Here is a 57502-nt window from a genome sequence, read left to right as displayed (position 1 = left end):
CTTGAACAGGCCGATCTCGGCGGTGTTGGCCACGTGGGTGCCGCCGCAGAGCTCCATCGACACGCCGGGCACATCCACCACCCGCACCACATCGGCGTACTTCTCGCCAAACATCGCCACCGCACCGGCGGCCTTGGCCTGCTCGATCGCCATCTCCTGCACTTGAAGGGTGTGGGCATCGCTGATCCAGCCGTTGATCAGGGCCTCGATCTGCTCCAGCTCCGCCGGTGTCACGGCCCGGGGACAGTGGAAATCGAAACGCAGCCGATCAAAGGTCACCAGCGAGCCAGCCTGGCCGATGCCGGGATCCACCACCTGCTTAAGAGCCGCCTGCAGCAGGTGGGTGGCCGTGTGATTCGCCTGGGCGCGGCGGCGGCAGGCCCGGTCCACCTGGGCATTCAGCAGATCACCCACCGCCAGGCTGCCGCGCTCGATGCGGCCGCTGTGCACAAACACGCTGCGGTTGCGACTCACCGCCTCGATCGCCACGATCACGCCATCGCCGGAGAGCACACCGCGGTCGCCGATCTGACCGCCGCCTTCGCCATAGAAGGGCGTGGTGTCGAGCACCAGCTGCACCGTGTCGCCGGCGCTGGCGCGCTCCGCCGGCTCACCGTTCACCACCAGGGCCAGCACGCAGCTGGGGTGTTCGAGCGCCTCGTAGCCCTTGAACGCGGTGGCGGCCGCAGCGGCTGTCACCTGATCAATAGCCCCCTGCAGGGTGAGGTCGATGCTCACCGCCGCGGCCTTGGCCCGCTGGCGCTGGGACTCCATCGCTACCTCAAAGCCGGCCAGGTCCACCGTGAGCCCCTGCTCCTCAGCGATCTCCTCGGTGAGCTCCAGCGGGAAGCCGTAGGTGTCGTAGAGCTCGAAGGCCTGCTCACCGCTGATCTGGGTTGGCTTGGCTGCTAGCACCTCAGCCAGCAGCTTCTCGCCCCGCTCCAGGGTTTCCAGGAAGCGGGCCTCCTCGCGGGCGAGCTCGGCCAGGATCACCTCACGGCGCTCCAGCAGCTGGGGGTAGGCGGCCTGCATCAACGCGATCGACGCCTCACCCATCGCCGTCAGGAAAGGCTTGTCGATGCCAAGGAGCCGGCCGTGGCGCACGACGCGGCGCAGGAGGCGCCTGAAGATGTAGCCACGGCCCAGATTGCTGGCCGTGACGCCATCGCAGATCAGCTGGGTGATGGCGCGGCTGTGGTCGCCGATCACCTTGAGCGATGTCTGGCCCTTGGCGTCGAGGCCGCGGTAGTCGACCCCAGCCAGCTGCGCCGCCGTTTCAATCAGCGGGAAGATCAGATCGGTTTCGTAGTTGTTCGGCACCGCCTGCAGGATCTGGGCCATGCGCTCGAGGCCCAAGCCCGTATCGATGTTGCGGTTGGCCAGCGGCGTGAGGGTGCCGCCTGCGTCGCGGTTGTACTGCATAAACACCAGGTTGTAGAACTCGATGAAACGCGCGTCGTCCTCGAGATCGATGCCGTCGTCGCCGCGTTCGGGTTTGAAGTCGTAGTAGATCTCCGAACAGGGGCCGCAGGGGCCGGTGGGGCCCGACGCCCAGAAGTTGTCGGCCTCATCCATGCGGATGATGCGCTTGGGGTTCACGCCCACCACATCGCGCCAGATGGCCTCGGCTTCGTCGTCTTCGCGGAACACACTCACCACCAGGTTGTTGGGCGAGAGGCCGAACACCCCGGTGCTCAGCTCCCAGGCCCACTGGATCGCCTGCTCCTTGAAGTAGTCGCCGAAGGAGAAGTTGCCGAGCATCTCGAAAAACGTGTGATGCCGCGCCGTGCGGCCCACGTTTTCGATGTCGTTGGTGCGGATGCACTTCTGGGAGCTAGTGGCCCTAGGCGCCGGCGGCGGCGCCTGGCCAAGAAACACCGGCTTGAACGGCAGCATGCCGGCGATCGTGAGCAGCACCGTCGGGTCGTCCGGGATCAGCGAAGCGCTCGCCATCGCTTTGTGGCCCCGCTGCTCGTAAAAATCGAGGAAAGCGGCGCGGATCTCAGCACCGGTGCGAGGACGACCGGTATGTGCTGTGACGGCCATGGCGAAGCAATACAACCCTGAGCAGGGCATGATCGCTCAGCGCAGCGCCTGGGGCAGTCGACATCGATAACTGCTGAACAAACATTTTGCCTCCTCCTGCAGCTCCTGATCCAGCACCAAGCCCCTGGTAGCACCAATTAAAGAGTGGGAAAAGACGTTGTCCCACGGCTGAGCCCAAACCCGCTGGGCAAAACGCACGTTGCTGGCCCCAAGGCTTTGCTGCAGCAAGACAGGCAAGCGCCCCTGCCAACCGTTAAAGCGTTCATTAACCCAGCCTCGTTGACGCGAAAGGGTGCGAATCCTGGCCGTCAAACGATTTAACCCGTGCTCCGCAATCAGCCGGTTGCGGCGGATTGGCAGGGCATCAAGCTCGGCGTTCAGCAGGTAGGCCAGGCCCAAGCCGCGCCGACCCAACTGTTCATTGGCTTGTGCTGCAGGTGCCGGACGCCAGGCTGCCTGTGGCAGACCCACAGCATCGAGAAGCTGCTCAAACGGGTCCTGCCGCCTGGGCGCAAAAGGCAAAAAGCTGGTGCATAAACCCGGTGCCATGAGCAGGCATGCGAAGCGTTGCTCCAGGTCGAGGGCCAGCGGGGCAATGCGAATCCAGCAACGCCGGGCAGGGCCTCGCAGGCGGCGACCACCGAGCTGGGCCTTCACATAGGCGCCGAAACCTGGAGTGCCGTAGAGCCGCCCCAAAACATGGGCATAAAAGGAATTAAGCAGTTCTGCCTGGGGCCGTACAAAACTGATCACGTGCAGGCCGAAGCCGTGCCTAGAGCTGACTTGCTGCAAATGGGCCAGGCTGCCGGCATCAGCCAATAGGGGCACAAAGTGTTCGGCGCTGAGCAGCAAATCGCCACTCCAGGGGCGTTGACGGCCCAAGAGCTGCTCCAGGGCTTCAAATCGACCCGTTTGCAGCTCCCGAGCGAGATGGCGATGGGAATCCTCTCCCCATGGCGTGGGATATCGCAGACCTAGTCCTGCCAAACCGCGCCGATTCAGCTGCAACCTCGCCTGCAAATAGGTGCTGGCGGTCTTGTGAGGACCAGCGTGGAGGTGGAGAGTGCGTTGGGGCTGCCGCAACGGTCCCTGACTCATCGACACTCAAACAGGCCTTAACAAGGCATGATCGCCCAGCCAAGACCCGACCCCATAGGGGCCCCAGCGTGAGTCAGGTCGCCTCCTCGCCATCTCGCCACCAGCTGCGCCTGCGCTCAATTGCCTGGGCCCTTGGCGCCGGACTGGCAGCCCTTGCCCTGGGGTTGCCCTTGGGCATCGAATCAAGCCTCCGGGCTGGCGGCTGCGGCTTTTTCTATGGCCTGCTGGCGTTCCATCTACAGCGGGTAGACCCTGATGACAGCCACCTCCAGGCGGGCCTGGTCGGAGCCGTCTGCGGCATCCACAGCCTGGGCTTGCCGTCTTTCGCCAGCTGGCCATCTCAGCTATCTCTGACAGCGGCGATGGTCAAGGTTGCGCCAACTGTGATGATGGGGATGGTTCGTGCCTGGTTGCCGCTGGTCGGCGCCGCTCTGCTGCTGCATCTGTTGCGGCACGGATCACGCCTGCTAACGCAACGCGTTCTGTCTGCCCCCGGGCCGACGCCCATGCCCTGATCCACCGGTGCTGATCCGCCGGCCCTGAATATTCTGGGATGAGCCTGCTGCACGCCACCTGGCTGTTTCCCCCCGAGGGTTCGGGCGGCCGCCTATTCCTGTGGGCCGACACCTGGCGGGTGGCGACCCCTGCCGTGCCAAAGCTGGAGGCCCCTGAGCACCCCCTGGCCCTCAACGAAGACGACCTGGCCACCTGGCTCGATGACAACGGGCTGTGGTCAGAGGCCCTGCGCCCAGCTAGGGCCACCCTGAGCCTGCCCAGCCGCAACCAGGCGGCCAAGGGCCGCCGCACCAGTGCCAGCAGCTGGAGCGGCCTGCCCCTGCAGGCCGGCGAACCGATTCCCAAACAGCTCGAATGGTGGCCCTGGCAGGTGGAGGGCTGGGCCCTCGATGCTGCCAATGCGGGCGAATGGCTCAGCCAGGTACCCCTGGCGGGTGAGCACCCGGAGATGGCCGATGAGCTGCGCTGGTGGAGTCACCTGCAGCGCTGGGCCCTGAGCCTGATCGCCCGCGGCCGCTGGCTGCCCCAGATCGCCGAGGGCAAGGCCCGCTGGCTGCCCCTGCTCAACCGCGAAGACGACCGCCGCCGCCTCGAAGACCTGGCCAGCGGCCTGCCCCAGGTGGCCACCTGCGCCCTGGCCGCCGGCCCCAGCGGCGACCCCTCCCTCGCCTGCCGCCGTCCCGGCAGCGGGCGTCTGCGGGTGGCCAGCCTGCTGGAAGCCCTGCTCGATGGCCAGCTGCGGGTGGGCTTCAGTGCCAGCACCGAGGGGCTCGATCCCTTGCTGGCGGCCTGGCAGAAGGCCCTGGGCAAGGGCGATGGCAGCCTCAGCCTGGGCGAGGAGGAGCTAGAGCGGCTCAGCATCGCCACCCACCACTGGCGTGAAGGGGTGGCGGGCAAGGTGGAGCCAGCCCGCACCTGCCTGGAGCTATTCACCCCCGCCGAGGGCGAGGAGCTGTGGGAGCTGCGCTTCGGGCTGCAAGCGGAAGCCGACCCGAGCCTGCGGGTGCCCGCCGCCGCCGTCTGGGCCGCCGGCGATCGGGGCCTACAGATGGGCGAAGTGGCCGTGCCCCAACCGAGCGAGCTGCTGCTTGAGGGCATGGGCCGGGCCCTGACGGTGTTTGAACCGATCGTGCGGGGGCTGGATTCGGCCACCCCGGAAACGATGCAGCTCACGCCAGCCGAGGCGTTTGTACTGGTGCGCACCGGCGCCCACCAGCTGCGCGATGTGGGCGTGGGCGTGGTGCTGCCGGCCAGCCTCGCAGGGGGCCTGGCCAGCCGGTTGGGCCTGTCGATCACCGCCGAGCTGCCTGAGAAATCGCGCGGCTTCACCTTGGGCGAAACGCTCACCTGGGAATGGGAATTCATGATCGGCGGGGTCACCCTGACCCTGCGGGACCTGGATCGCCTGGAGACCAAACGCAGCCCCCTGGTGCAGCACAAGGGGGCCTGGATCGAGCTGCGGCCCCTCGATCTCAAGAACGCCAATAAATTCAGCGGCGCCAAACCGGGCCTGAGCCTCGACGACGCCCTGCGGCTCACCGCCAGCGAAGGCGACACCTTCCACCGGTTGCCGGTGCACCACTTCGATGCCGGCCCCCGGCTGCAGGCCGTGCTGGAGCAATACCACCAGCAGAAGGCACCCGACCCCCTGCCTGCCCCACCTGGCTTCTCAGGCCAGCTGCGGCCCTATCAGGAGCGGGGCCTGGGCTGGCTGGCCTTCCTGCACCGCTTCGACCAAGGCGCCTGCCTGGCCGACGACATGGGCCTGGGCAAAACGATCCAGCTGCTGGCCTTCCTGCAGCACCTCAAGGCCGAAGACGAGCTCAAACGGCCGGTGCTGCTGGTGGCGCCCACCTCGGTGCTCACCAACTGGAAGCGGGAAGCCCACGGCTTCACCCCCGAGCTGGGCGTGTGGGAGCACTACGGCCCGCGCCGGCCCTCCAGCCCCGAGGCCCTCAAAAAAGCCCTCAAAGGCGTGGATCTGGTGCTCACCAGCTACGGCCTGCTGCAGCGCGACAGCGAGCTGCTCGAGAGCATCGACTGGCAGGGGGTCGTGATCGACGAAGCCCAGGCGATCAAAAACCACACCGCCAAACAAAGCCAAGCGGCCCGGGACCTGGCCCGCCCCAGCCGCGGCGGCAAAGGGGGCAGCCGCTTCCGGATTGCCCTCACCGGCACGCCGGTGGAAAACCGGGTCAGCGAGCTGTGGGCGCTGATGGATTTCCTCAACCCCAAGGTGCTCGGCGATGAGCCCTTCTTCCGCCAGCGCTACCGGCTGCCGATCGAGCGCTACGGCGACATGTCGTCGCTGCGGGATCTCAAAAGCCGGGTGGGGCCCTTCATCCTGCGGCGCCTCAAAACCGACAAGTCGATCATTTCCGACCTGCCGGAGAAGGTGGAGCTCAACGAATGGGTGGGCCTGGCTCCAGAGCAGAAGAAGCTCTACAACAAGACAGTCGACGAGAGCCTCGATGCCATCGCCCGGGCACCGCTGGGCCAGAAGCACGGCCAGGTGCTGGCCCTGCTCACCAAGCTCAAGCAGATCTGCAACCACCCGGCTCTGGCCCTAAAGGAAAACGCCGAGACCGCCCTGGCCAGCGGCAACGGCAGCTTCAGCAGCCGCAGCGCCAAGTTGCAGCGGCTCGAAGAGATCCTCGAGGAGGTGATCGAGGCGGGCGACCGGGCGTTGCTGTTCACCCAGTTCGCCGAGTGGGGGCTACTGCTCAAGGCCCACCTGGAGCGCAAATGGCGCCAGGAGGTGCCGTTCCTCTACGGCAGCACCAGCAAAACCGAACGCCAGGCGATGGTCGATCGCTTCCAGGACGACCCCCGCGGCCCCCAGCTGTTTTTGCTGTCGCTCAAAGCTGGCGGTGTGGGCCTCAACCTCACCCGAGCCAGCCACGTCTTCCACATCGACCGCTGGTGGAACCCGGCCGTGGAAAACCAGGCCACCGACCGGGCCTATCGGATCGGCCAACAAAATCGGGTGCTGGTGCACAAGTTCATCACCAGCGGCTCGGTGGAAGAAAAGATCGACCGCATGATCAAGGAAAAATCAAAGCTGGCCGCTGAGATCGTCGGCTCCGGTGAAGACTGGCTCGGCGGCTTTGATGTGGGCCAGCTCAAAGATCTAGTGGCCCTGAGCGAGGAGGATTGAATCCATGACCCTCACCCCCACCACCTACGCCAGCACCATCAACACCCAGCTCGGCGACCAAGGCCTGGCCCAGCAGCCCTGGTGGGTGGAGCAGTGGATGGAGCTGATCAACTCCTACCGCTTCAAGAAGCGACTGGAGCGCGCCTGGGAATATGCCCGCAGCGGCAATGTCACCTCGATCCGCTTTGAGGGGCGGCGAGTGCATGCCCGGGTGCAGGGCACCGATGAGGAGCCCTACAAGGTGAAGCTCTGGCTCGACGTGCTCCACGACGACGACTGGAACTACGTGCTCGACGCCCTCACCCAGAAGGCGCGCTGGTCGGCCCAGCTGCTGGCCGGTGTCATGCCCCAAGACATCGAGCGCGCCTTCGCGGCCAGCGGCAAGCGCCTGTTTCCGTTCAAGTTGCAGGAGGTGCGCAGCGAATGCAGCTGCCCCGATAAGGCGAACCCCTGCAAACACGTCAGCGCCGTTTATTACCTGATGGGCGATCGCTTCAGCGAAGACCCCTTTGTGTTGTTCCAAATGCGCGGCCGCACCCGGGCCCAACTGCTGGCCGACCTGGCCAAGCGACGCCGCAAGGCGCTGGCAAAACAGGCCAGACAGGCTGCCGCCAAACAGGGCTCCCAGACGGTCGCCGCGGTGGCCCTGCAACCGGTGCATCCAGCCATCAAGGACCCAAACCGCTGGTGGCGCTACGGCGCAGCCCTCGATTCGGATCTGGTTGTGATCACTCCAGCCCTGGAGGGCGACACCGGCCTCGATGCCGCCGGTCCCCTGCCCCTTGCGGAAGAACCCCGCTTCCCCGAGGCCAATCTCCACTTCCTGGAGCACCTCAAGGCCCACGGCCAGCAGCTGGCGGCCCTAGCCATGGCCAAGGCCATGGGCCCGGCCAACGGTGATGACAGCTGAGCTCCCTAGCCCGCCCCCCTGGCTGACGCCGGCGGCCCAAGGCCTGGCCCTGTGCCTGCTCAGCAATTACCAGCGCGCCTTCGGCACCCCCCTGATCGCCGGCCTAGCCGCCGACGCGTCGCCCCTGCTGGTGGCCCAAGAGCTGTTTGCCGCCGAACTGGTGCTGCTGGCCCATGACGGCGCCGATCCCAGCAGCGATCCAGGGCCCCGGCTGATCTATGCCAACCGGGCGGCCCTGCGCCTGTGGCAGCGCCCCTGGGCCGAGATGGTGGGCATGCCGTCGCGGCTCACCGCCGAGCCAGCCGAGCGGGCCAGCCGCCGCCAGGCGTTGGTGGCAGCCCAAGCCAAAGAAGCGATCGCGGGCTACCGGGGCATCCGCATCGACAGCCGCGGCCGCCGCTTTGCCATCGAAGCCGCCCGCCTCTGGACCCTGCGCGACGGCAGCGGTCAGCCCTGCGGCCAAGCCGCCCGCTTCAGCCGCTGGTGGCTGTTGTGATGCACCCAGCTGTTGTGATGCACCCAGCTGTTGTGAAGTCAAACCTGTTGTGATCGCCGCCATCCCAGCGCCGCCGCCCCAGCTGCCCGCCGAGCTGCGCCCCCTGGTTACCACCCTGCAGCAGCGAGGCTTTCAGGTGCGGCTGGCCCCGCCGCCAGTACGCGGCGCCTACGGCCTGTTCCAAGCCAAAACGCGCACCCTCTGGATCGCGCCGGTGGCCTTCGAGCTGGGCATCGGCCGGCAGGTGTTGCTGCATGAGGCCATTCACGCAGCCCAGAGCTGTCCCACCGGCGTGCTGCAGCCCTTGGGCTGGAGCGTGCGGCTCAACCCGGTGGTGGAGCAGGAAATCAGCGGCATCCTCACCACCCGATACCACCACGGCAAGCGGCAACTGGAGCGGGAAGCCTTCAGCGTGCAGGGCCATCCCGACGCCACCGGCCGGGTGATCGCCGCCTTAAAGCAGCGCTGCCGGTTGCCCCTACCTGCCAGTGGTGCCAACCGAACGGGGCCGTAAGGGCCGAACCAAATCGGGCGGTCTGCCCCCTGCCGTCGCCCGGCTGGCCGCAGCACATTGGCTGTGTCCCGGAGAACATCCGATGCTCACCCTGCACCAACACCCCTTCGAGTTACTCGAGCAACAACTGCGCGCTGCCGAGCGTCCCGCCGCCGAGCGAGTGCCGGCCGCCGAGGTGCACGAAACCGACGACACCTATGTAATCGCCCTGGAGCTTCCCGGTGTCGATAAGACCTCGATCGACGTCAAGGCCACCGACCGCAGCCTGGTGATCAACGCCGAGCGCCGCCAGCCAAGCCCCGATGGCTCTCCCCCGGTCGCCAAACAGACCTCCTTGATCAGCGAATTCCGCTACGGCACCTGGAGCCGCAGCTTCCGCTTTCCCGGCGGCATCAACCGCGAAAGCCTGCAAGCCCACTACCGCGATGGCCTGCTCACCGTGACGGCACCAAAGGCCCAGAACCTCACCACGGTTCAGGTGCAGGTGGAGGGCTGATCAGGGCCGAGCGGACACGAGAGAGAAGAGAACCCTCCCAGGCCCGGCCGACCCGCCGGGCCTTTTTTATGGCCGTCGCCTGCGACGACTGTTGGGCCCTGCAGACACTCGGCTAATTGCCAATCCCAAAAAACAAATCAGGATGAACTGAAACCCTTGCCATCGGCGGGAAGCCAGATTGATCACTTGGTTCAACCGCTGGCCTGAAGCGCAGGCGCGGATCGCCCGCTGGGCCCTGCTACTCGGCTGGCTCGGGCTGCTCGCTCTGTTGCTGAGGCCGGAACTAGGCCCTGCCTATCGCTCCATCGCCTGCCGGGAGGCGACCATCTGCCGTCCCGGCATCGGCAACGACCTCTTCTGGAATGTCGGCCTGCCGCTGGTGATCCTGGCGGTGCTGCTCAGCCATGAACTCTGGCGGCGCATCTGCCCGCTGTCCTTTGTTTCCCAGCTATTCCGGGCGCTGGGATGGCAGCGCACGGTGCTGAACCGCGCCGGCAAGCCCCAGGTGGCGGCGATTTCGGAGTCGTCCTGGCTGGCGCGCCACCACATCCAGCTGCAGTGGAGCCTGCTGATCGCCGGCCTGAGCCTGCGGCTGCTGATCGCCAACAGCAACGGGCCGATCATGGCCCTGCTGTTTGCAGCCTCCCTGCTGGCCGCCCTGATCAGCGGCTGGGCCTACGGCGGCAAAACCTTCTGCCAGTACCTCTGTCCGTTCGCTCCGGCCCAGCAGATCCTCAGCGGACCGCGCAGCCTGCTCAGCTCCCAGGCCCACTTGAGCGGCGGCAGCAAAACGACCCAGTCGATGTGCCGCACGGTGGGAGCCCAGGGCCAGGACATCAGTACCTGCGTGGCCTGCGCCAAACCCTGTTTCGATATCGATGCCGAGCGCACCTACTGGCAGAGCCTGAGCGGCAAGCGGGGCATGGCCTGGGCCTGGTACTCCTACCCAGGCCTGATCCTGGCGTTCTTTCTGCTGATCCAGAGCGACGCCCCAGCCGAAGCCAGCGGCCATGGGATCGACTACCTGCGCAGCAACCTGTACACCTACGACGGCCGCCTGGCAGCCATGGCGTGGCAATCGCTGCTGCCGGCGGGCTGGCCCCAGCTGCCGCGATTGCTTGCCGTGCCGGCCCTGCTCAGCGCGGGGGGCGTCGTGTCGGAACGGCTGTTCCACCAGATCGAACAGCTGCAACGGAACCAGCTCAGCTCCGCCGCCCCTGAGCTGGCGAAGGAACGGGCGATCCACCGCACCCGGCTGCTGGCCACCTTCACGGCGATCAACACCTACTTCTTCTTCAAGGGCAATCTGCTCGACAGCGGCACAACGCTGCTCTCGCTGAATCTGGTGATCGTGGCTATCAGCTCGGTGTGGCTTTATCGCAACTGGGATCGCGACCGCGGCCTCTACGAACGGGAGAGCACCAGCACCAGCCTGCGGCGGCGGCTGGCCAGGCTCGGACCTGATCTTCAACCCCTGCTGGCCGGGCGCCAACTGGACGATCTCAGCCCGGGGGAGGTGTTCGTGTTGGCCAATGCCCTGCCGGTGCAGGAAACCTCCCAACGCCGCAGCATCTACCTCGATGTGCTGAGGGATCTGATCAGCCAGGGGCGCCTGGATCGCACCGCCTCCCTCAAGGCCCTGGTCGACCTACGCACCAGCCTGGGGCTCGATGATGCCGATCACCAGAGCGCCCTGGAGATCCTTACCAGCGAAGACGCACGAATCACCAGCCTGAGTGCCGAGGACCTTGCCGGCCTCAACCTCTGCCGCAACGCTGCCGCCCAGGAGATCGAAGACCTGCTGCTCCTGAGCGGATCCACGGTTCTGCATATCGATCGCCTCGATGCCCACGGACGCGGGCGGCTCAACCGCATCCAGATCGAGAGTGGTCTCGATGACGACAGCTGGGCCCAGCTGCTGAACGACTTCGGCCCCGGATCCCAATTCGGCGAACGGCAGCTCAGCCAGCGATTGCAGCTCGTGAACCAGGCCATGGCCCGCAGAGAGAGCCTCGCTGAAATGAGCCAGCGGCTGCCCCTGGCCGCGCCGCTGGTACTCAGTCTCGACCGCCAGATCGCCCGTTTCCTCCCCGACCTGGTGGCCCTGATCCGCAGTGGCCTTACCGCCCGTGAGGAGCACCGGCCCGATGAAGCCTGCCTAGCCCTATTGCGCGGCCTCTCGCCCAATGTGCTGGCCTTCCTGGCCGCTGAGGATGACACCACCACGGCGATCAACACCTGGCTCGATGGAGTGACGTTGAGCCCCCTCCAGCTGTCCCCCTTACCAGCAGCAGGGGAAATACTGGAAGGGCTCTGGCTGGATACCGACCCCAGCGTGTCGCTGTGGGCCCTGATGGTGCTGCGCCAGCTAGACGCCCCGCGCTCCGAACGCCTGACTCAGGCACCCCGCACCGGCCTGCCGACCAGCGCAACGCTGACGGCCTTTCTGCAGGGCGAGCAGCTGGCGAGCCGCGAGATCCTCACGCTGATCGCCGAACAGCCCCTGATCCAGCGCCTCGAACCCGGCGCCCTGCTGGCCCTCCATCGCCTCTGCAGCCTGCAGCAGTGGCGTCAGGGGGATCCCATCGAGCTACCAAGCGCTGGGGTTCTGATAATTCTCGATGGCTGCTGCGAGCAACGGGAGAGCCTGGTGCCGGGTTCGGCCCCGAAAACGCTCGCCGAGCATCGCGGGGGCTCGATCGTTGGGCTGGCCGATTACTTCGGTGATCACGGCAGTGCGGCGAAGGCCAGATTCGTGGCCGCCTCCCAGGGCTGCAGCGCCCTGGTGTTCAGTCACACCGGCTTCAGTGAACTCATCGATGTGTCGCCGATCTTCGAGCAAGCGCTGATCCGCGAATTGGCCTTGCAGTGTGAATCCCTTCAACGCACGCTCCAGTCCGAACGGCAGCAACAACAGCACCAGCGCATGCGGCGCATGGACAGCGAGCAACTGGGCCGATCGCCCGAGGACACAAGGCCATAGCGGTGTTGAGCCAGCGAGCCTGGGGGGCCGAGAATTCAAACCTGATCCCGCCGGCAACAAAGGCGGAGGCGGGCCACAGCATCGACAATCCAGGCCGTGACCCGCTTGGAAGTGAAAGTGGAAATAGAGATGGAGATCCTTAGCGATCCTGGCAACCAACCCCGGCCCAGGGCTGGGTTTGGCCTGGGACAAACCGAGCCCAATGGAGCCTGCCTAAAGTTGCACTATCAAAGCCATCAGGGAGCCATGGAAGTAGCCAGCCACGGCACCAATCAGGCCAGTGGCACCGTTAACGGCAGCACGCCTGCTGCGGTGGGTGGCAGCCGCCTCAGCCTGCAGTGCGAGCCGATCGGCCCGGACACCACCGCGATCCGCTCGCTCGACTGGGAGCGCTCCCGCTTCGATATTGAGTTTGGCTTACGCAACGGCACCACCTACAACAGCTTCCTGGTGCGGGGCGAGCGCACCGCCCTGATCGACACCAGCCACCTCAAATTTGAAGGCACCTGGCTGCCGCTGCTGCAGGAGCAGATCGACCCAAAAGCAATCGATCACCTGATCGTTTCCCACACAGAGCCCGACCACTCGGGCCTGATCGCCCACCTGCTCGAGCTCAACCCCGAGATCGAGATCGTGGGCTCCAAGGTGGCGATCCAGTTTCTTGAGAATCAGGTGCACCGGCCCTTCAAAAGCCGGGCGGTGAAAAGCGGCGAAGAGCTCGATCTGGGCACCAACCCCACCAGTGGCGTGGCCCACCGCTTCGAGTTTCTCAGCGCCCCCAACCTGCACTGGCCCGACACGATCTTTTCCTTCGACCACGGCACCGGCATCCTCTACACCTGCGATGCCTTCGGCCTGCACTACTGCTCCGATGACCTATTTGATGTGGATCCGGGGGCGATCGCGCCCGACTTTCGCTTCTATTACGACTGCCTGATGGGCCCCAACGCCCGCAGCGTGCTGCAGGCCTTGAAGCGCATGGATGGCCTGCCGGAGATCAGCACAGTGGCGGTGGGCCATGGGCCGCTGCTGCGCCACCACCTTGGCCTGTGGCTGGGCGACTACCGCGAGTGGAGTTCTCGGCGCAGCACGGGCGAAAACTATGCAGCCGTTTGCTATCTGAGCCAATACGGCTTCTGTGACCGGCTCAGCCAGGCGATTGCCCGCGGCATCGGCAAGGCCGGCGCTGCAGTGCAGCTGGTGGATCTGCGCGCCACCGACGCCCAGGAGCTCAGTGCTCTGATCGGTGAAGCCAGCGCCGTGGTGGTGCCCACCTGGCCAGCCCGGCCCGATGCCGAGCTGCAGGCTGCGATCGGCACCCTGCTGGCGGCCCTCAAGCCAAAGCAGTGGGTGGGCAGCTACGACGCCTTCGGCGGCGACGACGAACCAATCGACACCGTGGCAAGCCAGCTGCGCAGCCTCGGCCAGAAAACTGCCTTTGAACCGTTGCGGGTGCGCCAGGTGCCTGGCGGAAACGATTATCAGCGCTGCGAGGAAGCCGGCACTGACCTGGGTCAGCTGCTCACCAAGGAGAAGACAATCGCCGCGATGAAGTCTCTCGATGCCGATCTCGACAAGGCGCTGGGTCGCCTATCCGGGGGGTTGTATGTGGTGACAGCGCGGCAGGAGACACCGGAGGGGACGCGCAGCTCAGCGATGGTGGCCAGCTGGGTTAGCCAGGCAAGTTTCGAGCCCCCCGGCCTCACGGTGGCGGTAGCCAAAGACCGGGCCATCGAGGCGCTGCTGCAAGTAGATGATCGCTTCGTGCTCAACATCCTGCGGGAGGACAACCACCAGGAGCTGCTGCGCCATTTCCTCAAGCGCTTCCCGCCCGGCGCCGACCGCTTCGCCGGCGTAAGCACCCTCGAGGGCGCCGCCACTGGCGGGCCGGTGCTCGGTGATGCCCTGGCCTACCTGGGCTGCCGCGTGGTGCAACGCCTAGAAGGCCCCGACCACTGGATCATCTATGCCGAGGTGGAGCAGGGCAACGTGGCCGACACCGAAGCCAGCACCGCGGTGCACCACCGCAAAGTGGGGAACCACTACTGATGCTCAGGTGTCGTCCTTGATTTAGGTGTCGTCCTTAATAACGTAGTCACCCTGCCCGTTGACCCTCAAGGCGAACACCGGCACCTTCACGCGGTTGCCCGTGATCGGGTCGATGCTGATGCGTCCGGTCTGCCCCTCGTATCCCTTGGTCTGCCGCAACTGGTCCAGAACCGTCTTGTAGCGGGTGCTACCGACCTCCTCCATCGTTTTATCCAGAAGCTTGAGTGAGTCGTAAGTGAAGGCACCCCAAACGTTGGGTTCGCGATCGAAACGTTCCCTGTACGCGTTCACATAGTTCTGGGCGTCGGGGAGCTGGGCCGACTCAGGCGTGCCGCTGAAGGTGCAGCGGCGGGCCACCTTCAGGCCCGCTTCAGTCACAAAGGCCGCATCCACATTGCTGAGGCACATGAAGGGCTCAGCAGAGGTACCGCTGGCCACCAGGGCGCGGGCGATCTTGCTGCCCTCCGGGTAGTAGCTGCTCGAATAAACCAGCTGGGGATTGCTGGCGAGGGCTTGGGCGATCTCGGCCTGGTAGTCGGCACTACCGGGCGTGATGCTGAAGCGCTTCACCTCGACCCCATCGGCCTTGAGCCCCTTCTCCACCTGATCGGCCAGGTCGCTGGTGAAATCAGAGGGATCCACCAACATCGACACACGCTTCACCTGGCGGGAGGTGATGTAGGCAATATCAACAGGTGCAATCTGATCATTCTTAGGCTGCACAGTCACCCCCAGGCCATCTGTCTGGTTAGTGGAGGTGAGATGTACCGGCAGGATCTTTTGATCCACATACCAGGGCAGGTTGATCACGCCCAGACCTGAGTTGTAGGGACCGATCACGGCATCGGCGCCACGGCGCCGCAGGCTACGCGCTACCGGTAGGGCCCGCTCAGGATCGGCTTGGTCGTCAGCACGCAGCAGCTTGACGCGCCGGCCGAGGATGCCTCCCTCAAGGTTGATCTGCTCCGCCGCGAGCTTGGCGCCACGCCACATGTCGCGACCATTGGCACGTTGGTCCCCACTCAGGGGGGCTTCCAGTCCAATCAGCAGGGGATCAGGGCGCGACCAGGCATGCCGTTCAGAGAAGCCGCCATTGGAACGACTTGCATCCCCTGTAAGGAGAAAACTATCGCCAAAGGAAAATGGTTCTTCGATGAAAAGTCGAGCCTGCTACCAGAACGTTAAGGACGCTCCATCGATGGGGCAAGTAAACAAATCGGTCGGACTGTCTTTCTAGAGTCCTCTCCTCCCCAAAGGGCGAACCATGGGCGCAAAAAACCTGGAGCGTCGGGTGATCCAGCTCCCCATCGAGCCGGGGCTGATCTGCCTCAAGGGGCTGAGCCCCACCCGGCTGCGCTTCGAGGTGGAATACGGCCTGGAGCGCGGCACCACCGCCAACAGCTTCCTGTTCCAGCAGGTGCCCCTGCTGGTCCATCCCCCCGGGGCCTCCTTTGCCGAGCCCTTCCTGGCGGAGCTGGCGAAGCTGGTGCCGGCCGAGGCCCCCTTGAAGGTGGTGGTGGGTCACGTCAACCCCAATCGGGTAGCTCTGCTGCACCAACTGGCGGCCCGCTGGCCCAAGCTGCTGCTGGTTAGCTCCAACGCCGGCGCCAAGCTGCTCGAAGAGCTTTGGAACCTGCAGAAACCGGCCGCCCCCGGCAGCGAAACAACCCCAGAGCCGATCCCAGCGCTGCCTCGGATCGATGTGGTGAAGCAGGAGGCCAGCCGCAACCTCGTCGATGGCCACGTGCTGCGCCTGATTCCCACCCCCACCCCCCGCTGGCCCGGGGCGCTGATGGCCTTCGAGGAGACCAGCGGCCTGCTGATGAGCGGCAAATTTTTCGCGGCCCACCTCTGCAGCGAGAGCTTCGCTGAAGCCAACCGCAGCAGCAGTGAGGAAGACCGCCGCTACTTCTACGACTGCCTGATGGCACCGATGGCGCGCCAGGTGGAGTCGGTGGTGGAGCGGCTCGAAGCACTCGACATCCGCACCATTGCCCCCGGCCACGGGCCGGCGATCAGCGAGAGCTGGCGCAGCCTGCTCAACGACTACCACCGCTGGGGCGCAACCCAGGAGCGGGCGCGCCTATCGGTGGCACTGCTATTTGCCAGCGCCTACGGCAACACGGCCGCCATCGCCGATACCCTCGCCCAGGGGGTCGCCCGCACCGGCGTGCGGGTGGAGAGCATCAACTGCGAGTTCACGCCACCTGAGCAGCTGCTGGCGGCGATCCGCAGCTGCGATGCAATCTTGATCGGCTCTCCCACCCTCGGCGGCCATGCCCCCACACCGATCGTGTCAGCCCTGGGCACGGTGCTAGCTGAGGGCGACCGCAGCAAGCCGGTTGGGGTCTTTGGCAGCTTTGGCTGGAGCGGTGAAGCCCTGGATCTGCTGGAGAGCAAGCTGCGCGATGGCGGCTTCCACTTCGCCTTTGAACCGATCAAGGTGAAGTTCAGCCCCGATGCGGCCAGCCTCAAAGCCATCGAAGAAACCGGCACCGCCCTGGGCCGCCAACTGCAGAGCGAACAGCGCAAGGTGCAACGCCGAAGCGCCAGTGGCGGCCTCAGCGAGAGCCGCAGCAATCCAGCAGTGCAGGCCCTGGGCCGGGTGGTGGGCTCCCTGTGCGTGCTCACCACCAGCAAAGGGGAGGGGGGGAACCGCCTCAGCAGCGCCATGGTAGCCAGCTGGGTGAGCCAGGCCAGCTTCTCGCCACCAGGCTTCACCGTGGCCGTAGCGAAAGACCGGGCGGTGGAGGCCCTACTGCACGTCGGCGATTGCTTTGCTCTCAACGTGCTGGCCGCAGGGCGTGAAACCGGACCGATGAAACAGTTTTTGCAGCCGTTTGCCCCAGGCGCCGACCGCTTCGCCGGCCTGGAGCTCGAGCACAGCCCCAGCGGCCAACCGCTTCTACCTGAGGCCCTCGCCTGGCTGGACGCCACGGTGCAGCAGCGCATGGAATGCGGCGACCACTGGCTGCTGTATGCCCAGGTGAGCCAGGGCGGCGTGCTAGATGCCAGTGCCACCACGGCCGTGCACCAGCGCCGCAGCGGCGCCAACTACTGAGAACCGCAAGTCCCGGGGCCATCGAGCCACGCCAGCAGGGCTAACTCATAGTCGTTTCGACTTCGGGCAAGCTAAACTCTCCATCAACTGCAACACCTGCCAAGCCATGGATATCGCCAAGCCCAGCACCAAGGCCAATCTTGAAGCTGCTTTTGGCGGCGAGAGCATGGCCAATCGCAAATACCTATTTTTCGCGGAGGTGGCCAAGCAGGTCGGCAACCCCGAGCTGGCCAAGCTATTTCGCGATACCGCTGCCCAGGAAACAGAGCACGCCTTCGCCCACTTCCGGCTGCTCCATCCCGAACTCGTCATCGACGATCCCGCCAACCTCTCCGGCGAGCAGAAGCAGGCCCTGCTCAGCCGCTGCCTGGAGCTCGCAATCGAGGGCGAAACCTACGAGTACACCACCATGTATCCGGAGTTTGCCGACCAGGCCCGCATCGATCGCGATGGCGAAGCCGCAGCTGAATTCCAGGAGCAGATCGACGAATCACAGCAGCACGCCGGCATCTTTCGCACCGCCGCCAAAAACTTCGGCCTGCTGACGCCGATCGAGCAGCACCACGCCGAGCGCTACGGCATCGCCCTCGAAGCCCTGCAGGGCAAGGGGGTGGCCGGAGAGGCAGACGAGCCCGTAGCGGGCAAGTGGATCTGCAAACTGTGCTCGATGATTTACGACCCCACCGCCGGCGACCCCGATTCCGGCATCGCTCCGGGCACCCCCTTTGAAGCGATCCCCGACGACTGGCGTTGCCCGATCTGCGGCGCCCGCAAGGCCAGCTTCGTGCCCTACCGGGAACCCCAACTTCTGGGCGTTTGATACCCCAACCGGGCTGCAATTTTTGTAGCCCAGCACACCTTCTTCACCTATCGCTACGACGAGGGCAACAGAACAAAAACCCAGTGCTCCAAAGGGGTTTCAGGGGTCTAGGACTAGACCCGCCCAGGCTTTTTGCAGGGTGTAACGGCAATCCCAAAGCAATTCAGTAAACGGCCGCAAATTTGCCGCAAGCCCGCTGCAATGGCTGCAGTTTTGACCCCAGGGATGGCCAGCGCCAGCACAGCTATCGCCTCAACTGGCAACCATCCCCGCGGGGTGCGGGCAACGGTGCGTTATCGGGGGTTCGTGCTAATTCCCCAGGCCGATTTCACCTGGCTGGTGCGCCCGGAGCGCAGTCCCATGCATCTGCTGCCATTTCGGGCCCCCGCCAGCTCGCTGGCTGACGTCAAAGCCCTAGTTGATTGGCGCTTGGGCGAAGCAATTTAAGCAGCTTGATTTAGCCAAACCCGACTTCAAGCTGCCTGGGGGGGTGGCGTTGGATCGTGGTGGATATGAAAAGGCAGCACCAGGGTGGCCCAGTGATCGGGGCGCTGGGGACGGGGGCGGCGGGAGCGACGCACACCAAAAGGAACACGCACCACGTTGGTGCCCTCCACCCGAAGCACCTGGCCCGTTCCTGTACCAGTTCCGTCGTTGCTGCCCTTCATGGTCCCGAAGATGAATGGCTTAGGCGCTGATTTTGCCTGTTAAGAGGCGTCAAGCCCGCACAGTGTGCGTCATGACGGCACTAAAGAACAGTGGCAGCTGGCACCACTTGGGCCAGTTCCTGCTCTGCCAGCGCCTGCCCTGCAAGCTCCTCCATGCTCGGGCAGGTGCACACCAGGTTGCGATCGCCGTAGGCGTTGTCAATCCGGGCCACCGCCGGCCAAAACTTCGATAGGCGCTGATCCTCACCAGCCGGAAATGCCGCCTGTTGGCGGGTATAGGGCCTGTCCCAGTGGTCGGCAGTCACGGCGGCCAGGGTGTGGGGGGCTCGCTTGAGGGGGTTGTTGAGGGGATCGGCGCTGCCGGCCTCCAGCGCCGCGGCCTCCTGGCGGATCGCCACCATGGCCGCGCAGAAGCGGTCGAGCTCAGCGAGCGACTCGCTTTCCGTGGGTTCCACCATCACCGTGCCCGCCACTGGCCAGCTCACCGTGGGGGCATGGAAGCCGTAGTCCATCAGACGCTTGGCCAGGTCATCGACCTCCAGGCCGCAGCTGCGCTTGAGCGGCCGCAGATCGAGGATGCACTCGTGGGCCACGCGCCCGCCCATGCCCCGGTAGAGCACGGGGAAGTGGGGCTCCAGGCGGGCGGCCAGCAGGTTGGCGGCCAGCAGGGCCACCTGGCTGGCCTGGCGCAGGCCCGCGCCGCCCATCATGCGGATGTACATCCAGCTGATAGTCAGAATCGAAGCACTGCCCAGGGGTGCCGCAGCCACAGGCCCCACCCCTCCGCACTCAACCCCTACGGCACCCGGCAAGAAAGGCAGTAGATGGGATGCCACCGCAATCGGGCCCACGCCGGGGCCGCCGCCGCCGTGGGGAATGCAGAAGGTCTTGTGCAGGTTGAGGTGGCAGACATCGGCGCCGTAGAGGCCTGGCTTGCACAGGCCCACCTGGGCGTTGAGGTTGGCACCATCGAGGTACACCTGGCCGCCGCGGGCGTGCACCAGCTCGCAGATACGGCGAATAGCCGGCTCAAACACGCCGTGGGTGGAGGGATAGGTGACCATCAGCGCCGCCAGCTGCTCGGCGTGGGCAGCGGCCTTGGCCTCCAGGTCGGCGAGATCGATGTTGCCGGCCTCGTCGCAGGCCACCGCCACCACCTGCAGGCCAGCCATCACGGCGCTGGCTGGGTTTGTGCCATGGGCGCTGGTGGGAATCAAACAAACGGTGCGATGGGCTTCCCCCCGGCTGCGGTGCCAGGCCCGGATCGCCAGCAGGCCGGCATATTCCCCCTGGGAGCCGGCATTGGGCTGCAGCGACACACCGGCAAAACCGGTGATCAGCGCCAGCCAGCGCTCCAGATCCGCCGCCAGAAGCTGGTATCCGGCGGCCTGCTCAGCCGGGGCGAAGGGGTGCAGCTGGCTGAAGGCCGGCCAGCTCACCGGCGCCAGCTCGGCGGCGGCATTGAGCTTCATGGTGCAGCTGCCAAGGGGGATCATCCCGTGCACCAGAGATAGATCCTTGGCTGAAAGGCGCTGGATGTAGCGCAACAGCTCGGTTTCACTGCGGTAGCGGTGGAAGACGCTCTGCCGCAACCAGGGCTGCTGGCGCAGGGGCATGGCCGGGCCAGCAGGCGGGCTGTTGCCCAGCTCCCGCCAGGGCTCAGCGCAGCCAGCCAGCGCCAGCAGCAGCCGCTCCAGCTCCGCGGCGCTGCTCAGCTCATCAAGGCTGATGCCAACGCCATCTTCTGCCTGGTGCAGGTTGAAGCCGGCCGCCAGGGCAGCGGCCACCAGCACCTCGGCCTGATCCGGAGGCAGGGGCAGCCACACCGTGTCAAAACCCTGGCCCGGCAACACCGGCAGAGTGAGGGCCTCCAGGCCAGCCACAAGGTCCGCCCGCAGGCTGAGCAAGCGCCGGGCGATCGCCTCGAGGCCATCAGGGCCATGGTGCACGGCATAGAAGCCAGCCATCACAGCCAACAGCACCTGGGCGGTGCAGATGTTGCTGGTGGCCTTGTCGCGGCGGATGTGCTGTTCGCGGGTCTGCAGGGCCAGGCGCAGGGCCGGCTGGCCTGCCGCATCCAGCGAGCGCCCCACCAGGCGGCCGGGGATCTGGCGCTTGAACTGCTCGCCCGTGGCAAAAAAAGCGGCATGGGGACCACCAAAACCGAGCGGCACCCCCAGGCGCTGGGCGCTGCCGACGGCGATATCAGCGCCGAGGTGACCCACCGGCTCCAGCAGCACCTGGGCCAGGGGATCGATCGCCACAGCCGTGATCAGCCCGGCTTGGCGGGCGCTAGCCAGCAGTTCGCTGGGATCCCAGAGCCGGCCCTGGCGGCCAGGCAGCTGGATCAGCAAACCAAAAGCATCCGCTGGCAGGGGGGCTGCAGCCAGCGACTCGGCTGCCACCAGCTCGAGCTGGATGCCCAGGGGCTCGGCCCGGGTTTGCAGCACCGCCAGGGTCTGGGGGAACACGGCCCGATCCACCAGAAAGCGCACTGCAGCGGGGCGCTTGCAGACAGCGCTGGCCATAGCCATGGCTTCGGCCGCGGCGGTGGCCTCATCCAATAAGGAGGCATTGGCGATCGGCAGGCCGGTGAGCTCGCTGATCAGGGTCTGAAAATTCAGCAGGGCCTCAAGCCGGCCCTGGGCAATTTCGGCCTGATAGGGGGTGTAGGCGGTGTACCAGGCGGGGTTTTCAAACACCTGGCGCTGGATCAGCGCCGGCGTGGCGGTGCCGTAGTAGCCCTGGCCGATCAAGCTGCGCTGCAGCTGGTTGGCCGCAGCGATCTCGGCAAGTTCGGCCAGGGCCTGGGCCTCACTGCAGGGCTCGGGCAAACCCGCAGCCGAGGCCGCCGGATCTAGAAGCAAATCGGCGGGCACCACCTGGGCGGCCAGGGCCTCGAGGCTGGACGCTCCGAGTTCCGCCAACATCCGCTGCTGCTCAGCGGCGCTCGGACCGATATGGCGCCCAATAAAAGAGAGGTCTGGTGCGTCCGCAGCTGCCATCAGGCGCCTTGCACCTTGGCCGAGTAGGTGGCCGGATCCAGCAGGCCAGCGAGCTGGGCCGGATCAGCTGGCTGGAGCACCAGCAGCCAACCCTCGCCGTAGGGATCGTTCTGCAGCTCCTCCGGGCTAGCGAGCACCGCCTCATTGCGGGCCAGCACCACACCGCTCACCGGCGCCAGCAGATCTTCCACCGCCTTCACCGATTCAACGGTGCCAAAACTGGCCCCCTGAACAAGGCTGGCGCCCACTGCAGGCAGCTCGACAAACACGATGTCGCCGAGCTGGTCGACGGCGAAGGCACTCAGACCCAGCCGCAGCCTCTCGCCCTCAGGGCGCACGTATTCGTGGCTGTCGGCGTAGCGGCAATCACCGGGGATGGGGAGCGCCATCACGCAGCAGCAAGGTGGCGCCAGTCTGTCGGCCCTGGAGTGATAACCAGCGGCGAGATCTGCGTAATCAGACCTGGTGGCCTGCCTGCGCCAGTGCCACCAGGGCCCGTTCCAGGGCGATCTGGGCATGGGCGCGGTGGGTGCCGCCCTGGGCAAACAGCACGTAGGGCTCCCGCAGCGGCGCATCGGCGGAAAACTCGCTGGTGCTGCCGTCGATGAAGGTGCCGCCCGCCATCACCAGGGCACTGGCGTAGCCGGGCATCGGCGCCGGCACCGGATCGAGGTAGGCGCCCACCGGTGATGCGGCCTGGAAGGCCCGGCAAACGGTTTTGAGCCGCTCGGGATCGCCGAGCCGCACCGCCTGGATCACATCGCTGCGGGGGGCACCGGGCAGGGGCTGCACCGCGTAGCCCAGATCCGAGAACACGGCCGCCACCAGCTCGCTGCAGATCAGGGCCTCAGCCACCATCTGGGGAGCCAGGAAAAGCCCCTGGGCCAGCAGGCGGTTGAGGTCGAAGCTGGTGCCCCCTTCGCCGCCGATGCCGGGCGCCGTGAGCCGGCAGCAGGCCTGCTCGACCAACTCAGCCCGGCCGGCCACGTAACCGCCGGTGGGGGCGATGGTGCCGCCGAGGTTTTTGATCAAGGAGCCGGCAATCAGATCGGCCCCCACCGCCGTGGGTTCCTGGGCCTCCACCAGCTCGCCGTAGCAGTTGTCGACAAACACGACGCAGCCGGGCTGGAGCGCTTTTACCCGCTCGCAGAGCAGGCCGATCTGGGCCACCGACAGGGACGGCCGCCAGCTGTAGCCGCAACTGCGCTGGATCAGCACCATGCGGGTGGGCAGCGCCAGGGCCTCCTCCAGGCCGTCGAAATCGACCAGGCCTGCATCGGTGAGCGCCAGCTCGGCGTAGGCGATGCCGAATTCCGCCAGGGAGCCCTGGCCGCTACCGCGGATGCCAATCACCTCTTCGAGGGTGTCGTAGGGGCGGCCGGTGAGGGCCAGCAGGCGGTCGCCGGGGCGCAGCACACCAAACAACGCCGCTGCTATGGCGTGGGTACCACTGACAAATTGGAGTCGCACGGCCGCGGCTTCCGCCTGCAGCACCCGGGCAAACACCCGATCGATTACCTCCCGGCCCTGGTCGCCATGGCCGTAGCCGCTCACCGAAGCGAAGTGCTGGGTGCCGAGCCGCTCAGCGGCGAAAGCCTCAAGCACCCGGGCCAGCCGCGGCTGCACCTGGCTGGTGTGGTGGGCGGCGGCAGCGGCAGTGGCGGCCACGGCAGCGGCCACCCGCTCGGCGGCCTGACGGGCCAAGGCCTCCGCTGCATCCGCCATCTGCCTATCCCTCAGGGAGTCCCATGTTGCCGGGCGACGCCTAGCTAGATTTCCTCCGCTGCCCAGGCGTGAATCGGGCGAGCACCACCCGGAGAGTTCTTTGGTAGTCAGCACCGATTCGGCCCAAGTTTTGGGTGCGGCCACACCCAGCGCGCTTGAGGATCAGCGCATCCGCGCTGCTGTATCCGAAAGGCGCCAACCCCTGCCGGGCCGCCAGCGCAAGTTCAAGGGGGGCACCACCAGCTTCATGCTGGCGATGCACGTGGGTGCGGTGTTTGCCCTGCTGCCGCGCTTCTGGAGCTGGCAGGCCGTGGTGGTGCTGGCGGTGCTCTATTGGACCACCGTGCTGGGGGTGACCCTGGGTCTGCACCGGATGCTGACCCACCGCAGCTTCAGTGCCCCCCTGTGGCTGGAGCACCTCCTGGTGCTGATGGGAGCCCTGGCCTGCCAGAGCGGCCCGATCGAATGGGTGGGACTGCACCGCCACCACCACAAGTATTCCGACCAACCCAACGACCACCACGACGCGGCCCGGGGCCTGTGGTGGGCCCACAGCGACTGGATGCTGCACGAAATCCCGGCCCTGCAACACGTGGGCAGGCTCACCGGCGACCTGCAGCGCGACCCCTTCTACCGCTGGCTGGATCGCTGGTTTCTGCTGCTGCAACTGCCCCTCGGCGCCGCTCTTTATTGGTATGGCGAGCTGGCCGGCGTCCATGGCGGCGGCCTGGGCCTGGTGCTCTGGGCCATCCCGCTGCGCCTGGTGATCGTATATCACGTCACCTGGCTGGTGAATTCCGCCACCCACTTCTGCGGCTACCGCAACTTCAATTCACCGGATCTATCGCGCAATTGCTGGTGGGTGGCAATCTTGAGCTTCGGCGAGGGCTGGCACAACAACCACCACGCCTTCCCCCACTCAGCGCGCCACGGCCTGCGCTGGTTTGAGTTCGACATCACCTGGCAGCACATCAAGCTGCTGCGCAAGCTGGGCTGGGCCAAGCGAGTGCGGGAAGCGAGCTACAACCCCTCCTGAGGGCTGACTGGCGGAGCCTGGAGCTGCTGCCTAATTGCAGCGGCTAGATCCAGTTTTGCCATGGCGCCGGTAGCCGTTAAACCCATGGCTTTGGCCTGCTGGCGCAGCAGCTCAAGAAACTGATCCGGCTCCAGCTCCGCCTCACCCGTCGCCCCAAGCCGAGCCAGGGTGAGGCGCAGATCTGGGAGTTCGCTATCGAGCTCAGCTGCCGAAAAATCGCGCTGGCCTGCCATCACTTCGGCAAACCGCTCCCGCCGCTGCCGCTTCTCGACCGTATAGGCAGCCAGCACCGGCTCGCGGCACAAACGCCAGGGCCGCCCCGCCGTGAACAACTGGGCCAGGGCCGCACTCAAGGGCACCGCCTCGGCTTCATCGATACGCAGATCAAAGGCCACCGGCGGCTGGCGCAGGCCCACAAACACCTCCAGCAGTTCGCCGGGCCCCAGCACCGGAGCGCCCTCGTCCTGCACGGGCAGGGCGGAGGTTTCCAGGGCCGCCACCAGCTCGGGGCTGTCGGCCAGGCGCTGGCGCAGGCCGTCGCCCAGGCTGCCGCCACGCACCTCGCGGGCCAGCAGCTGATTGATACGACCAAGGGCCAGGAACACCTCCGGGCCGGGGGAGGCCAGCTTGCCGTTGCGCAGCATTGAGAGCTGGGAGTTGTGGACCCGGCCCAGATCGAGGACCTCAGCCAGGGCCGGCAACACCCGGTGCGACCAGCCGTTGCGCTCGTGCCACACCTTGATCAGATGGGCAAAAGCGACCCGGCCCGATAGGAGATCTTCCCGGTATCCCACGCGATATGGATCCGTATTGCTACTATTCTACCGATCAGTATGGAGTCGGTCCGTTATGGCCGCACCAGTTAGTCCCAGCGCACCAGCCACCCAGCGCCTTGCCACCCGCAAGCCCGCCTTCATCAACCAAGGCGTCAGCGGCCAGCGCCGCGCCGAGGCCCTGCACCGGCCGCGCCATGGCGAAGCCGCTAGCACCCAGGGGTCGAAAACCACCCCCTGGGTCACCATCGGCTTCATGGCCGTCATCCATGTGCTGGCGCTGGTTGCCCTGCTGCCCCAGTTCTGGAGCGTGCCGGCCTTGGCCAGCTTCCTGGTGCTCTATTGGGTCACCGCCTGCCTGGGCGTGACGATCGGCTACCACCGCATGCTCAGCCACCGTGCCTTCCGGGTACCCCAGTGGCTGGAGCGTTTCTTCGCCACCTGCGGCGCCCTCAGCTGCCAGCACGGTCCGATCGACTGGGTGGGCCTGCACCGCCACCACCACAAGTTTTCCGATACGGAAGTGGACCACCACACCAGCCTGAAGGGCTTCTGGTGGAGCCACATGGCCTGGATGCTCCAGCCCATCCCCGCCATGGCTGCCGTGCCCAGGTTCACCGGCGATATCGCCAGAGATCCCTACTACCGCTGGTTGAACACCAATTTCCTGTTGCTGCAGGCGCCCCTAGCGGCCCTGCTGTTTTGGATCGGCACCGCCACTGGCGCTGGTGGCTGGGCCCTGGTGCTCTGGGGCATCCCCCTGCGCCTGGTCGTTGTTTACCACTGCACCTGGCTGGTGAATTCAGCAACCCACCTTTGGGGCAGCGTTGCCCACGACAGCGGTGACGGCTCCAAAAACAACTGGTGGGTCGCGGCGCTCACCTTCGGCGAGGGCTGGCACAACAACCACCACGCCTTTCCCCACTCGGCTCGCCACGGCTTTGGCCCCCAAATCGATCTCACCTGGCAGCACATCCGCCTGATGCGCTTCCTGGGCCTGGCCAAGCACGTACGCCTGCCCGCAGCCGCTGCACCTCAGCGGACCTGAGGCCTGATCACCCCCTGATTTAAGGTGTTAGATCGGGTCTTGATCAATCTCCTAATTATTTGCCATGGCTAAGCGCGTTCAAGTCGTCCTCAACGCCGACGTTCTCAGCCTGGGAAAGAACGGTGATCTGGTGGAAGTAGCCCCCGGCTACGCCCGCAACTTCCTGGTTCCCACCGGCAAGGCCCAGCCCGTCACTGCAGCTGTGCTGCGCCAGGTGGAAGCGCGCCGCGCCAAGGAGGCGGAGCGTCAGGCTGCCCTCAAGGCTGAGGCGATCGCCTTCCGCACCGCCCTCGACACGATCGGCCGCTTCACGGTCAAGAAGCAGACTGGCGGCGACGACGTGCTGTTTGGCACCGTTACCAACGGTGACGTGGCCGAAGCGATCGAAGCTGCCACCAAGAAAGAGGTCGATCGCCGCGACATCACGGTGCCCGAAATCCACCGCACCGGCTCCTACAAGGTCCAGGTGAAACTCCACCCCGAAGTCACCGCCGAGCTCAACCTGGAAGTCGCCAGCTTCTGAGGCCAAAGTCAGCAGTTGAAACCCCAGGGATAGGGCAGCTTGTGTGTTGAACCCCCACCGGTAGGGCCCGTGGGGTGGCCAAATAGCGCCGCGGCGCTCAAGATTGCCCTCCTGGCTAAGCGCCCCCAAGATCATGGTGAGCGTTCCCCTCAACCAATCCAGCAGCCGCGAATCCCGTTCAGACGGGCGCTCGGAAGCCCGTTTTGAGGCCCTGCCCGATTCGGTGCCGCCCCAGAACCTCGAAGCCGAAGAGGCCGTGCTGGGCGGCATCCTGCTGGACCCAGACGCCATCGGCCGCATCGCCGACGTGCTGCAGGCCGAGGCCTTTTATCTCGGCGCCCACCGCGAGATCTACCGCACGGCGGTGATGTTGCACAGCCAGGGCAAACCCACCGACCTCACGGCGATGTGCGCCTGGTTGGCGGACACCGGTGTCCTGGAGAAGGTTGGCGGTCAGGGCCGGCTGGTGGAGCTGGTGGAGCGCATCACCTCGACAGCCTCGATCGACCAGGTGGCTCGCCTGGTGATGGACAAGTTTTTGCGGCGCCAGTTGATTCGCTCCGGTAACGAGGTGATCGCCCTGGGCTTTGATCAGAGCAAGCCGATGGAGCAGGTGCTCGATGAGGCCGAGCAAAAGATCTTCGCGATCAGCCAGGAGAAGCCCAGCACCGGCCTCACCCCCACAGCCGAGATCCTCACCAGCACCTTCAACGAGATCGAGAGCCGCTCACTGGGCACCGCCGTGGCCGGCATCCCGTGCAACTTCTACGACCTTGATGCCATCACCCAGGGCCTACAGCGCAGCGACCTCATTATTGTGGCCGGCCGGCCGGCGATGGGCAAAACCTCAATCGTGCTCAACATCGCCAAAAACGTCGCCCAGCTGCACCAGCTGCCGGTGTGTGTGTTCTCCCTGGAGATGAGCAAGGAGCAGCTCACCTACCGCCTGCTGTCGATGGAGGTGGGCATCGAAAGCGGACGGCTGCGCACCGGCCGGCTGCAACAGGAGGAGTGGCCCCTGCTGGGCCAGGGCATTAACAGCCTCGGCCAGCTGCCCCTTTTCCTCGACGACAAACCCAACTCCGGCGTGCTGGAGATGCGTTCCCTCTGCCGCAGGCTCATGGCCGAAACAGGCAAGGAGCTGGGCCTGATCGTGATCGACTACCTGCAGCTGATGGAGGGCTCCACCCCCGACAACCGGGTGCAGGAGCTCAGCCGCATCACCCGGGGCCTCAAGGGCATGGCCCGCGAGCTCAACGTGCCGGTGATCGCCCTTTCCCAGCTGAGCCGCGGCGTCGAATCGCGCACCAACAAGCGCCCGATGCTCAGTGACCTGCGCGAATCGGGCTCGATCGAGCAGGACGCCGACCTGGTGCTGATGATCTACCGAGACGAGTACTACAACCCGGAAACCCCCGACCGGGGCATCACCGAAGTGATCGTGACCAAGCACCGCAACGGCCCGGTGGGCACAGTCAAGCTGTTGTTTGAGCCGCAGTTCACCCGCTTCCGCAACCTGGCGGCTTGAGCGGTGCCGCCTACGCAAGCGCCCCTCAAAGTAGTGACGGTGCAAACCGGCGATCGCTACCCCGATCTTTGGGTGAGCCGGCTGGCGGCGATGGTGGCCAGGCAGTTGGGTGAACCCCATCACTTCATCATCTACACCGAAAGGCCCGAACCAGGTCGCTTTGGCGAGCCGTCCGCCAGCCATCAACAGCTGGTGCAACAGGACCTAGAGGAGGGCAGGCTGCGGGGCTATTTCAGCAAGCTGCGCCTGTTTGATCAGGCCCTCACGGGCAGCGATCCCTTCCTGTTTCTCGACTCCACGCTGGTGATCAGGGCCGACCTAGCCCCCCTAGTGGAGCTCGGCCGCAACGCAAGCGCCAGCCTGATGGGCGTGCGCGACTGGAACTACCCGATCCTCAATTCCTCGGTGCTGTGGTGCCGGCCCGACGCCCACACCCAGGCGGTATGGCAGTGCTGGCAGGAGGGCCGCTACGCCGGAGCGTATTTTGCTGGCGACCAGAACTTCATCTTCCGTGTCTTCCAGGAGCTGGCGCCGGCAGCTCTTGCCTATTGGCCTGAAGAGCTGGTGCGCTCCTACAAGGTCCTGCGCAAGCTCGCCAGCCGCGATGCCGCCGCCGCCCAAAGCCAGCTGGAAGCCTGCACCATCCTCAAATTCCACGGCCGGCCCAAGCCCGAGGAAGTGCTGCACCCCTGGCGCCATCCCCACCGCACGATCCTGCGCCATCCACTCCAGCCCAAGCTCTGGGGCTACCTCGCCGGCGAGATCCGCAAACACTGGCACTGAAAAAGGCAGGCTTGGCTCTTAAATAAACAAATGCCGTTCAGCACCCCAGCCAGCCAGACGTGCGTCGAACCCTGCACCGAGCACTTCGACTTGATCGTGGTGGGCGGCGGCCACGCCGGCTGTGAGGCCGCCATCACCGCCGCTCGCCTAGGGCTAAACACGGCCCTGTTTTCGCTCAACCTCGATCGCATCGCCTGGCAGCCTTGCAACCCGGCGGTGGGCGGTCCAGCCAAGAGCCAGCTGGTGCACGAGGTGGATGCCCTCGGCGGCGTGATCGGCCGGCTGGCCGATGCCACGGCCCTGCAGAAGCGGGTGCTCAATGCCAGCCGCGGCCCTGCTGTGTGGGCCCTACGCGCCCAAACCGACAAGCGCCAGTACGCCCGCCAGATGCTGCAGCTGCTGCAGCACACGCCAAACCTGGCCCTGCGCGAAGCGATGGTGACCGGGCTGGTGGTGGCGGGCACCCCCGGCGAGGACGCCCGCATCAGCGGCATCAGCACCTACTTCGGCAGCAGCTACGGCGCCGCCGCCGTAATCCTCACCACCGGCACCTTCCTGGGCGGTCAGATCTGGGTGGGCAACCAGTCGATGAGCGCCGGCCGGGCAGGAGAGCAGGCCGCCGTTGGCCTCAGCGAAGCCCTCGAGGCGCTGGGCTTCCAGATGGGCCGGCTCAAAACTGGCACCCCAGCCCGGGTAGACCGGCGCAGCATCGCCCTCGACCAACTTGAAGAGCAGCCAAGCGATGCCGTAGATCGCTTCTTCTCCTTTGATCCGGCCTCCTGGGTGAGCGGCGAGCAGATGAGCTGCCACATGACCCGCACCACGGCAGCCACCCACCAGCTAATCCGCGACAACCTGCACCTCACCCCCATCTACGGCGGCTTCATCGACAGCAAGGGCCCCCGCTACTGCCCCTCAATCGAAGACAAAATCGTGGGCTTCGCCGACAAGGAAAGCCACCAGATCTTTCTCGAACCCGAGGGCCGCGACACGCCTGAGATTTACGTGCAGGGCTTCTCCACCGGCCTGCCGGAGCGGCTGCAGCTCGAGCTGCTGCGCACCCTGCCGGGCCTGGAGCAATGCGTGATGCTGCGGCCCGCCTACGCCGTCGACTACGACTACCTGCCCGCCACCCAGCTCAAGCCGTCGCTGGAAACCAAGCGGGTAGCCGGGCTGTTTTGCGCCGGCCAGCTCAACGGCACCACCGGCTACGAGGAAGCCGCGGCCCAGGGCCTGGTGGCTGGCCTCAACGCCGCCCGCCTGGTGCGCGACCAAGCGCCGGTGCACTTCCCCAGGGAGGGCAGCTACATCGGCACCATGATCGACGACCTGATCAGCAAGGATCTGCGCGAGCCCTACCGCGTACTCACCAGCCGCAGCGAATACCGGCTGGTGTTGCGGGGCGACAACGCCGACCGGCGCCTCACCCCCCTAGGGCGGGAGCTGGGCCTGATCGACGAGCAGCGCTGGGCCATCTACACCGCCAAACAACAAGCCATCAGCGGCGAAAAACAGCGCCTGGAATCGGTGCGGCTCAAGGGCAGCGACCCGGCCGCCGCCGCCGTGGAGGCCCAGACCCAAGCGCCCATCAGGGGATCGATAACCTTGGCCGACCTGCTGCGCCGCTCCGGCTTCCACAGCAGCGATCTGGTGCGGCTAGGCCTGGCGCCGGCGGAGTTGCCAAGCGACGTGCGTGAGGGCGCTGAGATCGACATCAAATACAGCGGCTACCTGGCCCGTCAGCAGCAGCAGATCGACCAGGTGAAAAAGCAGGAGCACCGGGCCTTACCAGCAGACGTGGATTACGCCACCATTGCCACCCTTTCAAAGGAAGCCCGCGAAAAACTCAACTCAATCCAACCCCTCAGCCTCGGCCAAGCCGCCCGCATCCCCGGGGTTAGCCCTGCCGACGTCACGGCCCTGCTGCTCTGGCTGGAGCTACGCAAACGCCAAAACTCGTCAAGTCAGCAAAGGGCCGGTAATCTTGATCTCATTAGGTAAGAGGTAGCAGCAAGTGAGTCCGGTACGAGGCATCCCTACCTCCCGGGCCTACTGGGAGCTCAAGGCAGAGCAGGTGCTCAATCGGGTGTTCGAACCCGAAAAGCCGATTGAGGTGGAGGTCTGCGACACGCCTGCAGCATTTTCCGATGCCGGCAGCATCCCCGTAGAGCTGCATGACCTGCCGCCAGCAGCAGTCTCTAACGCTGCTCCGTCTAATTCTGATGCGTCTCATTCTGCTGCGTCTAAGCCCCCTGCCTCCAGGCCAGCCCCAGCTAAACAACCAACTTCCAAACCAAAGCCAGCTTCAGCAAGGCGCCGCCCAGCCTCGGCGGCCAAACCCTTGCAGCGGCTTGCAGATCAGGTTGGCCGCCAGCCCAGCCTGCTGCTGGCAGGAGCCAGTGTGACGGTGATGGTGGTAGCAGGGATGGCCCTGGCCGTGCTCGGCCTCTGGAACCAGAGCCAGCAGGCCATCCGCCAGGAGCGCAACATGCTGCTGATCGAGCGGCTGCGCACCATGGGGCCCGGCACAACCCCAGCCCAAGCAAACGAGCCCGCCCAGGCAGCCGTCGCAGTTGGGGCAGGGGAAGACGGAGAGCTGCCCCCACCGCCGCCAGGCGAACCCTGGATGGAAGAGCTGGCAACCCTGCCAGCCAGCAGCGCCCCAGCAGCCGACGTACTCAAAGTGCCCATCAATAGCCGCATCACCAGTCCGGCACCGGCTGCCACCGGCTCAGCCAGCAGCACTGGGGGCAGCGCCTCGAGTGGTGGTGGTGGAAATAGTGGCGGTGGTGGTAACGCTCCCCAGCTCGTGGGAGTGGTGCAGGTGCCAGGGCAAAGCGGCTCAGCAATCTTTCAATTGGGCGGCAGCTCTACCAGCGCCGCCGTGGGCGAGAGCATCGGCAGCAGCGGCTGGCGCTTGCGCTCTGCCAGTGGTGATACGGCGGTCATTGAAAAGGGCGGCGAACAACGCCGCATCAGCATCAGCAGCGGCTACTAAGAACCCTTTCCCCAAGTCCCACCAAGTAGCCAGACATGGATGAGATAGCCATTGTTGGCAATGGCGCACTAAAACAAGCTGATCTAACCGCAATCGAGCAGGCAAATCTGATAGTTCGCTTCAACTCACCCCCCCCGAGCCATATATACGGAGCCGCGAAAACCGACATCCTCGTACTTTCGAATTCATCCAAGCAAACCAGTCAGCTTTTAGGATGCAGCCAATACATCAAAGGACCAATATTTAGACAAGCTAAATCCCTAATGCTTCCCTATCACCCCCAAATAATTGCTAAATACATGCCAAAACCAAATCCCGTTTCCTGGCTAAAGGGGAGACGGGCCGACCTCACTCAGCAATGTAAAGACCTGGCAAGCCAGCACCAAAAGCCTTGCATAACTCTGAGCGCAGAGGCCTACCAGAAAGCTTGCCAGGCCCTTCAGATTGAGGGCATGGGGCTACGCAGCAGATTCCCAAGCAGCGGCTTGTTAGCCGTAAGGCATATTGTTGACCTGCATGCAAAGAGATCCAATATCAGACTATTTGGCTTTGGCTTCCAAGGCTGGAAGCGACACGACTGGAGCCGCGAAAGAGCGTACATTGAAAATTTAGCAGCGAACCAAGTACTAAACCTTAACTAATGCCAATGCGTCGAATTAAGGCCCTATTCATTAATGATACGGACGGCCGAGAGAATGTCGGCTGCCGGCTAACAAGCCGCTTACTTAAGCGAAATCTGACTCAGGCTTTTGCGCTCAATGGCTTAGAACTTCAGCTAATCCCAGCGCCATGGCGATTTGGGCGAAGTGTTGGGATTCAAATAGCATCTAGGCTCCTCATGGCAGACATGAGAAAACCAAGTCTTGCCGGAATGAACGCCCTTGCGGCCCATGAATATGGCGAATATTGCGTTAGAACACTAGGGTCTTATGATTTAGCCATCTTCCAGCCAGAGGGAACAGTTAACGAGTGGGATGGGCCGATGCGCATGCTCAGACTACTCTCCCTCCCCCTTTTATTTGGCAAGGCATATACGGCACCCCTAATTACAATAAACGGAACCTTCCCACTATTTAGCGACGAAAGATCGCAGCTCATTAAAACACTAATAAACTGGTCAGCACACTTCTCCGTGCGCGATCAATTCAGCGCAGAGACTTACAAAGTCAACTTTGTTCCCGATGCCGCCTGCTCGTGGCAGCGCGCAAATATCAAACCACTATCTGATCGCACCCATCTACTGATAACCACCAGCGCCGGCCTTAACCGACAGGCCAATATTGAAACTGCAAGGCGGGCAATCGACTACTGCAAGCACTCCGGTCATTTGCCACTCGTGCTCACAAAGCAATGGCAAGATCTACTGCCTTTACGAGATACAATTTTAGAGCTTGGCGGTGAATTTTGCTATTATGAAGAACTGGAAGATGCAGCAGAAAAAATCTCTAAATGCCGGCTTCATATCGGCGGTCGCTATCACATGGCAATTCTATGCGCCTGCATGGATGTACCCTCTTTTCTAGTTGCTGCCAATACCCACAAAAATGAGTGGCTAGCTCGCGATTCCCAGGGAATTACCCTCCTGGCGAATACAGGCCCAATAGCAGAAACAATCGAAGTAGAGCTGCAAAAGCTTTCACACGGCGACGTTATGCAAGGGATGCGCCAGCTAGGCAAAAAGCACACCCTGGAAGTATCAAAATTTGCCGAGATTTTTTCGCTCGGCCAATTAACTAAGGCTAGCCCTAAAGATGCCACCTCCTATGACTTTAATGAATTGAGCACTTGCTGGCCTGGCGGCTCGAAACAATTAATTCAACGAACTCTTAGTGGTTTGAGAAATAAGTCATAGCCACTGATCTAAGCCAAGCTCAGCTCGCTTGATACGCAACCTGCGGGTCTCGGCACGTAACTCCTTGCTGCGATCCAGCATTTCAGGTGTGACATAACTATGGCGATGAAACAAATGCACAGGCACCGTAGAAAATCTTAGATGGCGCCCCCTAATGCCAGAGAAATTAAGTCGCCAGCCAAATTCCACGTCTTCGCCTCCATATTGCATCTGCTCATTAAATCCATTAACGGCAATAGCATCTGCTCGATAGCAGGAGGAATTGTGTCCGTTCCAAGTTCGCTTCGTGGGAGTAAGACGATTAGCAAGTCGATCGAATGGCGCCACAAGCATTAGCTTGAGTAGCGATGCAGATGGCTGCAAACCATTACTGACCAGCCAAGCCGGCTTAAATACGCGACCCTGCTTAATATCCTCGAGCGAAATCAGGTGCGAAAGCGATTCTGGCAACTTAAAATAGCCACCAGTGAGAAAACTGCCAAAGCGCGCCCGCTCAGCATGCAGCTTCACCATATGAGGTTGGGGCACGCAGTCGCCATCAGTCAATAGCAGCAGCTCACCGGCGGACTTGGCAATTGCTTTATTGAGAATTCTACATTTCTGAAATCCTTGATCAGGCTGCCAGACGTGTATTAAAGGCACTGGACTGCGGCGACTCAGAGCTTCAATCAGTCGGCCCGTTTCGGCGGTCGAACCGTCATCGGCAACAATAATCTCAAAGGAACCATTAAAGCTTTGCAGAAAATAGCCCTCTAATACAAATTTAAGCCAACTCGGCGAATTATATGTGGAAATAATGACGCTTACATCTGGCCTGGCAGCCGCTCTCATTGCTGCTGACTCCTCGATTTGGTTAAGGACGTGGAGTACAGGGAATTGATCTGAGCCGCCTCCTCTTCAATAGAGAACTCCTGAAGCGCGACCATGCGGGCTTTCGCTGACATTACCTGGAGACGCCCTTCATCACTCATCAAGTCGCGAAGTGCGGCTGCCAACTGCAGGTGGTCACCGTTTTCGAAAATAAGACCAAATTCAGGCCGCACAATCCACGGCCAAGCTCCAGCCTGGGATGTGACCGGTACACAACCACTGGCCATAGCCTCCAGCGGGGTGAGGCCAAACCCTTCACGGCGCGATGCTGCAACACAAATCGAGGCCCGTTGATACCAACGCCGTATATCGACAGGATCAAGATCTCCCACAAAATGAATTCTTTGCTCTAGGCCAGCCAAGGCAATCTGCCGTCTTAAAGCGGCAAGATAAGCCTGATCACGGCGTTGACAAAGGCCCGTAATCACCCCCACCCAGCCAGGAAACTCGGGCAATAACGCAACCAATGCCTCCACCAGCAAATCAGTGCCCTTGCTGGGTCGGATTCGGCCAAAGCTGGCTATGCACTTGAGGCCTTCCATCCCCACTTCGGCCAGAGCTGCCTCTCGGTTTGCTGCAGGCTGAAACTGCTCGCAATCGACACCGTGAAAAATCACGGCATCACAACGCTCAAGAAAGCCAGCTGATCGGGGCGATGTTGCGATCACCAAATCAGTGCAGCGGATCAACTGGCGCAACCACCAACCTGGTCGCTTTGGCGCTGCAGAGGTGAAGATCACCTGCCAGGGCTGACGCAGTAGGGAGCGCAGGACCAAACCCAGCAAGATCTCATTGTCACGACGCGCGTGCCAGATACGCCAGGGCCCTTTGTGGGGACTAGTCCAGCCCCAGCGCAGCAGGGCCCAGAGACCCAAACGGTCGGGCAATTCCAGGTTGCCTTGATCCCAGAGCCCAATTGCCAGGGTCTGGCGCTGACGCGGCAGCAGTGCCTTCACCGTGGCCGAAACGCCCGTGTAGCGGCGATGCAGGTTGAGCACGACCACGTCTGGAAGCATGCAGTTCGCCTCCTCCAGGCAGTTGCAAAGATTCTGACGAACGGGCAGCGTTCACGCTGGGCTAGCGAGCCTGATCAGGATGGGCCCAGATGATTGCGGAGCCCTCCGGCGTGAATCCCGGCAATTCCCTGATGGCCTCGCCCGTTCCAGTTGACGGCTGGGGGCAGGAAAACCTGCTGGGCTCCACGCTTGCGGCCAGGCTCAGCGGCCCCTGGCGGCTGCTGCTGCTGGGTGATGGCAGCCCCACCCGGCACCTGGAGTCGCTCACGGGCAAGCCGGTGGAGATCGAGCTGATCGCCATGGCGCCTGAGCCAGCCGGCCCCAGCACCGGCGCGCCACCGCCCCCCGAAATCGTCGAGCTCGATGGCCCCCTGCTGCGGCGTCAGGTATGGCTGCGCTGCGGCGACAAGACCCTGGCCTGGGCAGAGAGCTGGTGGAATCAAAGCCAGGCCGACGCCTACCTGCAGCAGCGGGAGCTGCCGATCTGGCGCAGCCTGACGGTCAAGCGAGCTGAACTGTTCCGCGAGGTGGATGGCCTGGCCCTTGTTGCTGCTCCCTGGCTGGAGCAGCGCTTTGGCTTGCCGGGCCCCTTCTGGAGTCGCCACTACCGCTTCTTCCGCGGCGGCAAGGAGCTCACCGTGATTCGGGAGGTGTTCTCACCAGCCCTTGAGCACTGGCTGGGCCCAGCCAAGCTTTGTCACGATTTACAAACTCAGTAACGGCTTACAGCAATTCGAGGTTGACGGATTGACGCGCCTAGTGCTGTGCCCAGCATGGGGCCACTTGCGCCGGGGAGCCTGGCCATGACTACAAGCCTCTGGTTGAGCCTCACCGACCTCGGCCGCATCTACGGCATATCCGCCGTTCATTGCGGCCGGCTACTCAGCGATGCCGGCCTGCGCCAGCAGAACGGTGCCCCCAGCAGTACGGCCCTGCAACAGGGCCTGGCCTATCAACACCATCCCCATACCAGCTGCCCCAACGCCGTTTGGAACGGGGAAGGCTGCGCAACCCTGCTGCAGGAGCAGGGTCTGCGGCCCATGGCCGAGCGCAACCTGATCGACCAATGGGCAGACCTGCTCAGCGCCTTGGAGCAGGGGTCACCCTCGATCAACACCTCCGCCGAGGAAATGGCCAGCGACCTACCTGCAAATCTGGTTACCCAGGTGAATCAGGAGCTGCGCCAGCGGGGCTGCAACTTTCAGGTGGGAGCCCGCACCCCCAGCCCATCGGCTCAACCCAAGCGCAGGGCCTCTGCCTGCAGGCGCGCCCGCTCCAGCAGCTCCCGCAACTGATCCTCGTCGGTATGGCTGAGGTTGCTGCGTAGCAACTTGGCGTGGGGAGCATGGGCGCGCAGGCGCTCAATCACCCGATCAGGCGTGGCTTCCCGTACCAGCAGGCACAGGGCCGCGCTGCCTCGGGGCAGGGTCTCGCCCAGCTCGCGCATGAAGCCATCGTTGATGCCGATGTCGGAAAGGGAGCCCGAGGCTGCGCCCACGCCCGCGCCCACCGCAGCACCCAGCAGGGGATTGAGAAACAACAGGCCCACCAAGGTGCCCCAAAAGCCACCGCCTAGGGCGCCAGCAGCGGTGAGATTGATGGCCTGACGCAGGTGCACCTGGCCCTCGCTGTCGTGCTCCAGCACCACCGCATCCTCTAGGGCAATCAGCTGCTCACGCTGAATGTCCACCAGCTCGCGCCGCACCTGTTCGGCTTCTTCCGCCTTCGGAAAGCCAACCACCACAAGGCTGCCCATCTTGTAAATGCATTTGAGGCCAACCTAACCAGCTTGCCGGAGTGGGCCCTCAGCCACCAGCTCGGCGTCTGCTGGAGCGGGGCATGGCCCGCCCCGTGAGCTGGGACTGAGCTGGGGGCTGGGTTTGGGGCGCACTGGGCGGCTGCCGCTGCCAACGGGGCAGGACGAAAGCGTCATCTTCGGGCCATTCTTCCTGCTCCCTTGCTTGCCTGGGCTGGCCCTGGGGTGGCGCGGCACTGCGACGAGAAATGGCATCAAGGCGGCGGCGCGGCCGGTCCTGGGAACCCAGTTCAGGGCGAGTCTCCTGCCAGGGCTCTCGCCAGTCGTCCTCGTCTTCAAGGATCCAATCGAGCTTGTTTTCCACCCAACGACCCAGGCCATCGAGCCGGCGGCCTTCACCCCGGTTGCCGCTGCGAGAGCCTGGGCGGGCGCCCGAGACGCCATCTACCAGCTGGCGGCCCGCACTCACCAGGCGATCTAGGTCTTTCCAGGATTCAGGCATGGTCCCAGGCTAAAGATCCAGCTAGCGACGACGACTCGCCAGCCAGCGCTCCCGGCCCATCCCCACCAAGGCAATGGTGAGGCCTCCGAATTCCAGGGTCCAGAGGAAAACGCCCATGGCAGTGCCGTGCTGCCGGGACCTTAGGTCGCCTGCTCAAATCGCAACAGACAACTGGCGTGCCAACGGCCGCCGTGCAGCCGATCGCAACAGAAGCGGCAGGCCAAACCCTGCACCCGGCGGCGGTAGGGGGCGCTGACGCCGCAATTGGGGCAACAGGCCAGCCAGCGGGGCGCCCTGGTGCTGGCGGGCACGGGATAGCGGTGGCGGATGCTCACCTTGAAGCCAGCCTGGGCGCCGTTGATAGCGGCCATGCGGGCGCGGAAGTGGGGGCCATGGGCCTCCTCGACACCCACCACCCGATCCACCCAGGCATGGATCATTTCGTGGCAGAGGGTGCTGAGGGTGGCTTCCTGGGGCAGGGGATCAAGCAGGGGCCGCGAAAGCACGATTTCGCACAGGGGCCGGCCATCGGCATGGCGTCCGCGCCGGTAGAGCCCGGCGGTGCGGCGCATGCGGCCGTCGCTCCAGCGCAGATCCACTAACCGCTGACCAGCAGGCGCCAGGCTGCCGTCAAACCATTCCCGGTCGAGCCGGTGAAACAGCGGCAAGAGAGGCTCAAGGGGCATGCCACCAGGCTGCACAGGGGCTGGGCGCATTGTGCCGAGCCCAGGCGCCAGGTCTCAAGCTGCAGGGTCGTCGGTCAGACTCTGCACCTCTCAAGCGCAGCTGGAATCGAGATGGATTGGGGTATCGCCCGCGAGATCGGCACCAAGGCCCTAGCGGCCGGCGCAGGCTCCCTGCTGCTCTTCTGGACCGTGAACGCCGTGAAGCTGGTGCTCAGCGCCCGCGGCATCAACCCACTGATCAAGCAGTTCTTCACCCAGGTGGCCAGCGGCCAGGTGGACGGCGCTTACATGCTCACCACCAAGAACTACCGATCCCACGTCAACCGGCAGCAGTTCATCCGCTTTCTGGCGGGACTGCAGCTCAACAAATATCGCAACCTCAAATCCGGCCGGCCCCGGCTTGATGAAGGCCAGCTGATCCTCACGGTGAAGCTCAAAAGCGATGGCAAGGACGAGCTGCCCCTCGACTTCACCTTCGTCAAAATCGAAGAGCAGTGGCGGGTAGACCGGATCACCAAGCTCGCAGCGGCCTGATTCAGTTGCCGTGAGCGCCGCTCCCCCCAACCAGGCCCGCGCCGGCGAACTGAGGCGGCTGCTGCAAAGAGCCGCCTACGCCTACTACGTGCTGGATGCTCCAGAAATGGAGGATTCGGTCTACGACGGGCTCTACAAAGAGTTGCTGGAGCTGGAAGCAGCCCAGCCGGAGCTGATCACCCCAGATAGCCCTAGCCAGCGGGTGGGGGGCACTCCGGCTGAGGGGTTCAGCAGCGTGGAGCACCGCATCGGCCTGCTCAGCCTCGACAACGCCTTCAACCCGGGCGATTTAGAAGCCTGGTATAGCCGGCTGCTCAAGGTGCTCGACCGCACGGGCGATCTCGCCATGGTGGGGGAGCTGAAAATCGACGGCAACGCCCTGGCCCTCAGCTACGAGCATGGCCTGTTGGTGCAGGCCGCCACCCGGGGCGACGGCGAGCGGGGCGAACAGATCACCGCCAACGTGCGCACCATCGCCTCGGTGCCCCTACGGCTGCAGCTCGAGAACCCACCAGCCTGGGTGGAGGTGCGCGGCGAAGCCCTGATCCCCGATGACACCTTTGCTGCCATCAACGCCGAGCGGGCGGCCCGCGGCGAGGCCCTGTTTGCCAACCCCCGCAACGCCTGCGCCGGCACCCTGCGCCAGCTGGATCCAAAAGTGGTGGCGGCGCGGCGGCTGGATTTCTTCGCCTACACCCTGCACCTGCCGGAGGAATGGCAGTCAGCTGGGGGGGACCCGCCGCGGCCCAGCAGCCAGTGGCAAAGCCTGCAATGGCTGCAGGCCGCAGGCTTCAAGGTGAACCCCAATGCCGAGCTGCTGCCGAATCTGGCGGCGGTGCAAGCCTTCTTCAGCGCCTGGGACACGGGCCGCCGCGCCCTGCCTTATGCCACCGATGGCGTGGTGGTGAAGCTCAACGACCTGCGCCTCCAGGACGCTGCTGGCTTCACCCAAAAGGCACCTCGCTGGGCGATCGCCCTGAAATACGCCGCCGAGGAGGCGCCGAGCATCCTGCTGCGGCTAGCCTGCCAGGTGGGGCGCACCGGGGTTGTAACCCCCGTGGCCGAATTTGAGCCGGTGCCCCTGGCCGGCACCACCGTGAGCCGAGCCACCCTGCACAACGCCGGCCGGCTGGCGGAACTGGATTTGCACGCCGGCGACACAATCGTGGTGCGCAAGGCCGGCGAGATCATCCCCGAGGTGGTGCGGGTGCTGAGCGAACTGAGGCCAGCGGGGGCCGTGCGGCTGGAGCTGCCCCAGGTATGCCCCGAGTGCGGCTCGGAGCTGGTGCGGGAGGAGGGCGAAGCGGCCACCCGCTGCGTCAATTCCAGCTGCCCGGCGATCCTGCGCGGCGCCCTGCGCCACTGGGTGAGCAAGGGGGCCCTGGATGTGGATGGCCTGGGAGCCAAGCTGATCGAGCAGCTGGTGGATCGGGGTCTGGTGGGCTCGATCGCCGACCTCTATGGCCTCGATGGGGCCCTGCTGGCCAGCCTGGAGCGCATGGGAGCCAAGAGCGCCGACAACCTAGTGGTCGCCCTGGCCGCATCCAAACAGCAACCATGGCACCGCCAGCTCTACGGCTTGGGCATCCACCACGTGGGCGAGGTGAACGCCAAAGCCCTGGCCAAGGCCTTTCCTAGTGCTGCTGATCTGGCGACCGCCACGGCCAACACACCCGAGTCGATCACCGCCGTGTTCGGCATTGGCGCTGAAATCGCCCAATCGCTGCAGCAGTGGTTTGCCACCCCCGCCAATCAACTGCTGCTGGAGGATCTGGAGCGGCTGGGCTTCTCGCTGGCAGCCGGGCCCGAGGAGCCTGGAACTGGGCCCGAGACGCCCCTAACCGGGCAGACTTTTGTGCTTACAGGCAGCCTGCCGTCTTTGAGCCGCAGCGCCGCCCAGGCCCTGATTGAGGCTGCCGGTGGCAAGGTGAGCGGCTCGGTTAGCAAGAAAACCAGCTACGTAGTGGCCGGGGTGGAGGCCGGCAGCAAGCTCAGCAAGGCCGAGAGTCTGGGGGTGGCGGTGCTGGATGAAGCGGGGCTACTGGAGCTGCTCAAGGCTGGATCTGGTTAAGGCTGGATCTGGTTAAGGCTGGAGCAGGGCGATCACTTCAGCCATAGATCCCTCCTCATCGCCATCAAGGGTTTCCTTCACCTCAATGAGCTGCCTGCAAAGCTGCACGATCTGATTTTTTAGCGATGCATCCAGCAGCGCAAGCCGTTGCGTGGCCAGCCTGAAATCATCGCGATTTGGCACAGGCTTCCAGGCCAGATCATGGGCGATCTCTTCAACTTGCAAGGCTCCACCTGTAAATCGGCCCGCCAGGTAGTGGGCAATTAGTTCTTTTTCGCGCCGCTGCAAAACTCCATCGGCACGCCCCACATATAAAAGAACGGCCAATTCATCTTGGTGGCTTTGATAGAGACGGTCAAGCTGTCCCTGCTGACTAGCAGCATGGCTGGCCTCAAGAAAGGCGGGCAGATCATCGATCCGTTCGCCACTCTGCAAATCCAAACAGCGCTGCAGCGACTGGCTATTGAAATCCAGAAAACGCTTAAGTAGCTGACAGTGAGCTCCCAGAATTGCCTGATCTCCCTGCTTGCTAAGGCGATAGCGCTTGACGCGGATCTGCCCCCTCAAAGTTGTGCCATCAAGCTGAAGGTGATCAACCTCCAGCAACAGATTAATCGGTCGATCGGGCTGCCATTGCCCTAAATCGAAGGAGGTTGGCGCAGCAAAAGTTTTCTCGGCTAGGGGTTGCTCGGCTAGAGGTTGCCCGCCTCGGGGCCGGCGGCGTGAACGCCGAGCACCCAGTAACCACAAAAGCAAGTCGATGGCCCTAGCCCCAAGCAGGAAAAAGTTATGGGCAAAGATTAGGGATCAGACAGCGCTTCGGCGGGCCGCAACGCATCACTGCCGCAGCGCACACAAAAGCGGTGCTGGCCCGTTTGGCTGTAACCGCACTTGCCGCATACCTGCAGCACAGGCGCCACATTGCGCCCATCGGCAACCCCATCGCTCAAATCAAGCTCGGCCACCTTCTCCAGCAGCTGGGCTTCACTGAGCAGCCCTCCAGCCGCCAAGCTTTGCCTCAGCGCCTCAACGATGAGGGCAAGCCGCTGCATGCGCTCCTCAACGCCTACTAGGTAGGCAGTGAGGGCCTCCGGCGAGCCGATCTGACTTAGATCCGGGGGCTGGGGGGCTCGATCGATAGCCAGCCAATCCCAGGCGCTGGGTTGCGGGGGTTTCATCAGCTGTGAGCGCTCTACCCACTTAAGGCCCAAAAGCGAACCACAGTTCCCCTAAGGGGCTGCGCGGCAAGATGGCTTCATGGACCATCCCCTGCCGCAGGCCTACCGCTGGATCAAAACGGAGTGCGGCCGCGCCAAATACGACCAGCTCGCCGCCCAGCAGGGGCTGCTGGCAAAGCTGAGGCTGGCTTGGTTTGTGCTGATCGCAGCGCTGCGCGATTGGCGGCTGCCCTAAGGCAGGCAATAAAAAAGCCCCCCTTTCGGGGGGCAAGTGAATCCGAGCTGGAGAACTCAGATGGTTTGTTGAATCAGATCGATCTGACCACCTTCCCCCAAGTAGCCGGAGCCGCCGATGTTGCCGTCCTTGATGCTGTGGGCCTGAACATTGGCCAGGAAGTAAGACCCAGCTGTGGAGTCGTAAATCGCCGAGACATCGATAATGCCCGAAGACTCCCAGTTGCCAACGCCATTGGTGTCTGGGTTGGTGTAGGTGGGCTGGGTCTGCCCATAATCCGTAGGAAAGACGGTGCGGTCGATCTGGGCCCAGCGGGTGGGATCCCCAATGGAGTCACCGGTGATCGAGTCGATTTCCAGCTGCCAGATCGAGGCCTCCTGGGTGCCGAAGTTGCCGGCGCTGATGTCAGTGCCGCCGCCGTTGGCCCGGTCCTCCTGGAGGTAGGCAAAACCATCGGCACTGATGGTCATGTTGTCGGGGTTGCGGAGACCCGTGGTGGGGTCATCCAGCAGATCGCCGTCATAGACAACCTTGAGCACCGATTCACCAGAGGCGGCAACCAAGCCATCACTGCCGAAGGCGGCACTGAAATCCAGGGTGTAGACGTTGCCGTAAAGATCACCCTTGTTGAAATCAGCCGTACCGGTGGATACGAACACCGCCTGCTGGCTGTTGAGAGGATTCACCTCGCCGTCTTCGATCCGGCTGAGCTGCAACGCACCGGCATTGACCGCCAATTCGCGCAGGGCGGGAGCGCCCAGACTGGCGTAATCGGCATTAAGGCTTGCCAGATCAACCCAGCTGCCGTTGATGGCTGTATTGATGCCATTCACCTCGGTGAAGGCGAACAGATCGGAAGAGTCCGGGCCTGTGCTCGCACCAGTCTCGTAACCATCGAGCGCCGTGGTGACGTAGGTGTAAAGCGTCCCCTGGCTAGCTGCCAGGCCATTGCGCTCCAGGAAGCTGGCATCCGCAGCCGCGCTCTTGGTGCCCACCCACATGTAGAGAGGCGCCTTGGCATCGTCAAACAGCAGCACGGCCACCGTGTCGGTGCTGCCGGTGTCGATGCTTGTGGCCGACTCCCAGGTGCCCTTGCCGAAGCCCAACACCTCGTGGATGGCGCGGCCATTCACATCAAGGGCAAAGAAGGAGCCACCAGCACCCACGAACTCCTCTTCACCCACTAAGTAGATGCGATCGGCAAAGCCCATGTCTGCACCAAAGCTGTTGGCTTCCACCAGATTTGCGGCGCAGAAGCGCTTGAATCCGGCACCAAGATCGGCAGCCTCATCGATCGCCGTGTCTGAGCCATCGAGGTAGATGCTGTCGTAGGCCAGGCCACCGGCAATCACGGCACTCTGGTAGCCGTTGCTGGCGTCATCGTCGACGTCCTTATCGATCACCAGGCTGCTAACGCGGGCGCCAGTGAAGCCACCCTCAACCCCAGGCAGCAGGTAGCCATAGCCGCTGGTGGAACCGAGCTCGCTATTGACCAGGAGGGTATAGGTGCCATCGCCATTGTCGTAAGCACCCTGGCCATCAAAGATGCTGGTGGGAGCGTAGACGCTGTCGCCCGGGTTTAGGCCATTGGTGAATTCACCGGCCGTGAGCAGGCTGGTGATCTGCAGCTCCGGGCCACCCTCCACATCCTTGAGCATGGTGCTGGTGAAGGTGCCGGCACCGGCCACAGGAGGCGCCGCGATCAGGGCCTCGAGGTCGAAGATGTTGAGAGTGTTGGAGATTTCGTTAGACACCACCAACTGCGTGCGGCCCGTGGGGCTCTGCTTGGCATCTACCACCAGCAGGCCTTCAGGTGAAATACTTCCGGCGATCACCGTGCTGGTCACAAACTGACCGGCGGTGGGATCGCTCACGTCGAACACGGCCAGCATCGAGCTGACGCCCCGCTCCAGCGAGACGATGGCGTAGGTGCGGCCGTCCACCTTGGCGACCACCACGCCCTCGGGTTCCGCGCCCTTGTCGTCACTGCGGCCGTCGTCGTACACACCGGCAGCGAAGGCAATCGTCTGCAGGGTGTTGCCGCTGTCCCAGAGCATGGCACCGGTGTCGGCATCGAAGATGGTGATGCTGCGGCTGCCGAAGGTGGTGGTGAGATCAGTACCGACATTGGCGTCATCCGTCAGACGCTTGACCCGATTGGCGTTGCCGGAACCGCGGGCTTCGTCTGTGTAGGTGCCGTACTCACGGCCATCACCCTCGTTGGCGGTGATGAAGTAGTCCTTACCCTTGACGCTGTAGGCAGCGATGCCGTCGGCCATGCGCAGGCCCTCATAGTCCTGGCCCAGCATGGGCTTGAAACCACCATCCTTGTCGCTCAGATCCACCAACTGGGTGCTGTAGTCGACCGTTCCCAGGGAGAAGATCTTCTCGATCGTGTTGGTGGCCAGATTCACCTTTGCCACGCCATTGTTCTCTTGCAACGTCACGTAGGCGTAGATGCCCTGGATCGCGACGTATTCAGGCTCGATGTCGGTGGCCTGGGTGGTACCCGTGGGGCCGGAGATGCGGATGCCCTCCGGCAGGGCAACATTATCAAAGAGAAGATCGGTATAGGTGAAAACAGGGTTCACGCGACCCTGAATGTCAATGATGCCGATGCTGCCAGGGCGATCCAGGGTGTAGCCAGCCGCAGGCTGACCTTCATTGGCAATCACCAGCTTGGTGCCAGTTTCATTGAAGGCGATCCCATCAGGCAGATAGCCAACAACAACATCGGCAATCTGGGTGAGCGTGCCGTTGACGCCGACGCGATAGAAGCGCACCAGGCCCTTGCCGCCGGTGGTGTCGTAGTCGGCCGGCGACAGGGCCACAGCCAGGAGATCGCCGTAGCTGGCTACTGATGTGGAGACGTAGCCGTCGCCATAGGACTCACGGCCCACCAGCTCTGGCTGGGTGGCATCGGTGGCATCAGTCACCTGCAGGGTGCTGCCGCCGCCGCTGGAGAGCACAAACAACTTGCCGCCGATCGTGACGGTGGCGGAAATTTCGGTCTGGAACTGTTCGCCCGAGGTGCCAGTGGGCGTCAGGTTGAGAGTTCCCAGCAGGGGAGCTGCGGGAGCTTCTGCAGGCTGACCAGGGAATGCATTGCTGTTGGCCAGAGCCGGGGCAGCAGGCACTGCTGCTGGTGCGGCAACAGGCACTGATACTGGTGCGGCTGCAGGTGCTGGTGCGACTGCAGATGCTGCTACTTGAACGGCACTCTCAGATTTGCGGGCAGATGCCTGGACTTCGAAATTGACGCTGGATTTGGCCTTGGGGGCGGGAGCCATGGGTCAGACAAATTCGGTCTGACATCACCGTGGCTTGAGCACCAGCCCCCGCTGTTTATGGCCTGGTTAGGAATTTAGGCAAAATTGGCAGTAATGTCGTAAAGGCAACAAGTGCACCGCATAGCTCATCACAAAGCCCCTCTAATCACAATCAATCCTTAACTTGAAGTGCCCGCTGCGCCGCCTTGCCAGCCACCCACACCGAGACCACGGTGGCCAGCAGGCCCACAATCCGCAGGGCCCAGGTGCCGGCATCGGCCTGGCCTGAGAGCACTTCGCCGAAGCGGGCCACATCGCCGGCCAAGGCGCCCAGGCCGCAAAACAGGATCGTGCCGGGCAGGATGCCGATCAAGCCAATGGTGTAGTCGCGCAGGCTCACCTCACTGAGGCCATAGGCGAAATTGAGCAGGGAGAAGGGAAAGGCCGGTGAGAGGCGGGTGAGCAGCACCAACTTCAGCCCCTCCCGGCTCACCGCCTGCTCGATCGCCAGCAGCTTCGGCACCACCGCCAGCCGCCGGCGGGCCCAATTGCGCATCCAGGTGCGGCCGAGCAGGAAAGCGGCCTCGGCCCCCAGGCAGGCCCCTACAAACACGATCAAGCTGCCCCACCAGGTGCCATACAGGGCGCCAGCCAGCATCGAAGCCCATACCCCCGGCAGCAACAGGGTTACCCAGAGCGCGTAAAGGGGCACAAAGGCCAGGGCACCTGCAGGGGAGCGCAGGAGGTCAAGCAACTTGGCTGTCGTCTCAGGATTCAGCCAGTCGCCGGGGAGGGGCATGGATGAACGGAAGCTGCAGTAGCCATCCTGCAGCGTGAAGCGTTAATCAGCTGGTCCTAGTCGGCGGCCGCCACTCGCTCTACAACGGGTAAAGAAAGAAAAGCTGCCATGGCAATCCGCCCCTCGGGTGCACCGAGTCGACCGTGGCCCCGCTGGCTGGTGCCCGGCCTGGCAGCCCTGGCCCTGGCCGGTGTGGGGATCGGGCTGGCGGTGCGGCAGAACCAGCGGCACCAGGCTGAGCAGACCCAGCAGCAGCAGCCCCTGCCGCGGCGGATCGCCGCCCTGGGGAGGGTGGAGCCGCTCGATCGGGTGGTGAAGCTGTCGGTGCCGGCCTCGCTCAGCAACGATGCCGTGCGCGAGCTGCGGGTGAAGGAGGGCCAGCAGGTGAGCAAGGGCCAGGTGCTGGCGGTGATGGACAGCGCCCAAAGCCTCGATCGCAGCGTGCGGGAAGCCCAGGCAGCGGTGCAGGTCGCGGAGCGCAAGGTGACGGCCCAGGCCAGTGTGATCAGCCGCTACCGGGCCGAGCTGACCCAGGCGACGGTGGAGCTGCGGCGCTACAGCCAGCTCTACGCCCAAGGGGCCAGCAGCGCCGAGGTGCGCGACCGGCGGATCACGATCGAAAGCACCAGCCGGGCCAACCTGGAGCAGGCCCTCAGCGACGAGGCCACCCTGCGAGCCGAACGGGACGAATCGCGGGCGACCCTGGCCCGCAATCAGGCCGAACTGGCCAAGGCCACGATCCGTGCGCCCTTCGGCGGCACGGTGTTCAAGATCAATGCCTACCCGGGCGACAAGGTGGGAGATGAGGGCATTCTCGAGTTGGGCGACAGCAGCCGCATGGGGGTCATCGCCGAGGTGTACCAGACCGACCGGGGCGGCATCACCCTGGGCCAGCGGGCGGTGATCAGCGCCGACGGCTTCCCCAACAAACAGATGGAGGGCAAGGTGGTGGAGATCGCCCGCCAGGTGAGCCGCCAGAGCGTGTTCAGCGGTCAAGCAGGCGAAAACCTCGACCGGCGGGTATTCGAGGTGAAGATCGGCCTGGGGCCGGAGGCGGCCGCGATGGCCAGCGCCATCAACTACCTGCAGGTGAACGTGCTGTTCGAGCCACTCACGCCCGAACAGCAGCGCGAGCAGCGCCAGCGGTTGGAGCAGCTGGTGGACCAGCAGCGGCGCGAACAGAGCGGCCTGTCGCAGCCGAGCCCACGATGAGCCAAAAGATCCCGCGCCTGCCACCTTTGCCCTTGGTGCTGCGCCGCACGCCCCTGGCCTGGCGCCAGGCGATCCACCGGCCAATGCGCCTGGCCGCCGCCATCGCCGGGGTCAGCTTCGCCAACGTGCTGGTGTTCTTCCAGTTAGGGCTCTCCGGCGGCCTCTACGACAGCCAGAAGCGCCCGATCCAGCAGATCAACGGCGAATTGGTGATGGTTAGCGGCCGCTACCTCTACCTGGGTGAGCAGGTGAACTTTCCCCGTGCCCGTCTCACCCAGGCCCTAGGGGTGGAAGGGGTGAAGGCCGTGACACCGCTGTATTTGGGCCTGAGCCAGTGGCTCAACAGCGACACCCGCCAGCAGAAACAGGCGCTGGTCTTCGGCATCGCGCCGGAGAACCCGGCTCTGCGACTGCCCGAGCTGGCCAACGATCGGCTGCTGCTGCAACGCGGCGATGCCCTGCTGTTCGATGTGCGATCCAAGGCCAACGCCGGTCCGGTGGCTGCCACGGTGCGGCGCGAGGGCAGCTACGAGACCGAGCTGGGCGGCGTGCGGTCGGTGGTGACCGGTCTTTTCTCGCTGGGACTCACCTTCGCTGCCGATATCAACCTGGTGACATCGGCCACCAACTTCAAAAACTATTTCCCCAACCAGAGCGCCGACGACATCCAGATGGGCGTGATTCAACTGCAGCCAGGCGTAGACCCGCTGCGGGTGAAGACCACCCTGGCCACCTTCCTCGATCCCTCGGTGAAGGTATTCACAATTGAGGAGCTAGCCGCCGCCGAGGAGGCTTACTGGCGCCGCAACAGCTCCTTCGGCCTGATCTTCGGCCTGGGAGTGCTGGTGGGTCTGGTGGTAAGCGGCATCATTGTTTATCAGATCCTCTACTCCGACGTGAGCGATCACCTAACGGAGTACGCCACCCTCAAGGCGATTGGCTACGACGACGGCTTTGTGGTGGGGATCATCATGCAGGAGTCGCTGATCCTGGCCCTGCTGGCCTTCGCCCCCAGCCTGTTGCTCTCGCTGGGGCTCTACGGCTTCCTGGCCCGCTCCACCTCACTGATGGTGGTGATGAGCGCCGGCCGAGCGGTGCTGGTGTTCGCCTTCACCCTGGGCGTGTGCGGCGTGTCGGGCTGGCTGGCCACCGCCAAGCTGCGCCGCCTCGATCCAGCCGACATCTTCTGACTATGGCGCCACCAATCACGCCACCAATCACACCCCTGATTACGGTCGAGCACCTCGACCACGCCTTCGTGGAGGCTGGTGCGGCCAAGCCGGTGCTCCACGACATCAGCCTGACCGTGCAGCCAGGCGAGATCCTGATCCTCACCGGCCCCTCAGGTTCGGGCAAAACCACCCTGCTCACCATGCTGGGCGGGTTGCGGGCGGCCCAGTGCGGCAGCCTGCGCATCCTGGGATCGGAGCTTCTGCACGCTGATCGGACCACCCTCACCCGGCTGCGTCGCCAGGTGGGTTTCATCTTCCAGGCCCACAACCTGCTGCCCTATCTCAATGCGCTCGAAAACGTACGGGTAGGCCTGGAGGTACACCCCAACTGGCTGGAGCGAGGCCGGCCGGCGATGGACGAACGCTGCGCGGTCATGCTGGCCGAGGTGGACCTGGCCGAGCGGAGCAGCTACTACCCCGAGAAGCTCTCCGGCGGCCAGAAGCAGCGGGTGGCGATCGCCCGTGCCCTGGCGCCCCAGCCCCAGCTGCTACTGGCCGATGAGCCCACTGCCGCCCTCGACAAGGATTCCGGCCGGATGGCGGTGGAGCTGTTCCGCCAGCTGGCCGACGAGCAGCGGGCGGCGATCGTGATGGTGACCCACGACAACAAGATCATTGACATCGCTGACCGAGTGGTGAGCCTGGAGGACGGCCGACTGGTGGCGAGCGCCTGAGCCCAGGCCCTGAGCCTGCCCCCGGTAGCTTGAGCGCCGCCACCCCATCCTGCCAATGGAGATCAGCCTGCTGGGCACCGGACTGCTGGGCGGCGCGATCAGCGAGCGGCTGCTGGCCTGCGGCCACCGGCTCACGGTGTGGAACCGCAACCCCAAGCGCTGCAAGCCCCTGCTGGCCCTGGGCGCCCGGGCCGCCGCCAGCCCCGCTGAGGCCGTAGCCGCCGGCGAGCTGGTGATCACCGTGCTCAACGACGGCCCCACCACCAGCTCCGTTCTGCTGGAGCAGGCCGGCATGGCCCTGGCGGGCAAGCTTGTGCTGCAAGTGGCCACGATCGCCCCTGGGGAAAGCGAGGCTTTGGCAACTGGCTTGGCTGAGCTTGGTGCCGAACTGCTGGAGACGCCGGTGCTGGGCAGCAAGCCAGAAGCTCTCTCCGGCTGCTTACAGCTGATGGTCGGCGGCAGCGCCGCGGCCCTGGAGCGGGCCCGGCCCGTGCTCGCCCACCTGGGCGGCGGCTCCCACCACCTGGGGCCGGTGGGAGCCGCCCTCACTACCAAGCTGGCCCTCAATCAATTGATTGCCAGCCTCACCCATAGCTTCAGCCTCAGCTTGCACCTGGTGCAGAGGGCGGGCGTGGATGTGGAGAAATTCATGGCGATCCTGCGGGCCAGCGCCCTCTACGCCCCCACCTTCGACAAGAAGCTGGCCAAGGAACTAGCCGACGACTACGTCAACCCCAACTTCCCCACCGCCCATCTACGCAAGGACCTGCAACTGTTTTTACTTGCTGCAGCTGACGCAGGAATAAACAGCGAGGGGCTCAGCGGCCTGGCCCAGCTGCTGGAGCGATCCACCGCAGCCGGCCTAGACGACCTCGACTACAGCGCCCTGCATCGACTCACGGGAGGCTGCGACTAGGCCAGATCAGCCCAAATCCCCCAGGCGCCTGCGGGCCAGGGCCGCCTGGGCTTCGGCTTCGGCCAGGTTTGCCTTGCACTCCAGCACCACCTCAGGTGGGGCCTTATCTGCAAAGTTGGGATTGGCAAGGCGACCCGCCAGGCCCTTGATCTCCCTATCTGCCTTGGCGATGTCCTTCTCCAGGCGGCCGCGCAAGGCATCGAGATCCACTAGGCCCTCAATGGGCAGCAGCACCTGCAGCTCACCACTCACGCCGGCCAGGGCCCGCGCGGCAGGGCTGGCGGCGGCGGCGGCGGGATCGAGCACCTCCACCCTTTCCGCTCGGGTAAGAGCCGTGATGTCGGGGCTGGCCTCCTGCAGCAGGGCTGCCAGCTCAACGCGGCCAGTCACAAACGACACCGGCGCGCTCTGATTGGGCTTGAGCCCCGCCAAAGCCCGCAGGTTGCGCACCACCCGAATCGCCTCGATCAGCTCGGCAAACTGGGCTTCAAGCTGGCCGTTTAGAGCAGCCTGATCAAGCGCCGGCCAGCTCTGCAGGGCCAGAAAGCTGCTCTCTGGCTGGCCAGTGAGGCCGTGCCAAAGCTCCTCACTCAGGTGAGGCATCAGCGGATGCAGCATCACCAGCAACTCGCCAAGAACCTTAGTCAACACGGCGCGGGCGGTGCGCTGGTCGGCAAGGGCTGCTGGGCTCGGGTTTTCACCTGGGTTGAGCCGCCGCTTGATCAGCTCCACATACCAATCGCACACCTCGTTCCAGGCGAACTCATAAAGCCCCTTGGCCGCCTCGCCCAGGCCGTAATTGCCATAGCGCTCAGCCGTATCAAGGTTGACTCGCGCCAGCCGCGACAGGATCCAGCGATCCGCCAGCTGCAGCGCCGCCGGATCCGGCTCGCCCAGCGAAGCGGGCATCTCGCCCCCCAGGTTCATCAAGGCGAAACGGGTGACGTTCCAGAGCTTGTTGGCGAAGTTGCGCGAGGCCTCCACCGTGGCAGAGGTGTCGGATTTGCGGTCGTAGTCGAGGCGGATGTCCTGGCCGGCCCCCGCCACCTCACGCACCAGGGCAAAGCGCAGGGCATCGGCGCCATAGCGCTCAATCAGCAGCAGCGGGTCGATACCGTTGCCAGAGGACTTGCTCATCTTGCGGTTCTGTTCATCCCGCACCAGGCCGTGGATGTACACGTCTCTGAATGGAATCCAAGGGGTTCCAGAACCTTCCCGGCCACTCATCAGGGCGCCGGCCATCATCGTCATCCGGGCCACCCAGAAGAAGATGATGTCGAAGCCCGTCACCAGCACGCTGGTGGGATACCAGCGCTCCAGGTCGGCAGCATCGGCATGAGGCCAGCCCAGGGTTGAGAAGGGCCAGAGGCCGCTGGAAAACCAGGTATCGAGGGCGTCGGGGTCCTGCTCCAGCACCACGGGATGGGCGTGGGTGCCGCCGCCAAATTGGGCTTCCGCCTTCGCCATGGCTTCTGACTCATCACGGGCCACCACATAGGGCGTGGTGTCGGTGATGGCACCGCCGGTTTCGCTCACCACAAACCAGGCGGGGATGCGGTGACCCCACCACAGCTGGCGGGAGATGCACCAGTCGCGGATGTCGGTGAGCCAGTCGCGGTACACCTTGCTCCAGCGCTCCGGCACGAAACGGGGATCGGCGTTCTCGAGGGCCTCCCGGCAGCGGGCCGCCAGGGGCTCGGTTTTCACAAACCACTGGGTGGAGAGCAGCGGCTCCACCGGCACCTTGCCGCGATCTGAGAAGGGCACGCTGTGGCGGTAGTCCTCCACCTTCGCCAGGAAACCGCCTTCCTCCATGGCAGCCACCACGGCCTGGCGGGCCTCGAAACGATCGAGGCCCTGGAAGCGGCCGGCGGCCTCGTTCATCGAGCCGTCCTTGGCCATCACCGTGATCAGCGGCAGGTTGTGGCGCTGGCCGATCGCGAAGTCGTTGGGATCGTGGGCCGGGGTGACTTTCACGCAGCCGGTACCGAACTCCGCATCCACGTGGTCGTCAGCCACGATCGGGATCTCGCGGCCCACCAGGGGCAGGGTCAGGGTCTGGCCCACTAGCTCGGCGTAGCGCGGATCCTTGGGATTCACCGCCACGGCCGTATCGCCCAGCAGGGTTTCGGGACGGGTGGTGGCCACTTCCAGGAAGCCGTTGCCGGTCGTGAGTGGATAGCGGAAGTGCCAAAGATGGCCGTCCACCTCCTTCATCTCCACCTCCAGATCGCTCACCGCAGATCCCGAGGCGGGGCACCAATTCACCAGGTATTCGCCCCGGTAGATCAGCCCCTGCTCGTGCAGGCGGTTAAAGGCCTCGATCACGGCGGCGCTGCAGCCGGCGTCGAGGGTGAAGCGCTCGCGCTGCCAGTCCACCGAGTAGCCCAGGCGCCGCAGCTGGCCCACGATCGTGCCGCCGCTCTCGGTCTTCCAGGCCCAGGCCTGCTCCAGAAAAGCTTCGCGGCCTAGGTCTTCTTTGCGTTTGCCTTCGGCTTTGAGCTGCTTCTCAAGGATCGTCTGCACGGCGATCGAGGCGTGATCAGTGCCGGGCAAGCACAGAACGTTTTTGCCGCGCAGGCGCTGGAAGCGCACGATCGTATCGATCAGGGCCGTGTTGAAGGCATGGCCCATGTGCAGGCTGCCGGTCACGTTCGGCGGCGGGATCACCACGCTGAAGGGCTCGCCGGGGGCAGCGGGATCCGGGTGGAAGGCGCCGCTGCTCTCCCAGGCTTGCTGCCAGCGGCTTTCCGTGCCCGCCGGGTCGTAGGTCTTGGGCAAGGCGTCGGTCACGGCGTAGCTGGGGCTGGGTGGCCATGCTCGCAAAGAGCCACCGCAGCGGGATGATGGGTTAGCTCGTGCCATCCATGGCCCCGCCCCCTGCCGCTCATAAATCCCAACGCCGGCGCGACCGCCTGCTCAGCCTGCTGGGCGGCCTGGCCCTGCTCGCCCCCCTCGGGGGCTGCACCCTGGGCCGTGAGTGGCCCAACGTGGTTTACGTGGCGATCGGAGCCAACAAAGACCAGCTCATCACCGCGGAGCTGAAAGAGCAATTTCAGGATCAATTGGTAAAGGTGGGAGCGCGATTCCGCCAGATCCACCCCGACACCCATTTTCAGTTCGGCATTTACCCCGAAGATGAGATGGTGGAGGTCATGCGCCGGCGCAGCCGGAGTGGACTCGCCCCGGATCTGCTGCTGGTGAATGGCGACACGGCCCTGCGCTTGCGACAGGCCGGCCTGGTGGATCCATTCCCCATCCGCAAGGACCAACTGGCCATCTTCAACGAAGAAGAGGTGAGGCGGTTGCGCAGCCCGGATGGGCAACTGGCAGGCTTGCCTTTGCTGGTGCAGACCCAGTTGAGCTGCTTCAACCGCCAGCGCCTGAGCGAACCGCCGGCGACCTTGCAGGAGCTGCTCAATGCCAGTGCCAACGGTCACCCCATGGGCCTGTCGCTGGACGTCTATTACCTGTTCTGGATCGTGGGCAGCACCGGAGCCCTTCCCGCCATGGACCAAGCCGTGCTGGGACACTCGCTCAACCCGGCCGATCGCCAGGCCCTGACGGGCTGGCTGGCCTGGATGCAGAACGCCAGCAACCAGCAGCGGGTCACCTTCTTCCCCGACCAGCCAACCGCCGAAGCCGAATTCAAGGCCGGCCGGCTCGACTGGATCCCCTGTCGCAGCACCGTGCTGCCCCAGCTGCGCCGGGTGATGGGGAGCGCCCTCGGGGTGGCCCCTCTGCCGGATGGGGAAGGTCACATGGCCAGCCCGATCAACCGGCTGCGGGTGCTGGCCCTGGGCCGCAGCTCGAGCGCGGCGGGGCGTCGCCGCGCCCTGGCCTTCAGCCTCTACAACGTCAACCCGCTCACCCAGCGCACCCTCACCCTGGGATCCCAGACGGTGCTACCCGCCAATCGCTTCGTCACCGTGCCGGTGCAGAGCTCCCAGGTGCTGGCCGCCATGGTGGCCGCCGCCAACCAGGGCCTCCAGGCCAACAGCCTGGTGACCCTGGTGCACACAAATGACCCCCGCCTTCCCCGCGTGCAGACCCTGCTGACCGAGCTGGTGTTCGGGGAGAGCAGCCCCGAGGGCGCCAGCACCGAGCTGATCAAGATCCTGCAGGCACGCCCATGAAAGAGCTGCTGCTGGAGATCTTCGGCTGGCTGGGCTACCTGGAACGGCCCACTGTGCTGCTGCAGCTGGGCCTGGTGATCGCCGTGGTGCTGCTCACCCGACGGGCGCGGCGCCGCCGCTGGCTGCCGGCGCTGCCGCTGCTCGCCTATACACCCGTGGGGATATTGGCCCTGGCCTTGGGCTGCGGGGCCCTGGCCGCCCTGGGACTGCCCCAGGGGCTAGCGAGCCTGCTGGGGCTGCAATGGCTGGGCTGGTACGGAATCAGCCTGCTACCCCAGCGGCTGCATCAACTCGAATCCCGGCTGCTGCGGCCGGCCTACCTGATGGGATCTGCCCTGCTGCTGATCCGGGAGGTCGACAACTTCAACGACATCGCCGTGATCCAGCTGGGCGAGGTGCTGGGGGTGTCGGTGAGCTTCGGCAAGCTGTTCAACGCCCTGGTGGTGATCTATCTGGTGCTGGTGGGCTGCGGACCACCGGCGGCCGGTGTGGCCTGGCTGGCCCAGCGCAGCCTGGGCCTGAGCGACGGCAGCCGCAAGGCCATGGAGCTGATGCTGCGCTACCTGGTGGTGAGCCTGGGGCTGGTGGGCGTAGCCATGCACCTAGGCATCAACACCACAGCATTAATTGCCGTGGCGGGCGGCCTATCGGTAGGCCTGGGCTTTGGCATCAAGGAGGTATTTTCCAACTTTGTAAGTGGCATCTGGCTGCTGTTTGAAGGATCCGTACGTCCAGGCGAAGTGCTGATGCTCGACGGCGATCCCTGCGAAGTTCGAAGTCTTGGACTGCGTGCCACCTTGCTTTGGCGTGATCGTGACAATGCCGAACTACTGATCCCCAACCAGACCTTCTTCACCGAGGCGGCCACCACCTACACCGCTAGCGACCGCATGCGCCGCAGCCAGGTAAGCATTGGCGCCGCCTATCACCACAACCCAGCAGAAGTGATTGCCCTGCTCGAGGCCACAGCTCTGGAAGTGGCAAGGGTCCTTCCCCAGCCAGCCCCGAAAGCCCTACTGCTGAACTATGGCGACTCCGCCATTAATTACGGCCTGCGCTTCTGGATTGCCAACCCGATGGATAACGTGGGCATCTGTAGCGAGGTGAACCAGGCGATTTGGCAGGCCTTCCGCAATAACAACATCGAAATTCCTTTCCCACAACATGTGGAATATTCTATGCAATGGCCGCCTGAGCAACATCAAACCAACAAATTTACTTAGAGGCAACCCTAAGGCGATCAACCGCCTTTTCCAACAATTCGATCGACACGTCCTCTGCCGAATTTATGTCAGACAGGCCGAAAGGATTATCAATATCGTCGATCAAGCGCAACAACAAAATTACAATAAAGGAAATTACTGCAAGAAAAAATACAGACTCGGGAAGGTTTTCAGCTTTTGCCATTACCAAACCCGCAAAGAGGAGCACTGCGGCTATGTCTGCCATCCAATAGACAAGCGGCACAAATGATGTATCTCGTATGGCTTGGACCCGATTAACCTTTGCAAGAACTACCGCTAAATCCTGCATAAGCCTTCCCCTCAAAGTAGACGCATCACCCTTGATCTGCAGCGCAGCACCCACCACCGCTGCATGAGCTTGAGTGTGGCACGCCAGCATTTGCTCAGTACTGATCCGCTCCTTCAACCAATCCAGCAAAGACTGGCCAAGGCCAGTTACCGCGGAGAGGGCTGGAGCAATCTGAGCCTCAGGGTGATAGATCTGAATCGCCTGGATTTCCAAATTGAGCGTCTGAAGAGAGGTCGCTAATTCAGCAGGTATTTTCTCACTTTCCTTAAAGTCGGTAAGCACACCATTCAACAAAAAGCCCAACAAAAAAATAGTCGATGCAACCATAGCCGAAAACAATTGATTAACGCTTATTCGCTCAAGACCACAAAAATGAACTGCAACTTTGACAGCACAAAGCACTAGGACCTGCATAAAGACGCCACGCACCTTGCGAAGACGCCTGAGCCTTGCAGCTGAAAACCTAATCAAAGGCAATTTTTTGATTTGACGCGGATCAGATGCCAAAGTTTATTCCGTTTCAATGAGAATTACAGCTCTCCCCTCCCTCCACAGGTATTGCAGAACACAAGCTGGTGCTCGCACTGCACCTTGGGCCCTAAATTAATTTAAAAGCTCCACGAAGCCATGGTTGAAGATTTCTTGCGCGCAGTTCGTAGCAACGAAGATCTGCAACGCCAGCTGCGCGGTGTCACAACTGCTGCTGGTCTAGCAGAGGTAGCCGCCCAGGCTGGCCTCAACATCGAAGCCGCCGCCCTAGTGAAAGGCTTTGCTCAGCTGCTGCTTGCCAGCGACGAC

General features: G+C 64.2%; 51 protein-coding genes (2 of these 51 only partly in view). 32 read left to right on the top strand and 19 right to left on the bottom strand.

Annotated elements, in window-relative coordinates; all coding sequences use genetic code 11:
* Nucleotides 1-2046: the 5' portion of an alanine--tRNA ligase gene (gene alaS / locus KBY73_RS02215; protein ID WP_254935454.1), read on the bottom strand. It extends 606 nt beyond the left edge of the window; 2046 of the gene's 2652 nt are visible here — the first part of the coding sequence; it begins with the start codon at nucleotides 2044-2046; its stop codon lies beyond the left edge, outside the window.
* Nucleotides 2047-2082: 36 nt separating this feature from the next.
* Entirely contained in the window at nucleotides 2083-3144 is a 1062-nt protein-coding gene (locus tag KBY73_RS02210) for a hypothetical protein (protein WP_254935453.1), read from the bottom strand.
* Nucleotides 3145-3212: 68 nt separating this feature from the next.
* On the opposite strand from KBY73_RS02210, the gene KBY73_RS02205 reads away from it, so the two are divergent.
* The 8 genes from KBY73_RS02205 to KBY73_RS02170 all read left to right on the top strand — a co-directional run bounded on the left by KBY73_RS02205 (nucleotide 3213) and on the right by KBY73_RS02170 (nucleotide 14265).
* On the top strand, nucleotides 3213-3659 hold the full coding sequence (locus KBY73_RS02205; RefSeq protein WP_254935452.1) for a hypothetical protein: 447 nt from the start codon (nucleotides 3213-3215) through the stop codon (nucleotides 3657-3659).
* Between the two features lie 38 nt (nucleotides 3660-3697).
* A complete protein-coding gene (locus tag KBY73_RS02200; protein ID WP_254935451.1) occupies nucleotides 3698-6817 on the top strand; it encodes a DEAD/DEAH box helicase in 3120 nt (1039 codons plus the stop codon).
* 4 nt (nucleotides 6818-6821) lie between these two features.
* Nucleotides 6822-7727, top strand: a complete 906-nt coding sequence (locus KBY73_RS02195; RefSeq protein WP_254935450.1) for an SWIM zinc finger family protein — start codon at nucleotides 6822-6824, stop codon at nucleotides 7725-7727.
* Entirely contained in the window at nucleotides 7717-8223 is a 507-nt protein-coding gene (locus tag KBY73_RS02190) for an MEKHLA domain-containing protein (protein WP_254935449.1), read from the top strand. The genes KBY73_RS02195 and KBY73_RS02190 overlap by 11 nt, the downstream gene beginning before the upstream one ends.
* 49 nt (nucleotides 8224-8272) lie before the next feature.
* Nucleotides 8273-8737: a hypothetical protein gene (locus KBY73_RS02185; RefSeq protein ID WP_254935448.1), complete on the top strand. Its 465-nt coding sequence runs from the start codon at nucleotides 8273-8275 to the stop codon at nucleotides 8735-8737.
* A gap of 82 nt (nucleotides 8738-8819) precedes the next feature.
* A complete protein-coding gene (locus tag KBY73_RS02180; protein ID WP_254935623.1) occupies nucleotides 8820-9233 on the top strand; it encodes an Hsp20/alpha crystallin family protein in 414 nt (137 codons plus the stop codon).
* Nucleotides 9234-9411: 178 nt separating this feature from the next.
* The gene (locus KBY73_RS02175; protein ID WP_254935447.1) at nucleotides 9412-12216 is read left to right on the top strand and encodes a cyclic nucleotide-binding protein; all 2805 of its coding nucleotides are present in this window, start codon (nucleotides 9412-9414) and stop codon (nucleotides 12214-12216) included.
* Between the two features lie 246 nt (nucleotides 12217-12462).
* Nucleotides 12463-14265 carry a diflavin flavoprotein gene (locus tag KBY73_RS02170; protein ID WP_254935446.1) on the top strand — a complete coding sequence of 601 codons (1803 nt, stop codon included), beginning with the start codon at nucleotides 12463-12465 and terminating at the stop codon, nucleotides 14263-14265.
* Between the two features lie 21 nt (nucleotides 14266-14286).
* Here KBY73_RS02170 and KBY73_RS02165 read toward each other — a convergent pair whose 3' ends face one another.
* Nucleotides 14287-15303, bottom strand: coding sequence for a branched-chain amino acid ABC transporter substrate-binding protein (locus KBY73_RS02165; protein WP_254935622.1), 1017 nt, complete (start codon nucleotides 15301-15303; stop codon nucleotides 14287-14289).
* A gap of 226 nt (nucleotides 15304-15529) precedes the next feature.
* Here KBY73_RS02165 and KBY73_RS02160 point away from each other — a divergent pair, with 226 nt between their 5' ends.
* The 3 genes from KBY73_RS02160 (at nucleotide 15530) to KBY73_RS02145 (ending at nucleotide 18593) form a co-directional block, all read left to right on the top strand.
* Entirely contained in the window at nucleotides 15530-17326 is a 1797-nt protein-coding gene (locus KBY73_RS02160) for a diflavin flavoprotein (protein ID WP_254935445.1), read from the top strand.
* A gap of 106 nt (nucleotides 17327-17432) precedes the next feature.
* Complete coding sequence (locus tag KBY73_RS14970) at nucleotides 17433-18146, top strand: rubrerythrin family protein (protein WP_261349007.1); 714 nt, start codon at nucleotides 17433-17435, stop codon at nucleotides 18144-18146.
* Nucleotides 18147-18371: 225 nt separating this feature from the next.
* Nucleotides 18372-18593 carry a hypothetical protein gene (locus KBY73_RS02145; protein WP_261358696.1) on the top strand — a complete coding sequence of 74 codons (222 nt, stop codon included), beginning with the start codon at nucleotides 18372-18374 and terminating at the stop codon, nucleotides 18591-18593.
* A gap of 26 nt (nucleotides 18594-18619) precedes the next feature.
* On the opposite strand, the gene KBY73_RS02140 is transcribed toward KBY73_RS02145, so the two are convergent.
* From KBY73_RS02140 to KBY73_RS02125, 4 genes are all read right to left on the bottom strand, one after another.
* The gene (locus tag KBY73_RS02140) at nucleotides 18620-18814 is read right to left on the bottom strand and encodes a hypothetical protein (RefSeq protein ID WP_254929651.1); all 195 of its coding nucleotides are present in this window, start codon (nucleotides 18812-18814) and stop codon (nucleotides 18620-18622) included.
* An 80-nt stretch (nucleotides 18815-18894) separates the two neighbouring features.
* Complete coding sequence (gene gcvP, locus KBY73_RS02135; RefSeq protein ID WP_254935444.1) at nucleotides 18895-21819, bottom strand: aminomethyl-transferring glycine dehydrogenase; 2925 nt, start codon at nucleotides 21817-21819, stop codon at nucleotides 18895-18897.
* A complete protein-coding gene (gene gcvH, locus KBY73_RS02130; RefSeq protein WP_254935443.1) occupies nucleotides 21819-22208 on the bottom strand; it encodes a glycine cleavage system protein GcvH in 390 nt (129 codons plus the stop codon). Before gcvH ends, gcvP begins: the two co-directional genes overlap by 1 nt.
* A 67-nt stretch (nucleotides 22209-22275) precedes the next feature.
* Complete coding sequence (locus tag KBY73_RS02125) at nucleotides 22276-23544, bottom strand: methionine gamma-lyase family protein (RefSeq protein ID WP_254935442.1); 1269 nt, start codon at nucleotides 23542-23544, stop codon at nucleotides 22276-22278.
* 130 nt (nucleotides 23545-23674) lie between these two features.
* Between KBY73_RS02125 and KBY73_RS02120 the strand changes: the two genes are divergently transcribed.
* Complete coding sequence (locus KBY73_RS02120; RefSeq protein ID WP_254935621.1) at nucleotides 23675-24580, top strand: fatty acid desaturase; 906 nt, start codon at nucleotides 23675-23677, stop codon at nucleotides 24578-24580.
* On the opposite strand, the gene KBY73_RS02115 is transcribed toward KBY73_RS02120, so the two are convergent.
* A complete protein-coding gene (locus tag KBY73_RS02115; RefSeq protein ID WP_254935441.1) occupies nucleotides 24565-25374 on the bottom strand; it encodes a hypothetical protein in 810 nt (269 codons plus the stop codon). The two genes, KBY73_RS02120 and KBY73_RS02115, sit on opposite strands and share 16 nt — an antisense overlap.
* A 55-nt stretch (nucleotides 25375-25429) precedes the next feature.
* Here KBY73_RS02115 and KBY73_RS02110 point away from each other — a divergent pair, with 55 nt between their 5' ends.
* The 8 genes from KBY73_RS02110 (at nucleotide 25430) to KBY73_RS02075 (ending at nucleotide 34085) form a co-directional block, all read left to right on the top strand.
* The gene (locus KBY73_RS02110) at nucleotides 25430-26401 is read left to right on the top strand and encodes a fatty acid desaturase (RefSeq protein WP_254935440.1); all 972 of its coding nucleotides are present in this window, start codon (nucleotides 25430-25432) and stop codon (nucleotides 26399-26401) included.
* A gap of 64 nt (nucleotides 26402-26465) precedes the next feature.
* Nucleotides 26466-26924 (top strand): 50S ribosomal protein L9, encoded by a 459-nt coding sequence (gene rplI / locus KBY73_RS02105; protein ID WP_106502692.1) that lies wholly within the window; start codon nucleotides 26466-26468, stop codon nucleotides 26922-26924.
* 133 nt (nucleotides 26925-27057) lie between these two features.
* Nucleotides 27058-28452, top strand: coding sequence for a replicative DNA helicase (gene dnaB / locus KBY73_RS02100; RefSeq protein WP_254935439.1), 1395 nt, complete (start codon nucleotides 27058-27060; stop codon nucleotides 28450-28452).
* Between the two features lie 3 nt (nucleotides 28453-28455).
* Nucleotides 28456-29235 (top strand): hypothetical protein, encoded by a 780-nt coding sequence (locus tag KBY73_RS02095; RefSeq protein ID WP_254935438.1) that lies wholly within the window; start codon nucleotides 28456-28458, stop codon nucleotides 29233-29235.
* A gap of 30 nt (nucleotides 29236-29265) precedes the next feature.
* Complete coding sequence (gene mnmG, locus KBY73_RS02090) at nucleotides 29266-31236, top strand: tRNA uridine-5-carboxymethylaminomethyl(34) synthesis enzyme MnmG (RefSeq protein ID WP_254935437.1); 1971 nt, start codon at nucleotides 29266-29268, stop codon at nucleotides 31234-31236.
* Between the two features lie 13 nt (nucleotides 31237-31249).
* The gene (locus KBY73_RS02085) at nucleotides 31250-32233 is read left to right on the top strand and encodes a hypothetical protein (RefSeq protein WP_254935436.1); all 984 of its coding nucleotides are present in this window, start codon (nucleotides 31250-31252) and stop codon (nucleotides 32231-32233) included.
* 35 nt (nucleotides 32234-32268) lie between these two features.
* The gene (locus KBY73_RS02080) at nucleotides 32269-32874 is read left to right on the top strand and encodes a hypothetical protein (protein WP_254935435.1); all 606 of its coding nucleotides are present in this window, start codon (nucleotides 32269-32271) and stop codon (nucleotides 32872-32874) included.
* Nucleotides 32875-33104: 230 nt separating this feature from the next.
* A complete protein-coding gene (locus KBY73_RS02075; protein ID WP_254935434.1) occupies nucleotides 33105-34085 on the top strand; it encodes a polysaccharide pyruvyl transferase family protein in 981 nt (326 codons plus the stop codon).
* On the opposite strand, the gene KBY73_RS02070 is transcribed toward KBY73_RS02075, so the two are convergent.
* Both KBY73_RS02070 and KBY73_RS15020 read right to left on the bottom strand, forming a co-directional pair.
* Nucleotides 34080-34916: a glycosyltransferase family 2 protein gene (locus KBY73_RS02070; protein WP_254935433.1), complete on the bottom strand. Its 837-nt coding sequence runs from the start codon at nucleotides 34914-34916 to the stop codon at nucleotides 34080-34082. The genes KBY73_RS02075 and KBY73_RS02070 overlap by 6 nt on opposite strands.
* Complete coding sequence (locus KBY73_RS15020; RefSeq protein ID WP_254935432.1) at nucleotides 34913-35959, bottom strand: glycosyltransferase family 4 protein; 1047 nt, start codon at nucleotides 35957-35959, stop codon at nucleotides 34913-34915. Before KBY73_RS15020 ends, KBY73_RS02070 begins: the two co-directional genes overlap by 4 nt.
* Before the next feature lie 101 nt (nucleotides 35960-36060).
* On the opposite strand from KBY73_RS15020, the gene KBY73_RS02060 reads away from it, so the two are divergent.
* Both KBY73_RS02060 and KBY73_RS02055 read left to right on the top strand, forming a co-directional pair.
* A complete protein-coding gene (locus KBY73_RS02060; RefSeq protein ID WP_254935431.1) occupies nucleotides 36061-36690 on the top strand; it encodes a chorismate lyase in 630 nt (209 codons plus the stop codon).
* A gap of 84 nt (nucleotides 36691-36774) precedes the next feature.
* Nucleotides 36775-37266, top strand: a complete 492-nt coding sequence (locus tag KBY73_RS02055; protein ID WP_254935430.1) for a hypothetical protein — start codon at nucleotides 36775-36777, stop codon at nucleotides 37264-37266.
* On the opposite strand, the gene KBY73_RS02050 is transcribed toward KBY73_RS02055, so the two are convergent.
* The 3 genes from KBY73_RS02050 to KBY73_RS02040 form a co-directional block, all read right to left on the bottom strand.
* Nucleotides 37206-37727, bottom strand: a complete 522-nt coding sequence (locus tag KBY73_RS02050; protein WP_254935429.1) for a DUF1269 domain-containing protein — start codon at nucleotides 37725-37727, stop codon at nucleotides 37206-37208. The two genes, KBY73_RS02055 and KBY73_RS02050, sit on opposite strands and share 61 nt — an antisense overlap.
* Before the next feature lie 49 nt (nucleotides 37728-37776).
* Nucleotides 37777-38229, bottom strand: a complete 453-nt coding sequence (locus KBY73_RS02045) for a hypothetical protein (RefSeq protein ID WP_254935428.1) — start codon at nucleotides 38227-38229, stop codon at nucleotides 37777-37779.
* 140 nt (nucleotides 38230-38369) lie between these two features.
* Nucleotides 38370-38915: a SprT family zinc-dependent metalloprotease gene (locus KBY73_RS02040; protein WP_254935427.1), complete on the bottom strand. Its 546-nt coding sequence runs from the start codon at nucleotides 38913-38915 to the stop codon at nucleotides 38370-38372.
* A 111-nt stretch (nucleotides 38916-39026) separates the two neighbouring features.
* On the opposite strand from KBY73_RS02040, the gene KBY73_RS02035 reads away from it, so the two are divergent.
* Entirely contained in the window at nucleotides 39027-39449 is a 423-nt protein-coding gene (locus KBY73_RS02035) for a hypothetical protein (protein WP_254935426.1), read from the top strand.
* A 10-nt stretch (nucleotides 39450-39459) separates the two neighbouring features.
* A complete protein-coding gene (ligA, locus tag KBY73_RS02030) occupies nucleotides 39460-41520 on the top strand; it encodes an NAD-dependent DNA ligase LigA (RefSeq protein ID WP_254935425.1) in 2061 nt (686 codons plus the stop codon).
* A 12-nt stretch (nucleotides 41521-41532) separates the two neighbouring features.
* Here the strand turns inward: ligA and KBY73_RS02025 are convergent, their stop codons facing one another.
* A complete protein-coding gene (locus tag KBY73_RS02025) occupies nucleotides 41533-42126 on the bottom strand; it encodes a TerB family tellurite resistance protein (RefSeq protein ID WP_254935424.1) in 594 nt (197 codons plus the stop codon).
* A 194-nt stretch (nucleotides 42127-42320) separates the two neighbouring features.
* Complete coding sequence (locus tag KBY73_RS02020; protein ID WP_254935423.1) at nucleotides 42321-42698, bottom strand: hypothetical protein; 378 nt, start codon at nucleotides 42696-42698, stop codon at nucleotides 42321-42323.
* Nucleotides 42699-42777: 79 nt separating this feature from the next.
* Between KBY73_RS02020 and KBY73_RS02015 the strand changes: the two genes are divergently transcribed.
* Complete coding sequence (locus KBY73_RS02015) at nucleotides 42778-42933, top strand: hypothetical protein (RefSeq protein WP_254935422.1); 156 nt, start codon at nucleotides 42778-42780, stop codon at nucleotides 42931-42933.
* A gap of 56 nt (nucleotides 42934-42989) precedes the next feature.
* On the opposite strand, the gene KBY73_RS02010 is transcribed toward KBY73_RS02015, so the two are convergent.
* Together KBY73_RS02010 and KBY73_RS02005 are read right to left on the bottom strand one after the other, a co-directional pair.
* Entirely contained in the window at nucleotides 42990-46070 is a 3081-nt protein-coding gene (locus KBY73_RS02010; RefSeq protein WP_254935421.1) for a choice-of-anchor I family protein, read from the bottom strand.
* Between the two features lie 304 nt (nucleotides 46071-46374).
* The gene (locus KBY73_RS02005; protein ID WP_254935420.1) at nucleotides 46375-47001 is read right to left on the bottom strand and encodes a TVP38/TMEM64 family protein; all 627 of its coding nucleotides are present in this window, start codon (nucleotides 46999-47001) and stop codon (nucleotides 46375-46377) included.
* 108 nt (nucleotides 47002-47109) lie between these two features.
* Between KBY73_RS02005 and KBY73_RS02000 the strand changes: the two genes are divergently transcribed.
* From KBY73_RS02000 to KBY73_RS01985, 4 genes are read left to right on the top strand one after another with little or no spacing between them, the layout of a single operon-like run.
* The gene (locus tag KBY73_RS02000; RefSeq protein ID WP_254935419.1) at nucleotides 47110-48213 is read left to right on the top strand and encodes an efflux RND transporter periplasmic adaptor subunit; all 1104 of its coding nucleotides are present in this window, start codon (nucleotides 47110-47112) and stop codon (nucleotides 48211-48213) included.
* On the top strand, nucleotides 48210-49403 hold the full coding sequence (gene devC, locus KBY73_RS01995; protein ID WP_254935418.1) for an ABC transporter permease DevC: 1194 nt from the start codon (nucleotides 48210-48212) through the stop codon (nucleotides 49401-49403). The genes KBY73_RS02000 and devC overlap by 4 nt, the downstream gene beginning before the upstream one ends.
* A 2-nt stretch (nucleotides 49404-49405) precedes the next feature.
* Nucleotides 49406-50119 (top strand): ATP-binding cassette domain-containing protein, encoded by a 714-nt coding sequence (locus KBY73_RS01990; protein ID WP_254935417.1) that lies wholly within the window; start codon nucleotides 49406-49408, stop codon nucleotides 50117-50119.
* 55 nt (nucleotides 50120-50174) lie between these two features.
* Nucleotides 50175-51035 (top strand): NAD(P)-dependent oxidoreductase, encoded by an 861-nt coding sequence (locus tag KBY73_RS01985; protein ID WP_254935416.1) that lies wholly within the window; start codon nucleotides 50175-50177, stop codon nucleotides 51033-51035.
* Between the two features lie 6 nt (nucleotides 51036-51041).
* Here the strand turns inward: KBY73_RS01985 and KBY73_RS01980 are convergent, their stop codons facing one another.
* Nucleotides 51042-53828 carry a valine--tRNA ligase gene (locus KBY73_RS01980; protein ID WP_254935415.1) on the bottom strand — a complete coding sequence of 929 codons (2787 nt, stop codon included), beginning with the start codon at nucleotides 53826-53828 and terminating at the stop codon, nucleotides 51042-51044.
* A gap of 74 nt (nucleotides 53829-53902) precedes the next feature.
* Between KBY73_RS01980 and KBY73_RS01975 the strand changes: the two genes are divergently transcribed.
* Nucleotides 53903-55171, top strand: a complete 1269-nt coding sequence (locus KBY73_RS01975) for an extracellular solute-binding protein (RefSeq protein ID WP_254935414.1) — start codon at nucleotides 53903-53905, stop codon at nucleotides 55169-55171.
* Nucleotides 55168-56394 (top strand): mechanosensitive ion channel family protein, encoded by a 1227-nt coding sequence (locus tag KBY73_RS01970; protein WP_254935413.1) that lies wholly within the window; start codon nucleotides 55168-55170, stop codon nucleotides 56392-56394. Before KBY73_RS01975 ends, KBY73_RS01970 begins: the two co-directional genes overlap by 4 nt.
* Here KBY73_RS01970 and KBY73_RS01965 read toward each other — a convergent pair.
* On the bottom strand, nucleotides 56387-57211 hold the full coding sequence (locus tag KBY73_RS01965; protein ID WP_254935412.1) for a hypothetical protein: 825 nt from the start codon (nucleotides 57209-57211) through the stop codon (nucleotides 56387-56389). The two genes, KBY73_RS01970 and KBY73_RS01965, sit on opposite strands and share 8 nt — an antisense overlap.
* Before the next feature lie 120 nt (nucleotides 57212-57331).
* Between KBY73_RS01965 and KBY73_RS01960 the strand changes: the two genes are divergently transcribed.
* Nucleotides 57332-57502, top strand: the 5' portion of a protein-coding gene (locus tag KBY73_RS01960) for a Nif11 family protein (protein WP_254935411.1). Its footprint extends 93 nt past the window's final position; the window shows 171 of its 264 coding nt (coding positions 1-171); its start codon is at nucleotides 57332-57334; its stop codon lies off the right edge, out of view.

The sequence above is a fragment of the Cyanobium sp. Tous-M-B4 genome, from assembly GCF_024345395.1.
Classification (GTDB): Bacteria; Cyanobacteriota; Cyanobacteriia; order PCC-6307; family Cyanobiaceae; genus Cyanobium_A.
This window is presented reverse-complemented; position numbering and strand designations above follow the sequence as displayed.

Coding starts and splice junctions, on each gene's coding strand:
- mnmG (WP_254935437.1), top strand. CDS start 29,266: ATGCCGTTCAGCACCCCAGCCAGCCAGACGTGCGTCGAACCCTGCACC.
- KBY73_RS02195 (WP_254935450.1), top strand. CDS start 6,822: ATGACCCTCACCCCCACCACCTACGCCAGCACCATCAACACCCAGCTC.
- KBY73_RS02210 (WP_254935453.1), bottom strand. CDS start 3,144: ATGAGTCAGGGACCGTTGCGGCAGCCCCAACGCACTCTCCACCTCCAC.
- KBY73_RS02180 (WP_254935623.1), top strand. CDS start 8,820: ATGCTCACCCTGCACCAACACCCCTTCGAGTTACTCGAGCAACAACTG.
- KBY73_RS02020 (WP_254935423.1), bottom strand. CDS start 42,698: ATGAAACCCCCGCAACCCAGCGCCTGGGATTGGCTGGCTATCGATCGA.
- KBY73_RS02045 (WP_254935428.1), bottom strand. CDS start 38,229: ATGCCTGAATCCTGGAAAGACCTAGATCGCCTGGTGAGTGCGGGCCGC.
- KBY73_RS01970 (WP_254935413.1), top strand. CDS start 55,168: ATGAAAGAGCTGCTGCTGGAGATCTTCGGCTGGCTGGGCTACCTGGAA.
- KBY73_RS01985 (WP_254935416.1), top strand. CDS start 50,175: ATGGAGATCAGCCTGCTGGGCACCGGACTGCTGGGCGGCGCGATCAGC.
- devC (WP_254935418.1), top strand. CDS start 48,210: ATGAGCCAAAAGATCCCGCGCCTGCCACCTTTGCCCTTGGTGCTGCGC.
- gcvH (WP_254935443.1), bottom strand. CDS start 22,208: ATGGCGCTCCCCATCCCCGGTGATTGCCGCTACGCCGACAGCCACGAA.
- KBY73_RS02050 (WP_254935429.1), bottom strand. CDS start 37,727: ATGGGCAGCCTTGTGGTGGTTGGCTTTCCGAAGGCGGAAGAAGCCGAA.
- KBY73_RS02170 (WP_254935446.1), top strand. CDS start 12,463: ATGGAAGTAGCCAGCCACGGCACCAATCAGGCCAGTGGCACCGTTAAC.
- gcvP (WP_254935444.1), bottom strand. CDS start 21,819: ATGGCAGCTGCGGACGCACCAGACCTCTCTTTTATTGGGCGCCATATC.
- KBY73_RS02005 (WP_254935420.1), bottom strand. CDS start 47,001: ATGCCCCTCCCCGGCGACTGGCTGAATCCTGAGACGACAGCCAAGTTG.
- KBY73_RS02040 (WP_254935427.1), bottom strand. CDS start 38,915: ATGCCCCTTGAGCCTCTCTTGCCGCTGTTTCACCGGCTCGACCGGGAA.
- KBY73_RS02110 (WP_254935440.1), top strand. CDS start 25,430: ATGGCCGCACCAGTTAGTCCCAGCGCACCAGCCACCCAGCGCCTTGCC.
- KBY73_RS02125 (WP_254935442.1), bottom strand. CDS start 23,544: ATGGCGGATGCAGCGGAGGCCTTGGCCCGTCAGGCCGCCGAGCGGGTG.
- KBY73_RS14970 (WP_261349007.1), top strand. CDS start 17,433: ATGGATATCGCCAAGCCCAGCACCAAGGCCAATCTTGAAGCTGCTTTT.
- KBY73_RS02145 (WP_261358696.1), top strand. CDS start 18,372: ATGGCCAGCGCCAGCACAGCTATCGCCTCAACTGGCAACCATCCCCGC.
- KBY73_RS02080 (WP_254935435.1), top strand. CDS start 32,269: ATGGATGAGATAGCCATTGTTGGCAATGGCGCACTAAAACAAGCTGAT.
- KBY73_RS02060 (WP_254935431.1), top strand. CDS start 36,061: ATGATTGCGGAGCCCTCCGGCGTGAATCCCGGCAATTCCCTGATGGCC.
- rplI (WP_106502692.1), top strand. CDS start 26,466: ATGGCTAAGCGCGTTCAAGTCGTCCTCAACGCCGACGTTCTCAGCCTG.
- KBY73_RS02140 (WP_254929651.1), bottom strand. CDS start 18,814: ATGAAGGGCAGCAACGACGGAACTGGTACAGGAACGGGCCAGGTGCTT.
- KBY73_RS02035 (WP_254935426.1), top strand. CDS start 39,027: ATGGATTGGGGTATCGCCCGCGAGATCGGCACCAAGGCCCTAGCGGCC.
- KBY73_RS01975 (WP_254935414.1), top strand. CDS start 53,903: ATGGCCCCGCCCCCTGCCGCTCATAAATCCCAACGCCGGCGCGACCGC.
- KBY73_RS02015 (WP_254935422.1), top strand. CDS start 42,778: ATGGACCATCCCCTGCCGCAGGCCTACCGCTGGATCAAAACGGAGTGC.
- KBY73_RS02200 (WP_254935451.1), top strand. CDS start 3,698: ATGAGCCTGCTGCACGCCACCTGGCTGTTTCCCCCCGAGGGTTCGGGC.
- KBY73_RS01990 (WP_254935417.1), top strand. CDS start 49,406: ATGGCGCCACCAATCACGCCACCAATCACACCCCTGATTACGGTCGAG.
- KBY73_RS02160 (WP_254935445.1), top strand. CDS start 15,530: ATGGGCGCAAAAAACCTGGAGCGTCGGGTGATCCAGCTCCCCATCGAG.
- KBY73_RS02190 (WP_254935449.1), top strand. CDS start 7,717: ATGACAGCTGAGCTCCCTAGCCCGCCCCCCTGGCTGACGCCGGCGGCC.
- KBY73_RS02055 (WP_254935430.1), top strand. CDS start 36,775: ATGACTACAAGCCTCTGGTTGAGCCTCACCGACCTCGGCCGCATCTAC.
- KBY73_RS02000 (WP_254935419.1), top strand. CDS start 47,110: ATGGCAATCCGCCCCTCGGGTGCACCGAGTCGACCGTGGCCCCGCTGG.
- KBY73_RS02070 (WP_254935433.1), bottom strand. CDS start 34,916: ATGAGAGCGGCTGCCAGGCCAGATGTAAGCGTCATTATTTCCACATAT.
- dnaB (WP_254935439.1), top strand. CDS start 27,058: ATGGTGAGCGTTCCCCTCAACCAATCCAGCAGCCGCGAATCCCGTTCA.
- KBY73_RS02075 (WP_254935434.1), top strand. CDS start 33,105: ATGAACGCCCTTGCGGCCCATGAATATGGCGAATATTGCGTTAGAACA.